Genomic DNA, 57,209 nt, shown 5'->3' on the forward strand with positions numbered 1-57,209 from the left:
CCCACTCCTTAGCATATGTCTCCCCTCTGAAGCTACTTTGGTCGGTATTTTCAGAGAGATGTATTCTACAGGGGTGGGTCATTTTCATTCCGGCGACGATGGGTCAATTATATCCCGGCGGTGACATGAAAAGATCCCCAGAGATATCGCAGCACAAATCGAGTCACCCAAGCTTCTCAAGACTAATCATAAGATTTTAAAGGCAGAAGAAGTAAACTTGCTTTTGACAGCGGCTAAAGGTGATCCGGCATACTGTCCGATTTATCTCGGCTTAATTTGTGCAATGCGAGAAGCGGAGGTTCTGGGATTGAGGTGGGATGATGTAGATTTCGATAATTACATCATACAGGTAGTTCGAACCCTAGATCACGAGGATGATCATCAGGCAATTACCGATGGCACGAAGACATCTGCCGGTACACGTGCAATAGAAATTGACGACGAAATTGTAGAAGTATTGCTTGCACAAAAACGATTGGTTGAGAAATACAAGGACGTTGCAGGTGAGCTTTATCACGACAACAACCTAGTTTGTCCTACAAGTATTGGAACACCTTGGAACCCAAGTAATTTAAGGCGAAGCTTGTATCGGATTATTCATAAGGCTGGAGTAACCAGAGTTAAGTTCCACGAGCTACGCCATAGTCATGCCAGCATTTCGGTCAAATCTGGAGCCAATATCAAGGCGCTTTCCACTAAGCTCGGACACAGCTCGATTCGAGTCACGTTAGATATGTACTCGCATGTCATACCAGGAATGCAAAGGGAAGGCTTAGCAAAATTCAGGGACGAAATTAATAAAACAAGATCGTAAACACTTATCGCAAAAATAGGAAATAAGTAAAAAAGCCATTTCAGATGAAGTGGCTTTTCTTACGTTATGGAATATCGAATCCTTCTATAGGCTCCGTCGGTTTGAAATATCCCTTTATACAATTCGGGTTTATGACGCAAATTTGAATATGATTCTTTTCCTTAAAGCCCGCACCGGGGTAGAGATCTCTACCTTCAAAGAATACACCTCTTACAGAATCGTACGGCTTTTGTCCAGTCTCCTTGTTGTACTCATGTACAGCTTGGATAACTGCACAATCCAGATAGCGTCTTAGCAGGTCCTTACTCTCATTACCGAAGCCGTACTTATTTTCAGGCATAGGCGTATTCAAATTATTGAGTTTAATTTTGAGTATTTCGTAGCCTCTTCTTAAAACATCCAATGAGCTTTGCTCCAACAAATTCAAGCAATGACCCAAATCAATAATGGCACCAAGAGAGGCAGGCTCTATGATTGGCTTCCTAGATCGATTAGGATAATCCCTTAGCATTTGAGCATAGTCAATAGCACGTTGAGGGTTGTTTTCCCAGAAGTAAATTCCAGGACCAAGCCAGTCATAATCGTTGTCGCTGGAACGCATTTTATCCTCATGAAGCAGTATTCTTTCAGCGACAGCTTTATCGCAGCCATGAAAACCAAGTACAAAATTCGGTAAATTCGAATACATCATTTTTCTTGATATTGCGGCGTAAGCTTACCGTCCTTATCCACAATACCTGCCTTCTGCAAGAACTCTAGGGACTTCCCACGTGGCTCCACACTAATTTTTTTAATGTATTCATCCATACCATCGATGTATTTTTTCATTTCGGCTGTTGTCATGCGATCCACCTCACAAGCTGATCATTTCTTATGTATCCAGTATAACACAAACGAAATAATCCTCCTATGGGTTCCATGTTTAGACTACCCAGATACTAAAAAACCATGCTTACTTACACTGCTCCCACATCGTTATTTTTGGTTATTTTATGTGCTCGGACATTTAATTTTACCGCATGTTACCGGATTGTTACCGTGATATCGAAATTTTGTATTTTAATACAATCAGCCATACATTTTATCCAGCATTCGAACTCTTAAATAAGACAAAATAAAAACCCTCATAAGAGGGTGTAAATTCGGTAGTGGTGGAGACAAGGGGGATCGAACCCCTGACCTCTTGCATGCCATGCAAGCGCTCTCCCAGCTGAGCTATGCCCCCACGTTATACAATCCTTATTCAGTTGACTTCTGCTCTGCCAGTGATGCGCTCTCCCGCATTGGTCGGTTTCACTGCCCCAAATTTCAATGGAATTTAGACTTGACATATTGAATGGCCATCCGAAGAATATGCTTCTATGACAACTCAAGATCCAAAACTTGACGAAGCCACTCAGCCACCTGATGCGGAGCTTCCAAAGGGTATTGATGACCATAGGGGATGAAGGTTGTATCGATGTGCTTGAATCGTTCCGGAATATGATGTGCTGCATCCCGGTCACCCCAATGGATTCGTACTTTTTGGGCGTTCCATAATTCAGGTTTTAGCTGGAAAGACTGGACTTGCGTTAACGCTGACATGACCATTGCATTGGTAGAACGAATGCGGGCCGACTGCAGATCATGAATGACGTAGTTCGAGTAGTGATCCAGTCGTTCGCCGTCCGCGATAAAGTCATTGGCTTTCAGCAGTGTTTTTCTGAACGCGGAGCGAGATATAAGTTTCAAAATCGACCTGGTAACACCTGCAAATTTATATTTGGCATGAATGGGGTGCAGTACGGGCTGCAATAGCAAGAGCTGCCTGATCTGCTGCTCAATTCTTTCCATGACCTTAGCAGCGATAAGTCCGCCGAACGAATGACCAATCAAAATAACAGGGCGATTCAGCTCGTGAATCATTTCGATCACAGCCTCTACGTAGCCGTCCATCAGAGAAGGATGATGATGACGCGGTGAATGACCGAATCCGGGAAGGTCCACCAGCCAAGTATTGACATCATTCAATTGTTTCGCTATTGGAACGAAACAATCGGCCCCGCTGAATGTTCCGTGCAGAAAAATAACCGGTGTACCGTGATTCTCTTTTTCCAACGAAATCAGTTTGGATCTTCTGCGTTGCACGAACCCTTCGCGGTGCTCGGATGAGGGGTGGCTTAACCGGAAATCAAGATCGGCGATTACGTAGGGAAGCGTGGTCGGAACAACGGATGTCCGTACCCCGTTCTTGCGCTCAAGTTCAAACTTCGAGGTAACCGGGAATTCCGATTTCACGAGAAAATTCATCGATTCTTTGGGAATTCCCAATCGCTTGCCGATGCCAAGTCTTAATAAAGACTTCAACAAAGCAAGCGGAATTGTGCCGAAAGGCGGCGCCACTCGCATCTCTATCGCAATTTGCCGGATCAATGAACGGATCGACGGACTATCCTGCTTGGGATCCAATAAAAAATACGTATTACTCGCAAGCTCCTTGGTTTGCACTAAGTTAACAATGAATGATGCGACATGATCAATATGTACCATCGGCAGCCAGTAGTCCTTGCCTCCTGGAACGAGTGGCATAAGATTCCTTCTCACAGCATCTACCAGTATACTAAGACCGCCAATCTGCTCCGTAATTCCCGAGTAAGAATGGCCGATGACGGTACTGGGATTAACCGTGGACAGTGGAATGCCTAACGGTTTTAGTGCTTTTCGAATATAGGAGTCCGCTTGAAATTTCATCTTCTCATACGGGGGAGCTTTCTCAAGAACGGCATCCAGATTGTGAGTAGCATTTTGCTCGTTATATGGACTCATATAGCCAACAACGTGAATGAATTGCTTCAATCCTTTCTTCATATGGATTTTTTCGGAAAGTTCGGCCAATTCGATGGCAGGATTAAGAAAAGCTTGCTCTGCCTCAGTCTGGCTTAACTCAATATTCATCGGACCGCCCGCATGAACGATGATATCGGAATTTTGTATTCGTTTGTAATCGTTCGCGGATAGCCCTAATTTCGGTTTCGACAAATCTCCTATTACTGCAGTAACGTGTTGCGCCTCAAGCAAATGTAACCGCCCGAGGGTATGCTGAAAGCGATCAAGACTTCGCACGAGTACAATAATGTCGTGATGTTTGGATATTAACTCGGCAAGAATATGGCTACCGATATAACCCGTCCCGCCAGTCAGGAATATTTTCAATTGAATCATCTGCCTTTCGATTTATTTAATAGTACTGAATAGTGCTAGTCGGTGCAAAAAAAATGACTTAAGCAACTAATCACTTAAGCATCGAAGCAAAAGCTTGAATAAGATTCTGAACTAGCATTGGATTGTTGGTGGCCTTGGTTAGGAATAGAGCTCCTTCGATGGAGGTGACAATCAATGCCGCTGTCTCATGGACGGGCAGATTCCGGCTCAATTCTTTCTTTTCTATGCCTTCTTCCAGCAGCTTCTCAACAACTTGTAGTTGTTTATCGAAGAATGCTTTTATTTTAGCTCTCGCTTCCGAAGAGGAATGGGAAGTCTGCGTATAAAGTGTCAGGAACGGACATCCACCAACATAATCGATTTGTTCATTATCCTCCGTGAGGATTCGAAATAATCGCTCCATTTTTGCAGAAATGGACATGTCTTGCGTCAAGGTACGGGATATTCGTTCTTCATACCGCGAGATCAATTGGTCGACAATTGCTAACAAAAGCTCCTCCTTACTTTTATAGTGGTAATAAATGTTGGTTTTTGAAACTTTGCTGAGGGCAACAATTTCGTCCATGCTTGTCACTTGAAACCCTTTTGTTAGAAATAAGGTCGATGCGGTCTGCAGGACGATATCTTTGTTTGAAATGCTTGATCTTTTGTTTGTCATATTGCTACTATACAGTACTAAAATATGCATGTCAACCCCCGGATGTGATAGGAAATGATGCTCGAACATTATGGGGTTCGCTCTTTCGCCAACAACATTGCCAAATCAAAAAACACGCCGGATTGGCGTGTTTGAAGTTTATGTATGACGGAGCCAAGGGGGATGTTTCAATTTCTGATTGAACTTGCTGACGAAGCCTATTCGACGAGGACAACCTTAGCGGTAGATTTCGTTGCCGCCTCCTCCGCTTCGCTGCGGAGTGCGTACTGAACCCCTTGCAGGGGTTCGCTCCCCCACAAAACCATAAAAAAGAAAGCCGCCCGTAGGCGACTTTCTTTTTTTATGGAGCCTAGGGGGATAACGAAATCCCAGATTGAATCTTACAAGGATGAACTTTCACCGATGCAGATCGCAGCGGTAGATTTCGTTGCCGCCTCCTCCGCTTCGCTGCGGAGTGCGTACTGAACCCCTTGCAGGGGTTCGCTCCCCAGCTCAAAACAAAAACACCGACCAATCGGTCGGTGTTTGGTTATGGAGCCTAGGGGGATAACGAAATCCCAGATTGAATCTTACAGGGATGAACTTTCACCGATGCAGATCGCAGCGGTAGATTTCGTTGCCGCCTCCTCCGCTTCGCTGCGGAGGGCGTACTGAACCCCTTGCAGGGGTTCGCTCCCCAGCTCAAAACAAAAACACCGACCAATCGGTCGGTGTTTGGTTATGGAGCCTAGGGGGATAACGAAATCCAGATTAAATCATACAAGGATGAACTTTCACCGATGCAGATCGCAGCGGTAGATTTCGTTGCCGCCTCCTCCGCTTCGCTGCGGAGTGCGTACTGAACCCCTTGCAGGGGTTCGCTCCCCCACAAAACCATAAAAAAGAAAGCCGCCCGTAGGCGGCTTTCTTTTTTATGGAGCCTAGGGGGATCGAACCCCTGACCTCATCGCTGCCAGCGATGCGCTCTCCCAGCTGAGCTAAGGCCCCTCGAAGTGACTTTTACAGTATACAACATTCGTCCAAGCTTTTGCAACTGGTTGCCGAGAAAAAAATTTGCGCCCTTCGGCGCAGGCCGGACCGCACGCTTTACCGCCTGCGGCCCTTCGGTTTCGCGAACGCGTTCGCGTCACCAAAAATACTTTTTGTACAGCCAGCTGCCGATGTAGACGACCGCGCCGAGCACCAAATTCATCCACCCCGAAATTGCGGCGGCGCGGCGTTCCTTCGGCATCCGGTTATCCTTGTAATGACGCACGTCGAACGATACGATGAAAAGCCCCGAGGCCAAGAACAGAAAGACGATGTAATTCAAATAGCCGATGTAGCTGTTGGCGTTCATCAGAAGGCATGCCTCCTTTGGCCGCTATCTCGTCTTGCCGCCGATCCGGCGGATATTGAAGCTGACGTCCAGCTTCACTTCGACGTCCTTGTACATGTCTTCCCAATTTTGCTTCGTGCGGATATGCTTGCTCCAATAAAACGGCTTTTTCGCCCGGACATACTCGCCGAAGCCGAAAATGTCCGATCCTTTTTCCTGGGTTTTGCGAATGAGCTCCTCATACCCCTTTTTGCCGTCTACGGTTAGCGCCTTCTCGATTTGCTGGATGACGCTTCGGTTCAATTGGACGGCCTCGTTCGATTTCTCGAGCAAATTGCCTTCGTTATGGACTTTCACATGAAACTCCGGCTTGCCGTTGCGGATCAGGACGTCGATGCGCGAGGTGCGGTGCGTCACCTGGTACAAGACGGACGTATCGGTCCCGGGGATTTTCACCATGACGCCGTAGCCGCCGGCATGCAGCCCCTTGATCCCCATATAGGCGCCGATTTCAAGCGGCTCCGTTTTGCCGACCATTTTGTCCGAACGGAAGTAGGCCAGTCCGGCGATTTCGATGCTGCCGTTCCCGACGAGCCGGACATACGGCAGGAACGGCTCCATGCCCTTCGCGGAGGATCCCGACCAATACGTCCCGGCGAAAGCGTTCGGCAGCTTGCCCATTTGGACGGAGTGATCCATCGTATTGAGCAAATACAAAATCGGCACACGCTCGAGCTGGGGGACCAGCTTCATCAGCTTCCCCGCTTCTCCGTCGGAGATCACCATCCACGTCGTACGCCGTACTTCCGGATTGCGCCGCAAATATTCGTTGATGTTGGTCAACCCCATCTCGGCCACCTCCTTCGAGATGACGATGACCCGCAGATGCCCCCAGAACAGCCGGTCCGCCACTTCCTGCTGCAAATTCATGAACGCGTCGTCGATCGTATGTCCGACGACGTTCAGCACCCAGACGGGCTTCTGCCCCGGCTTCGAGCCGCCGCCGGCATCGCTGGGCCCGAGCGGAATGCGCCCGGGAACGGCGATTTGCACAGTCAACCGGATGAGCGGCAGGTTCGGTTTCGGAAACGCTTCGTCGACGTGGGTTATATTGCTTTCCTTCTTCGTCTCGCTCAACTCCGCCTTATCGATGCCGATCCCGAGGACGACGGCCCGCTCCTCGATTTCGAGCCGGTCCCAGCAGCCGGACAGCAGCGTCGCCGCGATCGACCAGACGACCGCCGCTGCACACGCTCTACGCCATCGGACTTGAACCGCCCGCCTCTTTCGACGTCGACGAATCTCGCTCATCGGAGCCCCCTCCCTTTCTCCGCGCGTAGGAGACGATCAGAAGCAGCAGCGGATAAACGATCGTCAAGAACAACCCGATCCGTCCGACCTTCGCGATCACCTCGTACATATGGAGAACGTTTTTCGGATACATGGCCATGACGAAAATGTACGGAAGCAGCATCATCGAAAACATCTTGTGGTCCTTCAGCCGGATCAGCTGGCTGATCGAATGAATCGTGAAGTAATACGTCGAGAACAGCGTCGTGAACACCGCGGTCACCCATATCGCCAGAAAAGCGGCGTCCAGCCGTTCCAAAATGTTCGCCGGCAGCGACGTCACCTTCGCGAGCTCGAGTGTCGGCCAGAGCAGCTTCTTCGTCTCCTCCGGCCCGAATACGGCCATCGTCGCCGTTACGATCAGCACGTAGACGCCGCCGGCGATGCCGAGCCCCCACATGGACGCTCTCATCGCTCTCGCCGGATTGCGCATCGCCGGGATGACCATCGTCATGACGAACGCGGCTTGGAACAGCGCCGCAATCGTCAGCATGCCCGGCACGAAGCCGCTCATCCCTTCCCCCCAGACGGGCTGGAGGAATAGCGCATTGGCGTTTTTGAGCGACAGCACGATGATCAGCAAGCTCGGGAACAACAGAACCGGAAAATAAAAATGATGAATGTAGGCGAATACCGTGATGCTGTTGCGCGTCGACATGGCGGCGAGCAGCAGCATGACGATGACGGTCACGTCGAGCGGCGTTTTTTTCAAAACGGACGTGACGACGACTTCGCCGAATTCGCGGGCGGCAAGCGCAGTCAGCAGCGCGAAAAACACGATGATGCACACGCTCCCGATCCGGGCCGGCCATTTTCCGATCAGCTCCTCGCTGTACCGCACGATCGATTTGTCCGGGAAGCGCTGTCCGAGCTTCGTAATGACGAAAAGCCCGAAGAGGGCGACAAGCCCTCCGAGCGCCGTGACAAGGGGGCCGCCGGTGCTGGCCGCTTGGGCGGCGAATAGCGGCAGCGGGAGAACCCCGACGCCGATAATCGTGCTAATGAGAATGATCGCCGCCTGAATCGCCGTGATTTGCCGTCGAGTGTCCATCCCGTCTCCCTCCCGTTTCGTTTCCCGCCGTCAGCGGATCGAGCGTATTTTGTTTGGTGCGCTCCAGCTCCTCCACCTGATCCTTGGACACCCTCGCGTCGTTCCCCGGATGAAGCATCGGCGGCCTCCGTCTCATCCACCAGAGCGGCGAGCGGATGACGGTATCCTTCATCCCTTGGAAGTTGCCCGGCACGATCGGGGTCATGTACGGAATGCCGAACGATTTCAGCGACAGCATATGGTTCGCGATCAAAATAAGACCGACCATGACGCCGTAAAGTCCGAACATCCCCGCCAAAATGATGAGCGGAAACCGAAGCAGACGGAGCGCCAGCGCCGCGTTGTAAGCCGGTGTCGCGAACGAGCCGATCGTCGTGAGCGCGATGACGACGACGGTGATCGGGCTGACGAAGCCGGCCGCGACGGCCGCTTGGCCGACGACGAGCACGCCGACGATCGACAAGGCGCCGCCGACTTGCTGAGGCAGCCGAATCGTCGCCTCCCGCAGCACCTCCATCGATACCTCCATGATGAGCACTTCGACAACGGAAGGGAACGGCACGCCCGCCCGTCCGCCGGCGACGGCTACCGCGAACTCGGTCGGAATGAGCTCGGGATTGAAGGAGATGATCGCCACGTACAGCGAAGGGAAGACGAGCGAGAACAGCAGCGCCAATAGGCGGGCGAGCCGGATAAAGCTGACGAGCAAAAACCGCTCGGAGTAATCCTCGCTCGTCTGGTAAAACTGGCTGAACACAGCCGGTACGACCAGCGCGATCGGCGAGCCGTCCACCATCAGAATGACGCGGCCTTCGAGCAGGTTCGCGACGGCTTTGTCGGGCCGCTCCGTCAGTTGAACTTGCGGGAACGGCGAATAATGGTTGTCCTCGATGAACTGCTCCAAGTAGCCGGAGTCGAGAATGCCGTCCATGTCGATCAGCGACAGCCGCCTCATGACTTCCTCCACGAGCGACGGGTTCACGATGCCGTCCACGTAGCAGACGGCGATGGTCGAGCGCGTATACCGTCCGAGCTTCATCGTCCGGATTCGCAAATCCGGGGACTGCAGCCGGTACCGGATCAAGGAAACGTTCGTCGACAGCATCTCGATAAACCCTTCCCGGGGGCCGCGGATGACCTGCTCCGTCTCCGGCTGGTTGATCGAGCGCTTGTCGACGTTGCGGGTGCCGAACACGAACGCTTCGGCTATGCCTTCGATATGAACGACGGTGCAGCCGTTCAACACCTTTTCGAGCAGACCGGCCAGCTTGTCCTCGATCTCCCCGTCGCCGGCGAATAAAATATCGTTTGTCAGCAGCTCGCGAAGACGGTCGCCCCGAACCGGCGCCTCGTCGATGCGGTTGCCGATCGACATGAGCGATTTGACGATTTCCTTTTGCGCGCCGTCCGTCATATGGACGAAATAAAACAAAACGGCGGGAACGTCCCCCATGACGTGAAACCGGCGCACGATAAAATCGTCGTTCGGACCGAGCCGCTCTTCCATGAAAGCGATCGTCTCCTCGACGTTTTCCGTCAGTTTGCGGCCCTCGAGCTCGTCGAGCAGCGAGCCGGTCGGCCGGTGGCGGGAGGTACCGGATACGCGTTTTTTTTGTTTTTTCCAAGGCAGCCTGAGCATCGGAGCGCCTCCATTCTAACGGAATTCCATGCCCGACCATGGAAAAGGATAGCTCTCGTTAGTATGGGGACGGGGCCCGCCGCCTTATGCACGAATAAGGAAAAACAAACAAAAAAAGAAAGCTTCCGATAGGAAGCTTTCATAAGCGGTCCAGCCTTTCTTCCAGTTCCGTCTTGTCGAAATGTTCGCCGATAAAGACGGCCACGTCCGGTACGTCTCCCTGCGGAGCGATCTTCATCAGGTCCAGCTGCTTATACGCGTATTGGAACATGAACCTCGAAGACGTGTCCGTAAATGAAAGAATGCCTTTGGCGCGATAGACGCCGTCGGGCAGCGAAGCCATCATCGCCTCGAACGACTCGCTGTCGATCGGGCCGTCGAAGTAGCGGGTGAGCGCCATAACGTGCTCGTGCGTATGATGCGCGCGACCCGGCTCGTGCGGATGCCCGCATTCGCACGACGGCGTTGACGCGACGCTGCCGGAAGCGTCTTCCCCGTTCTGTTCTCTCCGGCCCCGGCCGGCGTTCTCCAGCTCCGCGATCGGGATATTCGCCGCAACCGTGCGATGAATCGGCGCGAAGCCGTTCCATTCGCGGATCGTCCGCTCCAGCTCGTCCGCATCCGCTTCGGACAGCAGGTCGGTCTTGTTCAGCAGCAGCACGGTGGCGCACCGGGTTTGCTCCCGCATGAGCCGGAACGTCGCTCCCTTGCTCTTCGCCGCCTGCTCCCGCAGGTGAGGCGCGTCGACGACGGTCACGACCTGCTTCAGCTCGACCCGCGTCAGCATCGAGGCGTCGGTGATCGCGTCGATGATGTCGAGCGGATTCGCCGCACCCGTCGATTCGATCAGCAGCACGTCCGGATCGTGCTCGTCCAGCAGCTTCAGCATCTCCATCCCGAGATCGCCCCGTACGGTGCAGCAGATGCAGCCGCCCAGCATTTCCGCCATCTTGACTTCTCCGCCGAGCTGCATGCCGTCCAAGTTGACGTCGCCCAGCTCGTTCATGACGACGGCCGGCTTTCGTCCGTCCGCCTCGGCGGCTAGCAGCCATCGTTTCAGCAAAGTCGTCTTGCCGCTGCCCAAAAAACCGGACAGCACGTAGACCGGAACGGTCTCCTCGCGCCGCTTCATCTATATCGTCTCCCGTCGTTTATTCGAAATAATGATTCCGTTACCCACTGTAAAGGATATTCCGCGGCAATGTCAAACCAACAACTGGAGGGTATCCGCCAACTTCGTTCGGGCACGATACGGAATAGAGGAGGGACATCCGATGGACAAAAGCGAAATCGAAAAGCTGGAGCCGAAATATACCGGCAATACCCGCCATCTGACCGAAGGCGAGGCGTACGCGATCCGAAACGATCCGAGCTTTGAAGGCGACGACGACGGCATTCTGGAAGACATCCCCGCCGTCATGCTGACCGGAATCGGCAATACGCGGACGGACTGATCCTTTTCCCGCCCAACGTAAAAAAGAGCCGCGTTCGGCTCTTTTTTGTTTGACCGCTGCCGGGTCGTCATGGCTTGGAGGGAGGGTCGGTATGCTTGCCGAGCAGCTGCGTCAATTCCTTCATGAACATATTGATGTCCTTGAACTGGCGATAGACCGACGCGAACCGGACGTAGGCGACTTCGTCGACCGGGTACAGCTGCTCCATGACGAGCTCTCCGATATCGCGGCTCGCTACTTCGGCGTGCGCTTGGCTGCGCATTTCCTTCTCGACTTCCGATACGATCGCTTCGAGCTGCTCGACCGACACGGGCCGTTTCTCGCATGCCCGGATCAGTCCCCGGAGCATCTTGTCCCGGCTGAATTCCTCGCGGCTGCCGTCTTTCTTGATCACGATCAGCGGCGTCTCCTCGACCATCTCGAAGGTGGTAAACCGTCGCTGGCATTTCTCGCACTCGCGGCGGCGCCGGATCGATTTGTTGTCGTTCGCCGGTCGGGAATCGAGCACTTTCGTTCCGGAATAATCGCAAAAAGGGCATTTCAAGACGGTTTCCCTCCAATCCACCTTTACCATACAATCCCTGTAATGAACTACCGAATTCCGCACATAATACAATTACAATCGACAAGGAGGTGAAACAACATGGCAGCAGGACAATCCCGTTCCAGCAACCAGCTTGTCGTTCCTCAAGCGAACCAAGCTCTGGACCAACTGAAATTCGAAGTCGCTCAAGAGTTGGGCATTGCGATCCCGCAAGACGGTTATATGGGCAACATGGCTACTCGCGACGCCGGTGCGATCGGAGGCCACATCACCCGCCGTTTGGTTCAAATCGCCGAGCAACAACTTGCCGGCCAAGCTCGCTAATGAAGCTATGATACATGAGAAGTGCTGGATAAGCTTCCCTTGCCGGAGGCTTGTCCGGCACTTCTTTTCGTTAATCGCTATCGATCGCCTTGTATCCGAACGCCGGACGCGATACGGGCATTATGCCGCAGGAAACCGGTCCGCGTAAAGCTTGGCGTATTTGTCGTAGTAGTAGAGCACGCGCTGGACGTAATGTCTCGTTTCGCCGAACGGGATTTGGTCGATCCCTTTGAGGGTGCCGTCCCACGTCCCGCTGTCCAGCCATTTGCGAGCGTTGCCGGGGCCCGCGTTGTACGCGGCCAGCACGGCGATCCGATTGTCGTCGAATTGATTATACAACGAATTCAAGTACCAGGCACCTACTTCGATATTGACGTCCGCCCGATGAAGCGATTTCGACGTCTCTTCCGCATAGCCGGCCCGCTTTACGATCCAATCGGCCGTGTCGGGCATCAGCTGCATAAGCCCGATCGCTCCTTTTTTGGACGTCTTGTCCGGATTGAAGTTCGTCTCCACCCGGATGATGGCGGCGATCAGGAACGGATCGACACCGTAATTTTTGGCGCTGACGGCGATATCCTGCTCGAAGCGGATCGGGTACAGCCATTTCCCGAGCCACTCCGAATTGTAAAACAACAATCCGAGAAAGAAAACGAACAGCAGCGCGAAAACGCGCTTTTTCCGCAATACGTTCATTCCATTCCCTTTCGTTTGCAAAATTCGTTCACTTGTCGATCGGTTTCCTCCAACGTTCCGCTGTTGTCGATGATCGTCCCGGCCAACGCCCGCTTCTCGTCGATCGGCATCTGGGACGCGATGCGGCTCTCCGCCTCCTCCGCCGTCAGCCCGTCTCGATCCCGAAGGCGGACGAGCTGCAGCTCTTGCGGTATGTAGACGAGCACCGTCTCCTCGAACATCGCCTCCAGCTTCGATTCGAACAGGAGCGGGACGTCGACGACGACCAGCTTGTCCGGCGTCTCGAGCTCGGCCCGATGCATCCGCTCGCGCATGAGCGCCCGGATTCGCGGATGAAGAATCGCCTCCAGCTCCTTGCGCGCCGCGGCGTCCCGGAAGACGATGTCGCCGAGCGCCTTCCGGTTCAAGCTCCCGTCCGGCTGAAGGATGCCGGGGCCGAACCGCTCGGCGACGAGGCCGAGCGCGGGGCTGCCGGGAAGCACGACTTCCCGGGCGATCCGATCGGCGTCGATCAGCGCCGCTCCGCGGCGGACGAACATGGCGGCTACCGTGCTTTTGCCGCAGGCGATGCCTCCGGTCAATCCGATATTCATAGTCGCACCCCGACCTTTACATCAGTTTCATAATACCCATGACGATCAAAATGCAGCCCGGCAGCACCGACAATCGCTGCAGCCATCGCGTATCGGCGTAAGCCAGGCCGACGCGCAAGCCGCTTGCGATGAACAGCCCGCTCGCAAGCGCGATAACCGAGGCGGTCACGACCGGCGCGAAGCCGATAAACGCCGCCCCGATGCCGGCGCCGAACGCGTCCAGCGACAGCGCCGTGCCGAGCAGAACCGCCTCCGACGACGATATGTAGCCCGACCGGTCCACGTCGGCGAGCGAGGGCTTCCGCAATATTTCGATGACGAGCCCGAGCCGTTTCATCTCGATGCGCAGCACGGTGCGGATGCCGCCGGAGCCGGAGTCCGCGGACGGCGGGGCTTCCGTACGGACGGCGTCCGCTTCCGTTACCGTTCCGTTTTCGTGCCGCTGCCTCCACATTTGCACGATGGCCCATGCGCCGATGCCGATCAGGATGACCGCGCCGGTCGCCTTGGCGACGGACGGCGGCATGAACTTGGCGGCGAAGGCGCCGATCTGCATCGAGCCGTAGATGACCAAGCCCGAGCAAACCGATATGATGGCGATCGAAACGAGCGGAATGCGGATTTTGCGAAGTCCGTACATGACGCCGACGCCGAAGCCGTCCAAGCTGACGGCAAGCGCCAAAATCGCGAGCGAAAGAAAAGGCAGCATCAAACACCCTCCTGTTCCCAAAGCCTCGTATTCCGACGACCGTCGTCGATACGATCATCCTATGAAGCTTTGCGCGAATGGGTGCCAACGCTGCGGTATTCAGACGCCGGTTCGGGCCGCGCCGGAGCGCTTGCCTTTCGGCTTTTGGCATTGCGGACAAAAGTGGGTGCCGCGGCCGCCGACGACCGTCTTCACGATCGCCCCGCCGCACCGATGACAGGGCTCGCCCTTCCGGCCGTAGGCGGACAGCTGCTGCTGGAACATGCCCATCTCGCCTTGTCCGTTCACGTACGATTTGATCGACGAGCCACCGGCGTCGACCGCCTCCCGCAGCGTCGTCACGATCGCCTCGTGCAGCGCGCGAAGCTCTTTGCGCGACAGCGAATCGGCCGGGCGCTCCGGATGGATGCCCGCTTTATGCAGCGCCTCGTCGACATAAATATTGCCGAGTCCGGCGATATATTCCTGGTTAAGCAGCAAAGGCTTGATTTTGGTCGTTTTATCGGCCACGACCGCCGCGAACGCCTCGAAGCCGAACGACTCGTCCAACGGCTCGAGTCCGAGCTTGGCCAAAGGCGGCTGAACCAAATCGTCGCCGGGATCGAACAGATGCATCGTCCCGAACTGGCGGACGTCCTTGTACCGCAGCTCGGTGCCGTCCGTAAACCGGAACGTAACATGGGTATGTTTTTCCACCGGCTCATCGGCTTTATACACCCCGTATCGGCCCTCCATCCGCAAATGGGAGACGAGCACGAGGCCGTCCAGCAGAAGCCGCAAAAATTTGCCGCGCCGCTCCACCGCCCGGATCGTCCGTCCTTCGAGCATCGCTTCGAACGCGGCGATATCGTCGGGACGCTGGATGATCCGCGGCAACCGGACGGTAACGGCTTCGATCGTCTTGCCGGCGACCAGCCGCTCGAGCGTGCGCCGTACCGTTTCCACCTCCGGCAATTCCGGCATGCGAATCCCCTCCCGTCTAGTCGTATGGGCTCTCTTCGAGTTTAACCAATCTTCGCCGATTTGTCATCCGAAGGCATCCTTCGCCGGAACGTCAATTCATCGGAAGCTGACGGTCGGCGCCGTCCCGGCCGACCTGCCGGTATACCGGGATGTTCAGGTTCAGCGCGACGGCGATCATCCTCGCCGCGAAGGTGACGAACAGGCTGATGTACAGCGAGGCGGTCGTCGACAGCGCGGAGGAGGCGAGCAGGAAGCTGACGGCCCCCAATATCGACGCGAGCGCGTAAATTTCTTTTTTGAACACGTACGGTATTTCTTTGGAAAAGACGTCGCGCAGGATGCCTCCGCCGATTCCGGTCAACAGCCCCATCGAGACGACCAGGAACGAATTGTCGTAATACGACATCGCCGTGCTGGAGCCGACCGCCGTAAAGACGCCGAGCCCGATCGCGTCGCATACCGTAAGGATGTGGTTCAGCCTGCGGATGAGCCGGTAAAACGTCCACGTGACCAGCCCCGCCGCCAAGCTGACGAAAAACGGAGTCGCGTCGAGAAAGGCGGCCGGCGGCACGCGGCCGATCAAAACGTCGCGGATGACGCCGCCGCCGAGCGAGGTCGTGACGCACAGGCTGACGACGCCGAACAGGTCGAGCTCCTTCTTGATGCCGACCAAGGCGCCCGAAATGCCGGCGGCCACGACGCCCAAATAGACGAACAAATCGATTAAAGCCATAACAGACGATGTCCTTTCCGCGTAACCCTGCAGGCGCGTGGCGTAGATGAAAAAAAGGGAGGCCGAACCGGGACGCTCCTCCCGGTACCGCTCTCCCTTGAGTTTAGCCAATCTTGTCCGAATTGTCACCCGTATCGCACGGGTTGGCGCCGCCGTCTCGTAACGGCTGCGGTTTATTTGATCAACCCCGTCCCTTCCAGCCTAAGCTGCACGTTGACCTGGAACTGCAGCTTCGGATACAGCTTCAGCCAATCTTCCCAATCCGGCTCCCCCTTATAGTGGGTTGCCCGGTACAGCAAGCCGAAGCCGAGCGGATCGACCCGATAGTTCCGCAGCTTCTCCAGCAGCGCAACGGTTCTTAGCCGGGACTGCCGCTCGGCCTCTTTTTCGATGCGGGACCAGTCCTTGTCGAACAGCCTGACGTTCGATTCCTCGGCGATTCCTTCCATCTTGATGCTGCCCTTTAAAATCGGGTCGCCGGAGGGTCCGGGGCGAAACCGGAATTTGCGCTTGTACGACTGTATGTTGACGGAGAAGATCAAGTGATCCGCTTTCGTATGGAGCGGAAATTTGGCGACGCCGCGCAGCAGCTGGTGAAACACGCGCGTTTCGTCCGGAGTCAGCATGGCGGCCATTTTCCGCTTGTCGAACAAGGCGACGCGGTTGATCCGATAATTTTGCCCCTCGGTTTCGATGACCGGCAAGTAGGGGTCAAGCCCTTTCTCGCGCATTCGCCGCCGGAAGTCGGACAGACGCTCGGTAACGATATAAGTGGATTCCGTCCCTTCTTGATCGAAGCTGAGAAACAAGGCGTTGGCAGGCAGCCGTTCCGATTTCGGCGTTGTTTTCAAAATCGTTTCCGCATCCGGCAAGCCGACGGCTACATAGGCGATCTTCTGGATGTCGCGGCGTCGGAACATCCATTCGAGCGGCTCCCTCATGTCTTGCTCGGCCAGCTCCCTTCCAAGCAAAATCGTCTTCATATGGCCGAAATCGAGCTCCTTGTCCACCCGCGACTTCAACAGCCGGATCGCCTCCGTAATCGTGTCAGCGTCCTGCGTAAGCAGCTGAAACAGCGATTTGCCGGGCTCGATTCTCGGTGACGGGATGCCGAGCTTAATCGTGACCCGGTACGCTTTCCCGCCGTTCTCCCGGTCCCCGTTCGCATCGACGCCGATGGCCATGACGAAAAACCGTTTGTCGATATCTTTGAAATCCCCGGCCATCTTGGAGCCGCAGCCCGCCGTTAGGAGAAGCAAAAGCAGCGAAAGCGCGAAGCGGCGCATCATGTTCTCCTCCTTCGCGCCAAAAAGGCTACGAGCAGCACGAACGCCGCCTCGCTGACGAATCGCAGCTTCAACCTGCCTTCCGCGAACGCGGAGAGCTCCTTCACGTTGGTCTTATACGCGGCGACGATCATGATGGCGAGCAAGCCGAAGCAGATGAGCAGCGAAACGGCGGACGGGCGGTCGGCGGCATCGTTTCCCGGGAAAGCGCCCTTCAGCAGCTCCGCTCCGACATGCCACGTCACCGAGCCGAAGACGAGCGTCAAGCCGAGGAACAGCAGCAAGTAGACGAACATGATGCGCTCGACGAAGCCATACTCCGCCCGAATCGCGTCCGCCGTCGTCACCCACACATAGACGTAATCGGTTACCCCCACCGTCCCGTGCAACCCGATCGGGATCAGAAACGAGGTCAGCAGCACGCCGAAGCCGGCCATTCCGATCGCCCACCAATATCGAGTGGAGAGCTTCTGATCGAACACCCGATTGAAGGCGGCCATATTGATATAACCGGTGTAAACGTAAGTCGCGGCGCATAGGGCGGTGAACGACGGCCGATCGAAAGCGTGGTCGCTGACCGTATCCCAAACGGCGAGCCAGGAAAAATATTCGTTGGCGATCGTTTTGTACAAGACGAAAGCGATCAGCGGCACGCTGACCGTCAGCATGATTTCCATGACATAGAGCACCGTTCGAGACGAACGGGACGCGCACCACGCGACGGCGGACCCGTACAGGAGCAGCAGCAATTGCAGCCGGGTGTCCGGCAGCACGAACCGCTGGGTCAAGTCGGAGAAGGCGTACACCACGATTCCCCCGGCCACGAACCACATCAGTCCGAGATAGAGCAGCAGCGGGACGCGCAGCACGGCGGGCAGCGGGCGCATAATCCCCGGAATGCCGGTTCCGGGATGGCGGGACAAGCTTTTGGCGAATAGCATCGCGAAGCCGACTCCGATCGGCACCGCCAGCGCCAACGCCGGCACGGCTCCTTCGTGCCGATAGGTAAGCAGAATCGAAGGAACGAACATCATCGTATTGATCAGCATGCACATGGCGATCGAGAAATAAAAATACCGGTTGATCACGGCCGCTTCCCCGCTCCCCTCACTTCTCCGTAGCTCGATGACGGCTCTCCGATGAACAGCCGGAAGTACGGCTGCCCGAAGCTGCGTATATCCGCCATATGAACGATGAGCGCGAACAGCCCCACCACGAGTCCCGCCATTCCGAAAAAGGTGGCGACCAACGCGAGCGGGTATTTGACGATCCGGATCGCGAACGTCATGACGCTGATCGGTATGACGAAGCTGCACAGCAGAACGGCCGAAGTCATGATGATCATGATGCTGCTCACGAGCCCCGCCTGCTGGGCCGCTTGTCCGAGTATGAGGCCGCCCACGGTCGTTCCGGTGGCTCCGATATATTTCGGCAGCCGGATGCTCGCCTCCGTCAGCACCTCCGTGATGAACAGCATGAACAGCACTTCCAGGAACGACGGATACGGAACCGCGGCCCGGCTCCCGGCGACGGACAGGGCCAGCTGCACGCGGAAAAATTCCGGATTGAACGACACGACCGAAATATAGATGGCGGGAAGCGTAATGGCAAGAAACAAGCTGATATACCGAATGACGACGATCGTCCTGCTAATCCAAAACGGCGCGTACACATCGTCCATCGCGGACATGAAATCGTAAAAGACGGCGGGAAGGACGAGGGCGAACGGAGACCCCTGCATCAGGATGACGACTTTTCCTTTCTCGAGATTGAGCGCGATCCGGTCGGGCCGCTCGGTCAGCATCATGAAGGGGAGCAGCGTACGCTTCCGGCCGTTCAACAAGTTTTGCAGCTGCCCCGTCGTCTGGACGATCGGCTCGCTCAGCTTCTCCAGCCGCCGCTTCAATTCGTCCACGAGTCCGCTCTCGACCTTGCCCGCATCGTAAAGAAGAACGGTCTCCGTCCTGGAGACCGTTCCAAGCTCCATTCGTTCCTCGACAAGCTCCTCCGTGTTGTACCGCTGCCGGATATGCTTCACGTTCGTAGAGACGTCTTCGGACAACCCGAACTGCGGTCCCTGGACCGTCGTTTCCGAGACGACTTCCCGCGACTTGTCGTTCAGCACGTTCGGTGCCGCAAAACGGTATAGCGAGTCGTTCCATACGAGAAGAGCGTCCCCCTTGATCATGTGCTCGAACAGCGTCTGCTCGTCATTCCGATCCAGGGGGACGGTGATCGACGCAACGTAAGCGGCGAACCGGCCGTTTGCTTCGATTTGAAAAAACGGGACGACGAGATTGGCCCTAACCTTCGCCTCGTCGCACGTGCCGGGAAGGAAGTGAATATCCGCTCTGCGTCCTTCGTCCGCAAGCTCGATCGACTGCAGCTGCCCCCGCTCCTTCAGCATCGACAGCAATTCGGGCCATTCGTCGCGACCAAATACCATGTCATCATATCCAATCCCTGTGTAAATGTATCCAGTGCTTATTTTGCGGAATCGCCTTCGGGGATATGCGCCTTCGATCCCAAAATTCGGGACGGCAGGCATGCCGAAAACCCCGTTCGCCTTGAACGGGGTTCGTTCGGGATCGCCAGCTCGGCCGGCCGCGCCCGGTTACACCGCGGCGCCGCAGGCTTCGACGTAGCTCATCATCTTCTCGTACAGCTTGCGGACCGCCGGAAGCCGGTCCGCGGGGACGGGCTCGAGCGGAAGCCGCGGCTGGCCGCAGTCGACTCCGCGCATCTTCACGATTTCCTTGATGGCTCCGTAGACGGGCATGTCGAGCAGCTCCGCGATGATGTCGTTCGCCCACGTCTGGTACGTTCTCGCTTCCTCCATTCTTCCTTGGCGGAACGCCTCATAGATGGCGACGAACAATTCGGGCATCATGCCGTACGTGCCTCCGATGCCCGCGTCGGCGCCGAGCGACAGCCCGGCCAGCAACTGCTCGTCGGGGCCGTTGAACAGCAGGAAGTCGGGGCCGCCCAACGCCTTGAACTGCTGAAGCTCGTACGTGCTGGGCGTCGTAATTTTCACGCCGATCGTCTGCGGATAGGCGAGCATCTTTTGCAGCAGCGGCTTGCTCAGGCTGAAGCCTGTCGTCGCGGGAATATGGTAGATGATAAACGGCAGGCCGGACGCTCGCATCATGCTCGCCCAATGCTCCTCGACCCCGTGCTCGGATATCCGGTAGTAGAACGGCGGGATGGCCGACAGCGCGTCCGCCCCGACCGATTCGGCATGCTCCGCGAGCTCGACGCTGTCTCGGGTCGTAATCGCGCCGACATGGGCGATGACCGTGAAATCGAGCGGCTTCGCGGCCATGACCGCTTCCAGCACCCGCTTCCGCTCCTCCACGGATTGCAGCATGCCTTCGCCGGTGCTTCCTCCGACATAGACGCCTTTCACGCCCCGCTTCGCCAGGAAGGCGACCAGTTCGCCGACGGCTCCCTCATCGACCCGACCGTTCCGGTCGTAGCAGGAATTCATTGCGACGATAATGCCTTTAAATTTCGACAAATCCGTTTGCAGCATGCTCGGCTTTCCCCTTTTCCTCCGAATATGGACGCTTGCGCGCCTTCGCCCGCGATCCGCCGACCGCTCCGCTTTCCCGAACCGGCCGGCCGGTTCGGTCGTACAATTTGTAATATGGTATGACCACAATGGTTCATTCCATAAATATTATGGTATTACCATATGACAATTTTAGTGGGAGACCGGTTCGAACGTCAAGCTTCTTTTTTCGATTATGCCGGAATGTGACGAGGGACACAATGATTTCCGCCTTCTCCGGGTATAATGACTTCGAAGCGAACGCCGCACAAGTTTCGCCATCTTGTACGAAAAAGGAGAGAACGGATAATGGTTGCAACGGCAAATTTGTACGAAAAGCTGGGCGGGGAAGAGACGATCGCCAAGGTGGTCCGCGCCTTCTACGAGAAAGTGTTGGCCGACGATACGGTGAACGGATTTTTCGCCCATACCGACATGGACAAGCAGATGCGGCACCAGACCGCGTTCATCGGCTTCGCGCTCGGAAGCGGTCGCCAATATCAAGGAAAATCGATGGCCAAGGCGCACGAGGGCATGAACCTTCAGCCCGTCCATTACGACGCCATCGTCCGGCATTTGGGAGACACGCTGCGGGAGTTCGGCGTATCCCCCGAAGACATTCGGCAGGTTGCCGATAAGCTGAACACGCTCAGGGACGACATCTTGTATAAGTAAACGCCGAACGATGCGCCGGCCTCGGAGTCGGCGTTTTTTCTTTTTTTGCGGAACCCTATTGCGATTTATATGACTATAAACTATATTTTAGTCATATAGTATACTACGAGGTGGTGCCTCATGCTGATCAAAAAACGGACTCCCCGCCTATACGGAACGGTGGAAGCGGGATTCGAGAACGTGATGGACGCCTTCCGCGACAACTTCGAGAGGCGCGGGGAAACGGGGGCCGCTTGCGCCGTCTCTATCAACGGCCGGCTTGTCGTCGATTTGTGGGGAGGCTATTCGGACCCGGAGCGCGGCCGCGAATGGGAGAGCGATACGCTCGTGCCCGTCTTCTCCAGCACGAAAGGCTTTGCGGCGCTGGCCGCGGCCGTTGCCCATTCCCGCGGGCGCTTCTCGTACGACGATCCGGTCGCCAAGCATTGGCCCGAATTCGCCCGAAACGGCAAGGAGCGCATTACGATCCGCCAATTGCTGGCGCATCAGGCGGGCTTGTCCGCTCTGGACGCGTTTCGGTTCCGCTCGTTCGGCGATCTGGATACGTCCGCGATCCGCAATGAGCTGGCCGCGATGAAGCCCGCCTGGACGCCGGGAACGGCGCACGGATACCATACGTGGACGATCGGGTGGTTTATCGCGGAGCTCGTCCGGCGGACGGATCCCCGGGGACGGTCGTTGGGCGCGTTTTTGCAGGAGGAGATCGCCGGACCGCTGGAAGCGGAGTTTTACATCGGGCTGCCGCCGGACGTGCCGGATTCCCGGCTGGCCAAGGTGAAAGGAATCGACTCGCCGTTGCAGCTGCTGTTCAGGCTGCACGAAATTCCCGTTCCGCTCCTGCTCGGCTTCGCCAACCCGAAGTCGCTGACGTCCCGCAGCATGATGGATGCCGACAGACTGGTCGCGAACGGCAATTTCAACCGCCGGGACATGCTCGCGATCGAATTCCCTTCCGGGAACGGGGTAGGAAACGTCCGGGGCATGGCGAATATATACGGAACGTTCGCGTCGGGCGGCTCCAAGCTCCGATTGACGGCCGAAACGCTGGAGGAGCTGCGGCGGCCGGCCGTCGCTCCGGCGAACGGCTGGTTCGACCTCGTCAATCGGACCGAGCTCGGCTATTCGCTCGGCTTCTGGAAGCCGATTGCATCCCGGCGCTTCGGCAACAGCTTGGCGGCTTACGGCCATCCGGGCGCCGGAGGGTCGTTCTGCTTCGCCGATCCCGACATCGGCTTGGGATACGCCTATGCCATGAATCAAATAGGCGGGTACATGGACCGCAATCCAAGGGAAAACGCCCTGCGGAAAGCGGTCTACAGCTGCTTATGACAGAGGAGGGAGCGGAAGACGGATGCCCAAATTCAACGAGCAGGAAAAGGAACGGATTCAAGAAGCTCTTCTCGACAAAGGAAAAGAGCTGTTCGTCCAATACGGATTGAAGAAGACGAGCATCGACGATATCGTCCGGGCTTGCGGCATCGCCAAAGGCTCCTTCTACAGGTTTTACCCTTCGAAGGAGGAGTTGTATTACGCCGTCCTGAAGCGCGAAGAAGCGTTCAAGGAACGGTTGATCGCGGACGCGGAATCGTCGCCTCTCCCCGCGGATCAGCTCGTGGAGCGGTTGCTGCATGCGGGGATAAAGGCGATCGAGGATAGTCCGTTTCTGCAAATGACGATGCGGGGCGACGATTGGGAATCGCTCGTGCGCAAGCTTCCTCGCGAAACGGTCGTCCGGCACGCGGAGGAGGATCAGGAGCTGGGACGCCGCTTGTTCGAACGGTTGCGCCGGGAGGGGAAGCTCGGCCCGATCGACCCCGACGTCGTCACGGGCATGCTCCGGGCCGTCATGCTGATGGCCCTGCATCGGAAAGAGCTGGGCCCTCTCCACGATTCGATCCTGAACGAAACGATCCGGTGCATCGCGCAAGGAATCGCCGCCAAGCCGTCCGCTCTTTAGTGCGCGGCATATTTACAAATTCCGGTCTGGGTAGACGCCGTCGCGTGACAACCATCGCTCCTCGTAGACTGCTACGTATTCGATTCGCGTTCAGAGAGGAGTTTCCCTTATGCAAATTCCCGTCAGCGGATTCGTGATGGATTTCGGGGACGACGATCACCACTCGCACCGGCTGTACATTACGTCCTGGGACGGCAAGCCCGTCCACGTCCACTCGATGTCCGGCGTCACTTCGTTCGATGTCGGCCATTCCCACGACTATTCGAGCTGGACCGCTCCGGCCCCGAGCGGCGTTCCCCATGTCCACGAATACCGGACCGTCACTTCGTTCAATGCCGGCCATACCCACCTGATCCAAGGTACGACCGGGCCCGCCGTCCCCTTGCCGGGGGGAGGACACTACCATCTGTTCGAAGGCTACACGACGGTTAACGGCAGCACGCCCCACTCGCATGCGTACAGCGGACGTACCGGCAACGAAGCCGGGTAAACCGGCAACGGCCCGATGCCGAAAACGGATTTCGGCATCGGGCCGTTACGGCGCCCTGCATTCGTTGGCCGCTTGTGGGCGCGGCTTCGCTCGATTCGATTAGCGGGGCGCGTCTTCCGCAGCTTCGCGCCGCTGCAGCACGTTCGCGACGATGTGCTCCAGCTCGTGGGGCTCGTTCGTATGGTTGTAGATGCCCAAAAATGCGCTCGTCGCTTCCGGAACGCTGCCGATCAGCCGGTTGACCGCCGTCTGCTCGGGGGAGAGCGGCACGTTCTTCGTCACGTGGCACGCCATATAAAACCGCGCAAGCAGCTTGCGCTCCAGCTCGCCCGCGTATTCGCCCGCCATCGCCTTCCAATGCGGCTCCCAGCTCGCCCGAGAGGCGAGTACCTTCGTCAGCACGCGGGCGCCGTACAGCGCGTCGTGCTGCCCCTGGCCGACGGCCGGATCCTTGAAGGCGAGCGCGTCTCCCGTCAGCGCCCAGCCGCGGCCCATTTCCTCGTACCAGTCGTTATCGTAGCCGTGCAGTCCCTTGATCGGTCCGACCAGCTTGGCGTCGCGCAGCCTCTGCGGAAACGACGTGGCGGCGAAGCCTGCGTCGATCGATTCCCGGAAGCTCGTCTCGGGCTCTCGGGCGAACTTGTCGAGCCGCTCCCGCCAAGCAAGCGGGACCATGAGGCCGATGACGTACAAATTATCGCTGGTCGGGAACACGATGGCCACATATTCGCCCATTTTGTAAAACTCCGTGCACCGTTCGCCATCCTGCCGGAAGCCTTCGAAATAGCCGACATACGAAGCGAAATCGGTCGGGACGGCCGTCTTCCGGACGCTTCCCGCCCACTGCCGCACCTGGGACCTTCTCCCGTCCGCGCCGACGACGAGCTTCGCGTAGCAGGATTCCGGCTTCCCGTCCTGGCCGACCCCCTCGACGCCGACGACGGTATCGCCTTCGCGCAGCAGGCCCGTAGCGCGAAACTGCTCCCGCGCGGTCACGTTCGGAAGGGAAGCGGCATGCTCGAACAAAATCCGGTCGAGGTGGGTGCGCCGGATGCACAGACAGTCGGTTTCCCCGGCCGCTTCCGGAAACAAGCCGTCGATGACCGCATCCTCCATTTGCACGAACGCCCTTCGGTACGTCGGCGTTCCCGTCGCCAGCAGCCGGTCGAGCACGCCCATCTCGCGAAGCATCGCCACCGAGTTGTTAAAAAAATTGTGCGTCGACAGCACGTCGCTTGGAAATCGCGCCCGGTCCAGCAGCAGCACCTCGTACCCCGCCCGGCCGAGCTCCCAAGCGAGCGCCGATCCGGCAATGCGGGCGCCGACGATCGCGACGTCATACGGTTTCTTCCTCACTCCATCTCCTCCTCAAGTCCGACTTCCCCGATTGTACCGCCCTGCGGCGCGGATCGCGTCTATCGAACGATATAGAAGGAGATATAAGTTTCAGCGCAACGGCGGACGCCCTTCCTCTTCGTCCAGCAGTCCCAATCGTTCCGCCTCGCGGATCGCTTGAACCCGGCCGCGCGCCTGCAGCTTGCCGTAAATGCGATGCAGGTGAAGCTTCACCGTTCCTTCGGTGAGGACAAGCCGCGCGGCGATTTCTTTGTTGGCCAGCCCGCGGGCCATCAGCCGCAGCACGTCCGTCTCCCGCGCCGTAAGCGCATCCGGCCGGCGCGGGATCGCCGGCGGCGACGCGGATGGCGCAGAGGCGCTCCCGCCCGCATCGAAGGCTTCGACGATCGTGCGGATATAGGCGGGCGCGATGCCGTCGAACCGCCCGTCCCGCTTCGCCTCGCCGCCCCTCGCTCCGCCGAGCGCCTCGAGGACGAACGGGCCGGCGTCCGCGAACGAGCGCACGTAGCCTTCCGCCTGGCCGATCCGCAGCGCGGCTCGGAGCGAGGCCGCGCTCTCCTCCGTCCGGCGCCGCAGCCAGGCGATCTCCGCATCGAGCAGCAAGGCGTGCAGCTCGGTCATGACGTTGCCGGCCCCGCGGGCGGAGCGCAGCAGCGCCTCCGTTTGCGCCTTCGCCGCGTCGAGGCCGCCCTGCTCCATAAGCGTGCGCGCGCAGGCGAGTCGCTCGTAATCGGTTACGGGAGCCGGCGCATCCCCCGCCTCGCCGGCGTCTTTGGCCAGCCAGGACGCCGTCCAGGACCGGGCCGTTTCGGCGTCCCCGATCGCGGCGCGCTGCCGGGCCCGCTTCGCCTCCAGCTTGTCGTACCAGCGGGTCGTCTGCATATGCCGGCTTTCCATGCTCCGTATCGCCCGCTCGACCGTCGCCCCGGACTCCTCGCGGCGACCTTCGGCCGCCAAGACGTCGGCCATACAAATGACGGCCGGCACATAGGCGCCCAGCACGCCGAACGTCCAGCCGAGTCGAACGGCTTCCTTGACGGAGGCGTACGCTTCGTCCAAACGGTTGCGCTCGTACAGCACCTCGCCCATCGCCGCCTGCTGGTAGGCGGTGTAAGGAAAGTCGAGCAAATCGTTTTTGGCCAAAAAATGACCGTACGAGCGGTGATACGTTCCGGCATGGCTCACTCGCCCGTCGAAGCCCATCTTCCCGCGTATAAACGGCACCGTTCCTTCGTTCAGCTCGATGCCGTGGCCGAGCAGGATCGGGACGTCGCGGCTCGGCAAGTCGTCGCGCGCCTCGTACCGCTTGATCAGCGTCAAGGCCCGTTCGAAGTTTCCCGACAAGATCGCACAAAAATTATCGGCGATGTCCACCTCCTCGCGCAGCCGGACCGCGAGAGCGGCTTCGCCCTCCGCCTCGAGCCGGCGAAGCATCGCCCTCATGCCGACGATTGTCGGCTGCACCCGCTCGTAACGCCCGCTCATCAGCTCCGTCCAGACGCGGAGCATGAGGAGGAGGGGACGTTCGGCCTCCTCGCCCGGCATCCGGTCCAGCCAATTCCGCATCGTCGTCGTCTCCCGCCGTTTCAGCCATATCGAGGCATGCCGCTCCAGCCAGTCGGCCGCATTCCCGTATGCGCCGCCCTCGATCGCATGGTGGATCGCTTCCTCGATCAGCCCGTTCGCTTCGAACCACTCCGCCGCCCTGGCGTGCAGCGCGGCGACGTCCGCCTCCGCTTCGCCGGCAAGACGGCTTCGCAAAAAGTCCGCGAACAGATGATGATACCGGTACCAGCATCGTTCCTCGTCGAGGGCGATCAGGAACAGCCCTTGTCGCTCCAGCTCGGACAAGCATGCCCGCTTCCCGGCATCGGCCGTGACCGCGGCGCACAGCGAGTCGTTCATCCGCTCCAAAATCGACGTCGAGACGAGAAACCGTTTCAGCTCGTCGTCCAAGCCGTCGAACAGCTCCTCCAGCATATAATCGGCCACGTGCCGGTGACGCCCGGTTATCGGCGGACGGGCTCCGGCCCGATCGCCGGAGCGGGGCAAGGACAGGACGGCCAGCTGGAGCATGGCCGCCCAGCCCTCCGTCCGGCTGGCCAGCTGGCGCAGCAGTGGTTCGTCCGGCATCGTCCCCGTCCGGCCCGTCCAGAACGACGCGATTTCGTCGTCCGTAAACCGCAGCTCGCTCATTCCGATTTCGCACAGCGTTCCGCCGACCCGCATGGCCGCCACCGGGAACGGAACGTTGACCCGGCTCAGCACGCACACATGCACATGGGCGGGCAGCCGGCCGATCCATCGGTACAGGTCGGAGTGAATAAGCTCCGAATCGATCGTATGATAATCGTCGAGCACGAGCACGGTCGTCTCCCGGCGTTCACTTAGCCGGGCGATCAGCCGGGAGGCGGCCCGTTCGGCGGATAACGGCTCGGACGAGAGCCGCTCGCCCTCGTTCGCTTCCTCCGGCTCGGAGAACGTCCGGTCGAGAGCGGCGGCCACGTACGTCCAAAACCGCAGCCGATCGTTCTCGCCCTTGTCGAGCGAAACCCAGCCGAACCGCGCCTGCGCGCTTCTCAGCCAGCTGCCCACCAGCGTCGACTTGCCGTACCCCGCCGGAGCGACGACAGTCGTCAGTCTGCAGCGCAGCGCTTCGGACAAGCGGCCGTACAGACGCCCCCGCGTTACGAGAACGGGCGGATTTTCCGGCACGTGCAGCTTCGTCGGCAGCAGACGGCTTCCTCCGTTCCCCGTATCTCGCCCATGCTCCCCGTTATTTCGCATCGCGTCTCTCCCTCGCTCCCGTTCCTCGGTTTAACCGTTCCCGACCTTCAGCCTCTCTCTCCTACTTCTATTCAACGGAGCGGCCCCCCCTTCCTCCATCGAGACGGGATATCGGCTGGCGTCTCTCGACGACGTCGACGTTTTGGGGGATTGACGACCGCCAAATAAAAAATATAATAAGGATAGTATTTGTCGTAATTATTTCCATAGGAGGAGGACACCTATGAAACCGAGCGTCCCTTCAACGCCGTACGGTACGAATCGTAGCGGCGGCACGGCGCTGTACACGTCGTTGCGTCTCGTACTCGGCCCATTTACGTCATCGGAGCGGTCAACGGATTTTTGTTCCGCTTCGGCTTCGAGACGATTTTGCCGGAAAGTCCGGAGGCGATTCGTCTGCTCGGCACCGGCTACCTGCTCGTAACGGAGAAATCGCTCGAGCTGGCCGGCGGACTTTTGCTGCTGTCGGGCCGCTTCGTACCGCTAGCCGCGGCCGCCTTGTTTCCCGTAACCGTCAACATCGTGCTGTTCCATGCGTTCGTCGATCGCGGTTTGCTCCCGCTCGTACTCGGGATGCTGGCCGCTCACCTGTACGTGCTCTGGACGAAGCGCAGCCATTATGCGGGGCTTTTCGAGTCATGACCTTGGGCGGCCGCGGAACGCGACGACGAAGCCCGCGATCGTCCGACCGCGGGCTTCGTCGTCTGTTCGGTTACGGTATCGGCCGGTATCGGCCCTTACCGATGGGCGAGCGCTTCCCGGTCTATTGCTTGAGGAGGCTGCTCCAGCCAGCCTTGGTCGATCAACAGATTGGCGCCGTCCTCCACATATTTGCCGACATCCAGCAGAAGACGTCCGTACTTCGCGGCGATATCGCGCCGCGCGCTCATCGACAGCGCATTGGCGTATGCGCGAACGCGCACCATAAACATGTCCAGCTTGTGGAAAACCATCAGCTTGTCCGAGAACGGCGCGACGGTCGAAGTCGTCACCAATGGATCGAATATCTCGAACGACGACAAATCTTCTTGCAGGAGCACTTTGTCCAAAGCATCGTAATGTTTGCTCACGATTTCCTTGCCCCTCAAAAAGAAATCTCTCGCCTTCTCCAATCGGGCCACTTGACTGAAGCCGATCAGGATGGCTTTGCTCGTCGCGTTGTTTTCGAGGTTATCGTATAAATGCGTAATTTCCAACGCCTGAAGCGGCCTCACGTCTCCGAATAAGCCGTTCAAGTAGCTTTGCTTTGCCACAAAGTCCACTCGATTCGGATAAGGAATATACGGAGGCTTCGTAAGCAGCCCTTTATCGATCAACACTTCGTTGACCTGATTCAAAAACTTCACCGTCGAATCGATCGCTTGGGTAAAAAAGTCCCGTACGTCCGCCCTCGTTACCAGCGGGACGGCGATGCCGTAAAGGCTGATGCCCGCTTTCCCCACATATTTCAAATAGTGCAAATAAAATTCGTCTTCGAACAGCCGGGGCGCTCCCGGATTCACATCCTCTTTCGTAAATCCTTTCGGAATCGGGAACTGCTCCTGTTCGAATATGTCCTTGATCGTTTGCACGAACTGCTCGGACAAATGCCGAGCGTTCAGCAGAACCTGCTTGATCTCTTGATCCTCTACATGGTTCAACATATGACCGAGAACGCATACGGACATGGTGTTGCCGATGTAGGTGGCCCAAAGCTTCCCTTGCTCGGCGGAAGTCAGCTTCTCGTTAGCTTGATGTCGACTGCCGGCACCTTGGTTCCCCGCAGCGTGTTTCGTCGGTTTTACCGTTTCCATGGTCGTCCTCCGTTCATTCGGTTTCCACTTATTCTCTCCATGCCAAACGTGAAATATGTTAACGGATTTTGGATGCGCTCCATGGGGAAGAACGTCATCGTCTGGCGTAGATTTTCATCACGATATAGAGAGAGGCCGCTATGCCGACGACCGCCATATGGACGATCCCCGAAATCGTCCCTTGGAATGAGAGCCACGTAAAGACCCAGTCCGCGGAGTAATAGGCGCCGGTCAAGAGCATGCCGATCTTAACCGTATCATAAACGGTTTGCTTCAGGGGAAGCGCAATCCGCAACGTTTTGGCGAGCGCCGCGGCGTTCCACGAGGTCGAGATCACCTCCAGCGCCAAAATGCCGATGACGGCCCCGACATAACCGAACCCGGGGATGGCAATCAAGAAATAGCTGCAAGACAGCGATCCGACGATCGCGGCGGCCAAGCCCAGGAGTGGCTGGGACTTTCTCGCTCCCGCCCATAGGATGACGGTCGTCAGCTCGCGAATGCCGGCCAAAATCGGCACGACGGCCAAGCACCGGATCGCGCGCGCGGCGGAGTCGTTCGAGAAAAGTAGAGCGGACCAAACATCGGCAAACGCAAACAAACAGAAGCTGGACGCCATTCCCCACAACCATCCGATCCGCAACGCGTATTCGGAGCGGCTCCGGAACACGCTTTTCCGACGACTTGTCCAATCGCCCGCCAGCCTCGTCGATAACGTATACGCCAGAGCCACCGTCAATAAGACGGGCATATACACGACCAACGATCCCATCCCCGTCAATTCGCCGAATATCGAGACGGCCTCGGATGCGCTGTACCCGGACGTTTGAAGACGGTACGGGATCAAATAGGCGTCCAGCAAATCGGACAACGGAACGATGAATCGGGTTGCCGAGAGCGACGCCGACGACACGATAAAAAAACGAAGCGATTGGTGCCCGCTCAGCGCCGAAGTGCTGCTTTTCCCGGCCGTAATGGACCGCATCTCGCGGCCGTTGATGACGAGCGCCATAAACAGGACCGCCGCCATCGCTCCGGCAAACGCACCCGAAATCGCCCCCCCGACGGCATGCGGTAAGCCGTAGGGGGTGAAGGCATAGACGGCCGCAATCATGACGGTTACTCGGACGATCTGCTCGACCAGTTCCGAAAGCGCGATTTGCCCGTGCATATCCAAGCCTTGCAGATGCCCTCGCAAAATGGCCAGCAGCGGAACCACGCAAAGGGCCGGCGACATGTAACGGAGAGCCGTCCCCAGTTGGTCGCTGCCCATGTAGGCGGCGATCGTATCGGAAAACCGGAAGCTTGCATATCCGGCCATACATCCGGCTGCAAGCACCGCCGCCGATAGCCGGATAAACAAATACCGCCCTCTCGCGTAGCTGTGGGCGGTTGCGAGCGCCAGCGCGGTAGGAAGCCCCCCTACGATAATCGTAAGGGCGAATCCGTACACCGCATAAACCATCTGATACAGTCCGATTCCTTCCGGCCCGAGCACGCGAAAGAGCGGGATTCGGGCCGCGACGCCGAGCAGCTTGATCATTATGAGAATAACCGAACGATACACCATATGTTTGATTACCGTACCGGAGCTCACCGCTTCACCACATCCCCTACCCTACCATTGTATTAGGGTGGCGACGCCTTTATGAGCTTGGCCGAATGACGTCAATCCTTGATATGGAAAAGCCAGTACCGGGTATTTTTATCCCATCCCAAATCGAACGGGACGTGAAACCGGTCCGCCGTATGGCAATTGACGAGAGGATAACCGTTGTCGTCGAACCCGACGATGACGGCAAAATGATCGATGTCTCCTTTTTTCCATTCATACGCGATGACATCTCCGGGCACCAGCTCCCCGATCGCGCTTTTCGGGTATTTGTCCGTCGGCTTCATGATCTGTTCGTACGTCCCTTTGGCCACCAAACGTCCGTACCCGCTGTACAACAAAAACGATTTGAATTTGTCGGTCGATACCCATGCGTGGCTGCCGCCGGCGTTTTTCCAGTATCTCCACGTACTCGTCATGGGCAATCCGCCGCCCTCCTCGGCGTCGCCGATCACTTGCGAAACGAAATTGGTGCAGTCTCCGCCCAATGGAGTGTAGTCGCGGTATTTCCGATTGTACCGGTTATCGTTTCCCGCTCCCCAAGCCGCCCCGGCGTACCGGTCGGCATACGCGACCGCCTTGTCCCGGTTGTACGCTCTCGATTTTACGGCTTGTACGGGGGCCGTCGGGGAACGATTCGCGCGATGTACGGAGGCGGAGAGGTTGTCCAGGCTGGGGATGAGACGAATATCCTCGTCGAACGGATCCGAATACCATTCGCTGACGACGAACCATTTGTCGTTTTGCTTCCGCAGCTTCACGACGTGGCGCGTCCCTACGCCGAAATGGTGTGTCGGGATGTCCGGACGATCGTACCGATACGACATTTTCAAGGTATGAACGAGCGATGCCTTAACGGTATCCGCCTGCTTGGTCAACCGCACGACACGGATCGAGCTGTCCGCCTGCACGAAGGTTATCCCTCTGTGCTTGGCCCAAGCTTGGACGTACGCGCTGCGATGAAACTCGTGCTTTTTCGCCTGTCGGCTTCCGCTCGAATCGTCCGAATAAAATTCCGTCACCAACCGTTCGTCCGGCTGAAGGAGCAATTTGGATTTGGATGCATAAAAGCTGTCCAGGAAGCCGACGATTTCCGTTTTCTCATCGGGCGATTGGGATTGCCGGGCCGTCACCTCGGAAGTCGTCATGCCTAGCAATACGAGCGCGCATGCTCCGATCTTGATCCATTTCAAGCGTCCACCTCCTTCAAGGCCGGGTAACTCTCAGACATACATCAGTAATCTGTCCAGGTCCAATTTTCGTTATGTATCCGACCGTCGGCTCAAGGCCTTGCGGCGGGACTTCAAGAAAAGGCAAAGAAAGCCGATCCGGAGCTCGTGAAAAGGGCGTTGCGCACGATACTCCTGCAGCCGGGAAGAGGGGATTTCGGTTCTCGAGCATGCCAAAAAGCCGCAGAAACGCATCTGCGGCTGAAATGATGAACGAACGATCCGTTCAACACTCGTTTGGCAAACAAAAATGGTCGTACCGGTAGTCGTCTTCCCGTGCATCATGCCGGAGCTCGCTGACGATGACGCGAACCGTGCGATTTCGTCATATTTCTCGTTCCAATCGCTTTGGCGCTTCACGTATAAACCGCTTCCGTAGCCCGTCCTGTTCAACGCCGTCTTCTTCTTCCTCTCGTGGTGTCCCATCCATAATGACGGAATCGCCGCCGTTTAGCGAATAGCGTATTGCCGCCTGAAGAGGATCATCGTCCAAGAACGACTTCGAGCCATACGCCGACCTCGAAAGGACTGACGAGCGGACGACTCCCTGTTTCAGACGCTGCGGCCGTCCCCCATTTCCTGCGCCTCCCTGATCCGTTTCCGAATCTCCGAGGCGACGCCGGTCGGGTTGTCGACCTGGAATATCACATACCGATACTTGTCGTGTCCTTCCAGCTCCATAATCAAGAGAGGGACTCGGCTCTCGTACGAAAGAAAGTACCACTCGTCGGCGTATTTGAAGCTTCCTTCGAAAATATGAAGCGCGGAAAGGGAAGTTCCGGGCATCCGGAGCATCCATGGCGGAGCGTCGAAGTAATCGACATAGACGCTTTTGATCGTGCTGTAGGGCATCTTCAGTTTGAATTTCAAAGCGAAAAATCCGGTCGCTCCCGTCAAGTTCAGCAGGACGCCCTCTTCATCAAAATGAACTTCTCTTGCCAACGGTACCCCTCCTTTAGTCCGGTCGCTTTCCGTCTATTACGGTATACGCCGGCCGGGCGAAATATACGATCGAAACGAATATCGAGCCAAACGGCAATAAGCCGTCGAGTAAACGATATAGGAAAATGACGACTTTCGCAACGCCATGCGCGGGATCTTCGAGGAGCCCGGGACGTTCCGCCCCATACAGAAAAAAAGGCGTCGAATCGACGCCTTCCAATTGCCGGTGAACCGGTTCTCTACGCCTCGGGTACGACGTCCGCCCTCCCCTCCAATGAAACGCCCTCCTCCGTAAGAATACGGTAGGCATACGGCCGCTTCGCCCTCAAGCGAAACTGTCCGCCATCGATGTCGTACTCCAATCGGGCGACCGCATCCGGACTTTCCATATGGACGGCGAACCGCTTCGTAATCAAATACCCCCCGACAAGGAACGTCCCCGTAGGCGCGATCTCGATCGGGACGGCGTTCGATCGCCGATGACGCTCGTTGCGTTCCGCAAACTCGCGGTGCAGCGCATCGGGCAGCCGATCCGTATGCTCCTCGCCGCCGACGCCCCGCCATTCGACGTACCGGACAAGCCGCGATTTTCCCGCCCGGGACGCGGCGTCCGCGTACAAGCGGCTGTGGCTCGCCGGAACCCGCGCGTCGAAGCTGCCGTGAACGAGCAATAGCGGCGTCAGCTGATTGGACGCCAGGAAGGCACCGCTTCGGGCCTCGTACGGCTCGATCGCTTCCCACGGCGCGCAGCCGATCCAGACGTCCATCTCGTCGCGGAATTCCCCGATTCGATCGCACGCATACCACTCCGCATAGTCCGACACGCCGTAAAGCGCCGTCGCCGCCGCGAACAAGTCGGGAAATTTGTTCACGAGCGCCAGCACGTTCCCGCCCCCGCCGCTCCCGCCTTCGATATAAACGACGTCGGGGTCGAGCAGCAGCTCCTTATACTCGTCCTTGACGAACCGGATCGCATCGTAAACGTCGATCAGCTCGAGGCCGTTGCAGTCCGGCATTCCCTCCGAGTAAGCCCTCCCCCGCATATCGACCTGCACGATCAGGTAGGGCTTGTCGGACGGCGTATCCCTATGCTGCGGCGCGGGCATGCTCATATGCCAGCCGTGCAGCTCGACCAACAGATACGAAGGACGCGCCGGCTTGAGGACATTCAGCGCCAGCCGGATGCCGGGCGTCACGGATGACGAATAGTAGCGGAAATCTTGGTACGGGGAGCGAAACTCCGGACGCCGTTTGTCCGCCTGTTGGCGAATCCGGTCTTCGTATTGCTCGTACATGTCGACACGTTCCTTTCGTTACGGTTATCGGGACGCTTGCCGTCCGGCCGTCGCCGGCCCGAACCATGCGCCGACGGCTCCGGCGACGTCCCAATTCCCGTCCGCCCGACCCGTCAGCGTTATCGAATCGCCGGGATTCGCCGATTCGACGGCGGGCAACGATCCGTTCGGCGTCCGGATGACCGAACCGGGAGCCGTCGCGACCGTCAACGGATGAGGCGACTCGACGGCGAACGTATGGACGCGTCCCGTTCTCGCCGGCGGCAGCGTCAGCGTAACGGCTCCCGCCGCACCCTCGTTCGCGATGCGGTGGCCGATCGAGCCGGCCTCCACCGCTCCCGACGACACGGCCGCAAGCTCGGGCTGCGGACGCAAATCCGCATATACGCGATCCGCCGCCGGATCGACATAGAGCAGCCGCTGGGCGCCGCCCCGCACGGTGCAGTTGACGAAGCGGACGTCGCGGATCGCCTCGTTCGCGTTTTTCTTCAAGGCGAAGCCGCGCGCGATGAGCGGTACGGCCCGTTCGTCGACCGAGACGCACTCGACGAACTCCACGTTGCCGATCGCCGTTCGCGGAAACTGCGGTACGGTCGTTACGATAAAGGAGGAGCCGAACCCGTACGGATCCTGCGGCGCATTCACCGTATTGCAGTTGACCGCCCGGCAGCGGACGAACGACGTCTTCACGCTTTCCGGCGAGCTTGACAACACCGAGTACCCGGCGTATTGCTCCTGCTCGGCGGCGCAATCGACGAACGTCACTTCGCCCTTCACCGCCTGCGCCCCCTCCGCCCCGTAATTGACCGAGCTGCCGAACGAATTGCCCTTCGTCCGGCAGTTGCGGAACGTAATGTCGACCCGTTCGTTGGACGCCTTCATCCGGTGAAGCGAGACGAGAAAGCCCCGACCGGCATTCCCCTCCGCGACGCAATCGACGAACCGGATTTGCTTCAGCACGTCCTGGCCCGAATTGTTGTTCGGTTCGATGTCGACGCCGCTTTTCGGCGCCGTCCCGTTCGTGTTCGTAAACCGGCATCCTTCCGCCAGAAAGCCGTCCGCCGATATGATCGACAGCCCTTGCCTCCGATTGTTGTCCGCGACGCAATGACGAAGCACGATCTGTTTGCAGAACGGCATCGACGCCTCGTAATTGCCGATGTAGAAGCCGTCGCCGCCGCTGTCGTTCGCATGAATCCGCTCGATGACGACGTTCTCCGAGCCGCTGATATCGAAAATATGAGCTTGCTCGCCGGAAGTGTAGGCGGCCTTGTTCATCCGCAGCGTCGCCCCGTTGCCGATGATATGGACGTTCCGGGCGTTTTTCACGCGGATGAGCCGTTCATACGGCGCCGTTCGCTTGAGCGTATCGACCGCCTGAACGACCGTGCCGGGCTCGAACTCGATGACGATGTCGCTCGGCACGAACAGCTGGCCGGTCAAGTAAAAGCCGCTGCGCTGCTTCGGGATGTACAGCCTTTTGCCGGAGGCGGCGTTCAAGGCGGCTTGCATCGGCAGCGTCTCCACGGTAACCCCGTCTCCGACGGCGCCGAACCAGGAGAGGACGACCGTATCGCCGACGACGCGCTTGAACCGTCTGCCTCCGGTCGTGACGACGACCGTGCCGGTATCGTCCGCGGACGTCGAGTCCGTCTTGTCGTACACAAATACCCCTTCTTTGCCGGCATCCGTCACGTAATAGACGGCGTCCGGCAGCCTATCCCCCGTAGCGCGCAAGCCGTCCAGCGAGACCGCGAGGCAGAAGTCCAAGCCGCGCAAATCTTTAAGCTGCAGCTTGTCGCCGAGCGCGCCGTACACGTCCTCGGACACGGACTTCGCGTAGGCGGCGCCGGACGATCGTCCGTTCCATACACCGCCCGCCGCCAAGGCGACTCCCGCCGCGCCGAGCGACGCCAGCAATTTGCGGCGGCTGATCGCCCCCTCCGGCCGTTTCTCCGCCTCGTCCCGTTCCGCTTCGTCCATCGGTTTCGTCCGTTCTTTCATCATGCTCGTACCCCTCCCAATCGAATGATTGCGACCTTCTCCTTCAACCCCGTTATGCCGGAGCGACCGAGAGCGCGCCCGCGTCGGTGACCGACACCTTGTACACGGTTCCGTTCGGCGACTTCAGCTTCCATCCCGACGAATCGAGCGCACCGGCCGGACCGATCGGCTCCCAGACGCCCGGCGACCCGTCGGACACGCATACCCAGCCGACCGGCGCCAGCGGCGACGGCAGGACGTTCCAGACGATCGTCCCCCGCTTCCACGATCCGGTCGCCGGCACCGCGGCCGCCCATCCCGTCGTGATCCCTTTCGCCTGAATGTCCGGCGACGTCCAGCGCGTCAAGTTCGCCCCGCCGACGACCGGCGTCCCCGTGCCGGCGAACACGTTGCCCTGGCCGATGCGCAGGTCCGATCCCGCCGCGGCCGCATCGACTCGCAGGCAGGCCGCGCCGCATTCGGTCACGTTGCCGTCGAACGCCGAATCGGTGACGAGCGCGCCGAAGAAGTAACCGCCGCCGCTAACCCCCGTCATGACGTTGCCGGCGATCAAATGGCGGCTCGTCGCGTTCGAACCGGCAAACCGGACCGCGCCGTCGCCCGAGACGACGTCTTTGACGACGTTGTCCGCGAACCGGACCGCCTGGCAATTCGCAAACGTGACCGCGACCGTCCGGGCCGCTTCGATCCGGTTGCCCGCGACGTTCGGCGCGACCGAGTCGGCGATGTGCCAGCCTGCCGCTCCCGTCGACATGTCCCGATTGCCGGCAACCTCCAGTCCGATCGGGACCTTCGAGCACGTTATCATCCGGCCCGCCCCGTAAAATTCGTTGCCGCGAATCGCAACGTGCTCCGTCGTCCCGGCGGAAACGTTGCAGCGGAACAAGTAGCTCGCCTTCCCCTTGTTGCCGGAAATCGTAATGCGCCGGTTCGGCCGCGCCGCGTTCGGGTTGTACGAGTTGACGAAATAAATTTCGCTGTAAAACTCGTTGTCCTCGATCCAGACGTCCTCGACGAGATCGGATGCGGACGACGTCGCGTTCGGCTCCAGATCGATCGCGGCGACGTACGGGTACGGGTCGCTGACGACGTTGCGCGTCACCCATACTTTCCGTCCGGACACGATCGCCACGGCGCAGCGGCGCGGGTTGCTCAGGACGTTCTCGCGGATATGCACGTTCTCGCTCGGGGCGACGAAATCCGACCCGACGTAGACGCAGTCGCCGTACGGCGCGTGCAGCCAGTTGTGGTGGACGTAGACGTTCCGGGAATCGGCGATGTGGATATGGTGGGAATGCTCCCCGGCCGTACCCGTCGAATAGCCGCCGTTCAAGTACAGTCCCGAGACGGACAACCCGCCTCCCCTGTACCCGGCGATCCGAAACATTCGCTTGTCCAGCGAGCCGTTCGCGCCGTCCATGCGAATTTCCGGCATGCCGACGCCGGCAATCGAGTTGGTCAGCGACACCGTGCCGGACAGCTTGTAATACGCCGCCGTCGCCGGCACGAGCACCGGCTTGCCCGTCGCGGCCGCCGCCCGGAACGCCGCCGTATCGTCGGCCGTCCCGTCTCCCGCGGCGCCGTAATCGGCGACGTTGGCCCAGCCCGCGTCAGTGCAGCAGGCGACGCTGGTGCCCGGACCGGTTCCGTACACGGATGCGGTTACGCCCGGTCCGGACGCCAGCGCCTCCGTCCCGAGCAGCCGGACGAAGGCGCCTCCCGCCGCAAGCGTGACGCCCGCCGCGCCGAGCGCGCCGAGCAGCTTGCGCCTGGTGAGGGCCTGCCCTCCTCCCTCCGCGCCGTCGTCGTCCGCTCCGGCTCGTCCACCGGCGATTTCCGTTCCCGCCATGCTGCCGTTCGACCGTTCCATGCCCCACTGCCGCTCCCCGTGCTGCGATTCCGTCATTTCCATTCCTCCCGTTCGATTAGGATGATAAGAAAGATGCGGGTCGTCCCAGAGCTGTATATGGCGAACGCGCACGGACGCCTTCCAAGAAACCGTACGCGGTGGCCTTCGTTGCGGCGGTTCGGTTCAGCCTTTCAAACCCGACGAGGCGATGCCCTGCACGAAATGCTTTTGCGCGAACAGGAAGACGATCATGACCGGCAGCACCGTAATGACCGAGCCGGCCATGACGAGCGTCATCTTGTTGTCCACCTCGTTGCGCAGAAACAGAAGTCCGAGCGGAAGCGTATACAGCTTTTTGTCCTGCAAATATATAAGCGGCTCCAGCGTGCTGTTCCACGAGCTCATGAACGTGAAGACGGCGAGCGCGGACAACGCCGGCCCCGTCAAGGGCAAATAGACGCGAACGAAAATGTTCCACGGATTCGCCCCGTCCACCCAAGCCGCTTCGTACAGCTCCTTCGGCAGCGTCTTGTAAAACTGATGAAGCAGGAAAATGCCGAACGCCCCTCCGAGAAAGCTGCGCAGGTAGAGCGGGTGAAACGAATCGAGCAGGCCCAGCTCCTTCCAGATGAAGTACGTCGGAATCATCGTCACCTGCGACGGAAGCATCATCGTGCCGAGCATCGCGAGGAAGATCGCCCCGCGGCCTTTGAAATCGAAAAACGCGAGGCCGTACGCCACGATCGCGCACGAGGCGACCATGCCGATCACGTCGAGTACCGTGACGAGCAGGCTGTTGGCCGAATATCGCAAAAAGTCGACTTCCACCCATACTTGGTAATAATTGCTCCATTCGATCGGACTCGGCCACAGCTTGGGCGGCAGCGTCAGCTCGTCCCCGGGCCTCATGAGCGATGTCGAGATCATTTGGAAAAACGGCACGAGCATGAGCAGCGCTCCGGCGGTCAGGATGACGTAGGCGGCCCGCTGCAGCCCGCGCGAACCGTTATTCATAGTGGACCCACCTCTTTTCCATCCGTTTCTGGAACATCGTCACGAGCAGGATGATGGCGAACAAGCCCCACGCCCAAGCCGACGCCGTCCCCATCTTCGCGTTCAGGAACGCGTCGCGGTAGATGAGGAGGTTCGGCACCATATTCCGGTCGTGAACCGCGTTGATGTCGCCCAGCATGACGAGGAAGACGTCGAACGCATGGAACGCCGAGATCGTCGACAAAATCATGACCATGTAGACCATGGGGGAGACGATCGGAACCGTAATTTTCGCGAAATACGTCCATCCGTTCGCGCCGTCGATTTTGGCCGCTTCCCCGATTTCCTTGGAAATGTTTTGCATGCCGGCGAGCAGCAGCACCATCGAGTAACCGGCTCCCTTCCACACGTTCACGACCGCGATCGAGGCGATCACGAGCCACCATTCGTCGCTGCGCACCCAGTCCACCCGATCGAGACCGGCGCTTTCGATCATCCAGTTCAGCAGGCCGAACTCGTTGTTGTAAATCCATAGCCAGATGAGCCCGCCCGCCACCCAAGGCGTAATGACGGGCAGGAAATAGATCATCCGGAACAGCGCCTTGCCGCGGATTTGCAAATTCAGCAAGTAAGCGAGCACGAGCGAGACGGCCGTCTGAGCCGGCACGAACAGCAGCGCGAAGGCGAACACGTTGCGCAGCGACAGCCAGAAGACGTCGTTGCGCACCATTTGGGACCAATTTTTCAGACCGATCCATTGCGGCGCATTGAACAAGTCCCATTTCGTAAACGTCAAGTAAAAGGAGAACACGAACGGGAAGAGGAAAAAGACCGCCAGCTGCAGCAGAAAAGGGACGGTGAAGAGGAAGCCCCACCAGCCTTGTTTACGCATCGTAACACCTCGTCCGGCCCGAACTACGGTCCGCTCTTATTGGTTTTCGTCCAAAATGCGCTGCACTTTGGACTGGATGTCCTTGGCTCCGTCGGCCGGCGATTTTTTGCCGTCCAGGATGTCGTTCAGAATCGGCGTCGCGGCCGCCCGCCACTCGTTCCACGTCGGATTTTCGTCGAGCGTGCCGCCCGCCTCCTCGATCCCTTTCGTAAACGCTTTCTTGTTGAGCGGCTTCGTCGTCTGCTTCTCGATCTTCTCGAGCGCCGTCTTCTTCACCGGCAAGCTCGCCCCGCTTTCCGACAAGACGTCTTGCGCTTCGTCGCTCAAGTAATATTTGAGGAACGTCCAAGCGGCTTCCTTCGCGTCCGGCTTCGCCTTCGAGTAAATGAGCCATTGGTTGACGACCATCGGCACGAACCGTTTGCCGTTGAAGCCGACCGGCATTTTCACGACGTCCCAGTCGAGGTCCGGCTTGTTTTTGTTAAGCGACACCTGGGCGGAATATTGGAAAAACGTCATCGCCGTCTTTTCGTTCTGGAAGAAGTTCTGGTTCGTCTGCATGTCGCGGGTCGGGCTGATGTTGTCCTTCCATATCGTATCCGCCCAGCGGGTCAGCCCTTCGATCGTCTTCGGATCGTTGAACGCCGCCTTGGTCATGCCCGGATCGAGCGCGGATCCCCCGGACGATTTGATCCATGGCATCCATCCTTGCGCGATGGAGCTGGCCGTTTGGAAGCCGAATAGATCGGGCTTGCCGTCGCCGTCCGTATCTTTCGTCAGCTTCTTCGCCGCGTCGATCATGTCCTGATACGTCCAGCTGTCGGTCGGGAACGGAACGTTGTGCTGCTGGAACAGCTTTTTGTTGTAAGCGAGCGCGTTCGCGTTGACGCCGTGAGGGATGCCGTACACGCTCCCGTCCGGGCTTTTGGCCGCTTGCAGCGCTTCGATGTAATCGTCCGTCTTCAGGTCGCGCTTGATGTACGGCGCCAAATTTTCCGCGACGCCGCGCTTGCCGTATCCCATAATGACCGCGTTTTCCTGAAACCAGATGTCCGGCGGGTTGTTGCCGGCGATGTTGGTGACGATTTTTTTCGTAAAATCGGCCCACGGCGCCTCGTCGATTTGCAGCTTGATGTGCGGGAATTTCGCTTGGAAGCCGTCGATAATTTTTTTGTTCGTGATCTCGTAGCTGCCCGGCAGCCCGATCTTGAGCGTCACTTCTTTCGGCGGCTGCGGAGCGGCTCCGTCGCCTCCGCCCGATCCGTTCGGCTTTTCCGAGCCTCCCGGCGAGCATGCCGACAACGTAAGCGCTGTCATGACAGTCAGCAAAACGATTTTTCTCGAATTCATGGTTGGACCTCCCTTGTCTTGTTCGAAGTAGATGTTACACGTGTTCCATGCGGATGCAATGCTGCCCTTGAGTGTTCGTTCCGACTTCCCGGCCCCTTGAAAAAACTTTTTTCGAAGAGCCTTAATGCCGTCGGCATATGCACTTACACGTGTTCGCAGTTGCCATCACATGCCCTCCGCGCCGTTTCCGGTTACCCGGATCGCGGGGGCTGTACCGACTTCCGGATCTGCATCTCGCAGCCGATCTCGACGTTCGCCCATTTCCCGGGACCGCGGGCGTACTGGTTCGTAATGATGTCGATCGCGGTCGAGGCGAGCTTGCCGATCGACGGCCCCACCGTCGTCAGCGGCACGTCCATGCGCTCCATTTCCGGTATATCGTCATAGACGACGAGCGAATAGTGGTGCGGGATGCGCAGCTTCCGTTCGCGCAGCTGTTCGAGCAGCTCGAACGCGAACGTCTGGTTGTCGACGACGAAGGCGGTCGGCTGGTCGCCGCTATCCAGCAATCCCGCCACCGCTTCGGCCGGCAGCTTGCCGGGCGTTTCGGTCAGCAGCAAGTAGTTGGCATGGTAGTCCAGCTTCAGCTCCAGCAGCGCTTGCGTAAATCCGGTCAGCTTGTCCGACCGTTCGCCGATAAACGTCATTTTGCGGTGGCCCCGTTCGGCCAAATGACGGACCGCTTCGTAGATCCCTCCCTTCCGGTCGATGCCGATCCGGTGCGTCCCTTCCATCGCGCCGCCTCCCATGAGCAGCATGTTCCCGTTGAACCGCTCCCGCTGCTTGATGAACGCGATGTCGGGCTGCCACCCCGGCGGACACCAGAAAATGACGTCATCCACGAAATGCTCGTTAAAGATGCGCAGCGCCTCCGGCGGTTCGGCAAGCGACAAGATGACGTCCTGCCCCCGGGAAGCGGCCTCCTTCTGGATCTTCATCCCCAGATGGTAAAAAAACAGCCCCTCCGCTTTCGGCCAAATAAGCCCGATCGAATTCGTCCGGCGGTCGGCCAGACGCTTGGCGGCCAAATTCGGCACGTAGTTCATCCGCTTGGCGATGGCGACGATCGTACGGCGAACATCCTCGCTGACTCCCGGCGCTCCGTTCAACGCCTTCGATACGGTAGGGTGGCTGACGCCCGCCTCTCTGGCGATATCTTTGATGGTCACTTTCATCGGCCTTCGGTTCCTTTCCAAGCGATGTCCTCTGTACTTGGCTCCATTATATTACACGTGTTCGCAATAGGAAAGGGGAAATTTGCAAATCGGCTCGGACCGTATCGATCCGAAACGTCGACGGTCTATCCTAACGTCACGCGTTCAAGCTCTCCTTCGACGAACTGTCCACCGGCCTGCAGCACGTAGCGGATGCGGGCCGCGGATACGTCCCGTACGTCGTCCGCCTTCGACCAGACCGCGAGCGCCGCCGCCGTTCCGGCCGCTTCGCCGATGGCGCTGACGCCGGACATGACCCGGTACGAGCTGTGCGCTTCGTGCGTACCGCTGATGCAGCGGGAACTGAGCAGCACATTTTTCAACCCCTTCGCGACGAGCGAACGGTAAGGAATATGATAGTAGCCCGGATCGCCGATCTTGACCAGCTTCGCCCCTCCGCCCAGCGGATCGTGGATGTCCAGACTGTAGGCGCAGGCGGCCACCATGTCGTCGAAGCGGCGCGCATGCAGACAATCGTCCGCCGTCAGCACGTAATCGCCGACGATTCGTCTTCCTTCGCGGACGCCCAGCTTCGGTGCGATACATTCGATTTCGGCTTCGGCGAAAGCCGGATGCCGCTTCACCGCAGCGGCCAGCTGCAGCGCCTGCTCCGTCCCTTCCTTCATGCCCGCGTCGACCGTTTCCGGCCTGGTCGGATCGACATCCGTTACGGCGGTGGAGTTGAACAAAATGCCTTGTCCGTCCGGATACGGAAAGCACAGCACGCTCGGCCTCGGATTGCGCGTTCCGCCTTCGTCCTTCAGCTGCAGGTAATGGACCGTCAATTCTTGCCGCAGCGAGCGGATGCCGCCCCATGTCGTGATGCGGGGATTGAGCAGCTTCGACGGGTCGAAGCCGGTCATTTTGAACGTGACGGTCGCCGTTTGCAGCTTCCCGTCCTCTTCCCTTCCGATATGGAATTCCGCTCCCGCCATGGCGCTCAAATGACCGTCCGCGGTCGCGTCCAAAAAGACGTCGCCTTCGACGGAAGACGTCTCCCCTTCTCCCGAAACGGCCGCGATGCGCACGATTTTGCCGGCTTCCGTCACGACGCCGGTGACCTTGCGCCCCGTCCGCACGGTGATGAGCGGCTCTGCCGTAAGCAGCGCCTCGTACGTGCGCTTCAACTCCCGTTCGTCGTAGGTCGGTACGATTTCTTCGGCGTCGAACAGCCCTCTCCGGGACGTATACGCTTGCGGAAACAGCTCGCGGTGGATCCCGTTGTTGATCGGCCGCCCGTCCTTGTCCCGGAACGTGCAAATGAGCGAGACGGCCGAATGCACCCCCGTGCCGCCGATTTCCTCCCTTTCCTCCAGCAGCAGGACGCTTCTGCGCAGCCTGGCGGCGGCAAGCGCGGCGCATATGCCTCCAACTCCCGCACCGACTACGACGATATCGTATCGCGTCTCCCGTTCCATCTCGCTCTCTCCCCTTCTCTTACCCGAATTTGCCGAAGGCGAACGAAAGCAAGCCGGTCGCCCCCCCTTAACTATGCTCGCTGCAAGCGGCCGCCGCTACACAACTTTTCGCGGAAAAGTTATGTTTTTTTGCTATGTTGCGTGCTGCTCTTTCCCTTATGGTAAAATCGAGCTATTCCGGTCGACGGGGAGGCGCCCAATGAACATGGAACCGATGAGAAAGAACGAACATTTCGAGGGCACACGTTTTCCGTTCAAAATGACGATTCAAAACAAAGCGCCGACGCTCGTCCATGCTCACTGGCACGAGCATCTCGAATTCATCCGGGTGCTGCAAGGCCCCGTTACCGTCCGAATCGACGGCGAAACCTTCCTCGCTCGGACCGGCGATATTTTTTATATTCACAGCAACCGGATCCATTCCGTTACGGCCGATGTCGACGAATCGGGGAGCGGCGCCGGGGCGATCCAAGGCATGGTCTTCGACAAGTCGCTCCTGTACATTCCGGCTGACCGACTGGATATCCGGCGGGCGCTTGCCGCTCTCGACGGAACGAACGCGATCGACCGCGCCTTCGGCCCCGATCATCAAGTATGGCCGGAGCTGAACGACGCGATGAACAAGGCGTATGACGAATGGATGCAGGCCGGGCCGGCATACGAATTCGGTATTTTGTCGTGCCTGTTCCGGATGATGACGCTCCTCCTCCGTCTGTACGGACAAGAGCCGCCGAACGGCGTCCCCGACGCGGACGACAGCCGCAGATTGAAGCCCGCCATCGACTATATGGAGAAGCATTTCGCCCGGAAAGTGTATATCGAAGCTGTCTCGCGATCCGTCAACATGAGCCCTTATCATTTCTCCCGGCTGTTCAAACGGACGTTCGGCCTGCCTCCCGTTCGGTACTTGACCCGCATTCGCGTCGAACAGGCGAAACGGCTGCTGATCCGCCGGGATATGCCGATCACCGAGGTCGCCGAACGATGCGGCTTTTGCAACCTCAACTATTTCGACAAAGTGTTCAAGGAGCAATGCGGCTTCACGCCGCTCGAATACCGGAAGCGGTTCGTTCCGGGCCGGGAGGAAGCTCGGCGACCGACTATTTGAGAATGCCGTGCCGTTTGATGACGACGTTCGTGCGAACCGTCACCTTCGATTGCGCGAATGTATCCGGCCAGTTCTCGCCTATCGTTTTCCACCGCCCGTGCTGCAGCGAGCGGATCCGGCCGCCGATTCCGATCGGCTCCACTCGATGCTCTTGTAACTTGCGAAGCAGGGCGCTTAGTTCCCGATCGAAATATCGGGAAATGTTCCGCTCCAGCTCGGGGATGCTTTTGGTCAGCTCGGATTCCGAAGGGTATTCGGTCACTTCCGCATGAAGGTCCAGGCTGACCCGAATGTGCGGCGTTTTCTGCCATTCGATCCGGAAGCGGGGGCGCGCCTTCTTCACGCTGAAGCTGACGGGCAGCCGTTTGCCGTTGGCGGGCAGATCGGCGGTCAGCATCATCGGAAACTCCGCTTCGTTGCGCAGCATCAGGAGCTGCTTCGTCTCCGTTCGGTTAAGCGACATCTCGTACCGGTCTCTCGCGTTGAGAAGCGCGACTCCGTTAACGGTCAACTCCGAGCCTCTCCTGGCAATTTCCGGCAAGAACGCGGTCGATCCGCGGTCGTAGTACATGTAATGATATTTTTGCAGCGTTACGTTCGCCGTCAGTCCGTTGCGCACCGCGCTGTCCATCATATTGCGCAAATACATCTGGACGGCCGGCTTTCCGGGATACGAGGCCGTCATCAGCTCCGACACCGTACCGTCGACCGCGACCAAGTAAGCGTTGGTGGTCGTCTTCGCATCCCGGTACATGATGTCCAAGTGGGGGAACAATGTCGTATGCTCCAGAAGCCGTTTGCCGACCAACACCATCTGCACCTTCCCCGCCACGACGGTTCCGTTGCTGACGGCATTCATTTTTTCCCTCGACTCGCGGAGCGAACGGCTCTGTACCCGGAACACGTCCTGCTTCGTTTTGGCCGATTCGCTGAACACCGGAGAAATGCCCGTCACCTGCAAGTCCCCGTCCTCGGTACGGTCGAAGCCGAGTGCGAGAACCAGGTCCAGCTTATCCAGCTCGTTATAGTCGGCGCACCCCGGCAGCAGGAGCAGCAAGGTCAAGGCAATGCGAACCAACCCGCGCTTCATGATTTCCTCCTCCATCGGCCGACAAGGACAACGATCGCAAAAAACAGCACGGGCATCGCATAGGAGAAGCCTACGCCGAGCCATCCCCAGTATTGCTGCATGAGCGTAATCTGTTCGAACGACGGCTCGAAGACGACCGCAAGGACCAGCAGCAAGCCGACCAAAAACCGCAGCGGCGCGATATGGCGCTTCATGCCGATCACGTCGCGGGCGCCCAACGACGCCATATGCATGTACGGAATAATGGTCTGGGCCATAATGATCAAATAAAAGGACAGAAATACGATTTCGAATCGCTCGATGATCGGAAGCGTGATCGTTTTCAGCAAATTCAAGGTCGGCCACGAATAGGTCGTAATTTCCTCCGGGCCGAAATAAATCGTGCAAAACAAGAACACGAACACGAGAAGAACCATATAAATCGTCGTCCCGAAAAACAGCCCCTTGAACGCTTCACGGCGATTTTCCAAATACGGAACGTACAAAAACGCGATTTCGAAACCCAAAAACGGAAAGATCGTATATTTCACCGCTCGGAGCACGCCCGACCATCCTTGGGGGAGCAGCGGCAGCAAGTTCAGCCAATGGCTGTCTTTGAGGGCGAAAAGCAGCAGGGGCGGCATCCACAGCGTGAACAGAAAGACGAATTCGGCGAACCGTCCGAGCACGCGAATTTGGTATTGGGCTACCGCATAGACGGGCAGCATCACGAGCAGCATCAGGATATAGTTGGGCGTGTTCGGTAAAATCCAGTTTTGGTAAATGAAAATGATCGAAAACGAAACGGTCGTCACCGCATACAACGCGTACAAGACGACGATCGATGCCGCCGCCTTGCCCAGCCACTTCCCGAGGATGAGGTGAAGAATGTCAAGCAGCGTCCGCCCCGGATAGCGTTCCAATACCTTCACGATGAACCATCCGGCAACCAGCGTAATGATCCAGCCGATCAGGATGGACATCCAGCCGCCCGCCCCCGCTTCCCCGCTGACTTCGCCCGGAAGGGAAAGGACTCCGACTCCCAGCTCGGTCTTGTAGATCATGTAAATAAACTGCTTGGTGCTCAGTTCCTTGCCGGCCATCGTCCGGCGCTGTTCAAGGTTCATCGTCGGCGGATCGACCTTTCCGTCTGATTAGTTGCTTCGCTTGCGCGGCGACCGGCCTCGTCTTCATCATCCAGGACGGAAGACGGACGAACGTGTCTTTCCAATCCGGCAAATGGATCGGGTAAAACGGGCTTCCGTAAGGCGTTTTCAACGTTTCCAACGAAATGAGATGGGCGACGAGCAGCATGATGCTGACGACAATGCCGACCAATCCGAATATGGACGCGGCGATCATCGTCGGGAATCGGATCAGCCGAATGGCCGCCGCCATATCCGGATTCGGGACGATGAAGGAAGAAATCGCCGTCAAGGACACGACGATGACCATAATATTGCTGACGATGCCGGCTTCTACCGCCGCTTGGCCGATGACGATACCGCCTACGATGCCGACGGTTTGACCGATTCGATTCGGCAGCCTCAGCCCGGATTCGCGCAGCATTTCCAGAATCAGCTCCATCAGAAACGCTTCGAGCAGCGGAGGCAGAGGTACCCTCTCCCGGGTACGGCCGATGGACAAGATGAGGTCGACCGGGATGATCTCGTAATGAAACGAAAGCGCGGCTATGTAAAAGGAAGGTAAGTACAACGCGATGAAGCTGCCGACGATTCTCAGCACCCGGATGAAGGAAGCGACCTGCCATCTCGAGTTGTAATCGTCCAGCGTCTGGAAAAAGGACATGAACGTCGCCGGTCCGATGAGCGCGCCGGTAGCCCGATCCATCATGACGGCAACGCGCCCTTGAAGCAGATGCGAAGCGGCCGAATCCGGCCGCTCGGTGATGAGAAACTGGGGCAGCAGCGAGAACGGCCTTTCCTCCAGCCACTCCATCATTTCCCCGATATTGAGAATGCTGTCCGTATCGATCAGCCGAATGCGGCGCTTGAACTCCGAGACGACGCTTTCGTCCGCGACATCCGACAAATAAATGACGGCCGCCCGGACTGCCCCCCTCCTGCCGACGTTGACATACTCGACTTTCAGCTCCGATTGCGGCAAATACCGGCGCAGCATCGCCGTGTTGTCGTCCAGCTGCTCGACGAACCCGAGATGGGATCCGCGGTAGGCGAACTCGGAGGTAGGCTCGTCCGGCGATCTTCCTCCCGGTTTCGGACTGCCGAGTACTAGCGCTTCTCCCGCCCCTTCTTCGATCAATACGGCGTTGCCGGCGAACAAGGCGCGCTGCACGGTCGCAAGCTCCGCCGTCGGACTCGTGCGCCCGACCGCGACGATCGCTTGAAGCGGCGTGGCTTCGGCTCCCTCATATCGGAATAGCGGCAGCAATATCCGGTTCTCGATCGTCGGCTTGTCCGTCATGTTATCCATGAACAGCAGTACGGCCCGACGGCATCCGTTATCGCCGAATTGCACATAACGAACGACCAGCTCGGGAATATGTACGAATTGGTCTTGTATCCAACTCTCGAGATCGTCCAGACGCATCGGAACCGCGTCGGTTTCGAGATTCATCCCGCCACCTCATTTGCCGCTTGTTTTCCAAGTATTTTCATCCGCTGGATGAATTATGCATTCGCGCCCGACGGCCCCGGATTGACAGCTGTGAACGGCACACATATAATAGTCATGACAATTATCGTCATGACTACATTTTGAAGGGAGGATGATTTGGCGAAGACAAACGATCCGGAACCCCGATAAAAGCCCGATTTCGGCCAATTATTTGCTATAGCAATTATCGTATTGACTTATATACATATACAAGAGAGGAGAGTAAAGCATGGATCAGGCAGCAAGCAAATCCGGCATTTGGGACACCCCTTATAGGGGGCTGACCGTAGGGATCGTATTGGCGATCACGACCGTCGCCTTCGAGGGGCTGGCGATTACGACGATCGCCCCCGAATTGGCTCGACATTTACAAGGTCTATCTTTGTACGGTTGGATATTCAGCGCCTTTCTGCTGTCGCAGCTGGCGGGCACGATGATCATCGGCCGGCAAATCGGCAAAATCGGCGCGCTCCGTTCCTTCGTCCTGGCGATTGCGGCGTTCGTGGCGGGGATCGTCATCGCGGCCACGGCCGCGAACATGCCGATTCTGGTTGCGGGAAGGGCGCTCCAAGGATTCGGCGCCGGGGGGATCGTCACTTGCGTCTATTACAGCATTGCGCTCCGTTATCCGGACGCGCTGCGCACGAACATATTGGCCGCTTTTTCCGGCGCCTATCTATTGCCCGCCCTCATCGGCCCCTATATGGCCGGATGGTTGGCCGAGCACGTATCGTGGCGATTCGTCTTCTGGCTCGTGCTTCCGCTGATCGGAGCGGCCTTGTGGCTGACGCTGCCTTCGTTCCGCGAGCTGCAGGCGGGGCTGACCGACAGCCGTTCGGCCGACCGCGGCTCCCTCCGGGTAGGGAACGCGCTGCTGCTGACGATCGGGACGGGACTGCTGCTCGCGGGATTGGGATGGATAACCGAATGGACCGGGGCGGTGGCGGCGCTTAGCGGCTTCATCGTCATCATCCGACCGCTTCGCAAGCTGCTTCCCGAGGGCACGTTCGCCGCGCGCAGAGGGCTGCCGGCCACGCTCCTCTCCCGAGGTCTATACTACGCCTGCTACGTGGCGACCGAGAGCTACGTCGTGCTGGCGCTCACGGAAGTGAAGGGAATGTCCGCCGATCGGGCCGGGCTGATCGTCGCCGCCGGCGCGCTCAGCTGGTCGTTCGCGGCTTGGCTGCAGGCCCGGCTCGACAAGAAGGACCGCGGTCTCGGACGCAAACGGCGGATTACGATCGGCATCGGCCTAATGGTCGTCGGCGTATCGCTCGTCATGATGGCTGTAGCATTTGAAGGCGGCGGCATCGGCTTCGCCATCGTGTCGCAGGCGTTCACCGGCTTCGGCATCGGGCTCGCCAATCCGACGACGGGTGCGATCGCGCTTCAGCACGCTCGGACGGGGGAAGAAGGCGAGATTTCCTCCCATTTGCAATTCGTGGATGCGTTCTGCCCGGGGGTCGGCATCGGCATCGGCGGCGCTTTGATCGCGATCGCCGAGCGGTTCGGCTTGGGGATGCCTGCCGGAATTACGCTGGCCTTGTTTCTTTCATTGCTCCTCGTCGTCCTCGGCTTTATTTTTTCGTTCCGCATTACGAATAGGCCGACGTAAGGCGGCTGTCGGTTGTCCGGCGGCCTCCGCCTATTGCGGCTCCATGAGGCGTGCCTTCCGATCCCGAATTGACAGCCATAACGCCGCCCCTATATGATGGTCCTAGCAAGGATCATCATATGGCGATGAGGGAAGCTCACCATGGAGTTGGAAAAATATATCGGCGTTATGGTTCATCGAGCGGACTTGAAGCTGAATAATTATTATCAGAAAGTGGTCCAGCCTTTCGATATTACCGTCGACCAGTGGGAAATATTGGTCGTCTTGTGGGAAAAGGAAGGCATTACCCAGAAGGAGCTCGCCGAACGGCTCGTCCGGGACCAGACGAACGTCGGCCGCATGCTGTTCAAGCTGGAGAAGAAAGGGTTCGTTCGCCGGGTCACCGACGATACGGACCGCAGGGCGATGCGGGTCTACTTGACGCCGAAAGGAAGGGAAGTCCGGGAGGATATTCTCGCCCCGTCCATCGAAGCTTACAACAAGACGATCGCGGGCTTGTCCGAGGAGGACGTCGACGCGTTTCGCAGAATATTGGCCGTCATGTACGACAACGTAAAGGATCTTTAGATCGGACCGCCTTCCGGCGCCGCAAATCCAAAACACCCCCCGGGCTCCCGAAAGCTCCCGGGGGGTTGTTCGTTATGAATGGATGCCGCATTCCGCGTCTTCGGGGTGCCGCTTCGGATCCTTCCGACGCGGAGACTGGAGATGCTCGCCCTTTTTCTCTTATGAAAAGGCGTTCGTCAGACCGTCCGTATGCCAAACGGTTAACAATACGATCAGCACCAGAAACACGACGGGCGGCACCGATTTGCCGAACGAATCTTTCACCCGTACGTGCGCGAGGAACGCTGCCAGCATCGTCATCCCGAGCCAAATGCCTCCCCATGCGATCGCCCCCGCATTCCAATAGCCCCAGATCAGCACCGCGGCCCCCAATAATTGGACGATGCCCGTAACGGCACGAAACCATTGAGGCAGCCGCAGATTGTTGAATATATCGACCCAGTATTTGACCCCTGCGAGTTTGGCAAAACCCGAAAAGACGTAGTAGGCGACCAGCAAGCTTTGAAGAACAATCGATAAGACGATCATGGCGATTTCCTCCCTTTCTCCCTGTAGCGAATTACTTACTGAACACATGGTAAATTATAACTTACCTATTGTCAAGTATAATTTTACTGATGGTAAATTGAACTTGACTTTCATTCAGTACATGATAGGATGAACCTAATAGATCCCGTATGGAGGTAAAGCGGAATGGGAGAAATACGCAATGCGGAGCGCACGCAAAAAAATATTATCGAAGCCGCAAGAAAGGAATTTTTCGACAAGGGGTTCAAGGGGGCTCGCATCGAGGCGATCGCGGAAAACGCCGGGGTGAAGAAGCAGCTCATCTATCATTACTTCAAAGGAAAAGCGGAGTTGCTTGAAGCCGTTCTGGCTCAATCGGTAACCGACGAACCGGAGTGGGTCTCCCGCATTCCGGATCATCCGCTGCATATTGCCGAGCATCGATACAAGGTCAACAGTCAGGTGAGAGCGGATTTCATCCGGTTCACCGCATGGGAATCGCTCGAGTCGCGGACCGAGCAGACGTCATGGAACAAAGGCGGGGAGCTCGCCCTTCAATCGTACGCGGCCTACTGGAAAAAGCAGCAGGAAAAAGGGATCGTGCCGCCGGATCTGGAGCCCGAGCTGCTGGCGCTGGCGATCACCGCTTTAACGACATATCCCATTATTTTCGGCAGCATCGCCAAGATCGTCACCGGATTCGAGTCGACCGATCCGGAATTTCAAGCGAGATGGTCGGCCTTTCTTACCCGTCTGAGCGGACATCTTTTAACGCCGTAACGGTTTGCGGTTTCCGTGACGCCGCATCCGGCTATAAAAAAGCGAAGTCCACGCGAAAGCATCACGTGAACTTTGCTTTTTTTCATAAATGGCTCCGCAATTCGGCCCGTGACTCGCCGATACCTCGGAAGCCTGGTGCGCCTGTTTGCAGCGTGAATGTAGGGCAGACTCCCTAGCTTTGTCAGTTCATCGGCTCTCCCAAGGCCATTCGGCCCCGTCCCGTTCATCGGAGAGCAGCAATTGCACCCGATCCCCTTTCCGATAGCCTCTGGACCCTCCGGGCAGCACGATCAAACAGTTCGCTTCCGCCAACGAAGCGACCGCACTCGACTTGTCGAAGCCGGCCGGAATCGCTCCGATCCGGCCGTCGCGGAACGCCGTCCGCGCCCGCACGAACCGCGTAAACGGGTTCGGCTTCGGATAATCGGCCAACAGCTCGCCTTCGACGATCGGGGGGAAAGGGGCAACGGCAAGCTGCATCGCGCGAATGGCCGGCCGCGCGAACAGCTCGAAGCCGACGTAGCAAGCGGACGGATTGCCCGACAAGCCCAACAGCAGCTTGCCGTGCAGACGGGCCGCGGTCGTCACGCTGCCGGGGCGCATCGCGACTTTGTCGAACAGCAGCTCCGCGCCGAGCGCCCGGAACAGTTGAGGCATCAAGTCGAAATCCCCGACGGAAACGCCTCCCGTCGACAACAACAAGTCGCACTCGGCCAGCATGTCCCGATACGTATCCAAAAGCCGGTCCAAGTCGTCCGGCACCCGGCCGTAATAACGACATACGCCGCCGGCCCGCTCGATTTGGGCGGACAGCATGGCGGCATTGCTGTTGCGGACAAGTCCAGGGCGGAGCGCTTCGCCCGGTTCCGCCAGCTCCGAGCCCGTCGCCATGACTCCGACGATCGGCCGGCGGCCCACCCGGACTTCGACATGGCCCATTGAGGCGGCCACCGCTGCGATTCCCGGATCGATCGAGACGCCTTTGCGAACCAACAGAGCGCCTTGTCCCGCCTCCTCCCCGCGCAACGAAACGTTCTCCCCCGCACGCACCGAACGCTTCAGAATCATGAAGCGTTTCCCGTCCCGCACCTGCTCGCTCGTCCATTCCCGCATGACGACGGCGTCGCAGCCGGCGGGAAGCGGCGCCCCCGTCATGATCCGCGCGGCTTGGAAACGTCCGATCGCCTTCGCTCCGACCTGCCCTGCCGCGATGCGCTCCACGACTTCGAATTCCGCCGGGCGCTCCAAGCTTGCCGTCTCGGTATCCCTTGCGGACACCGCGTATCCGTCGTAAGCGGAACGGTCGAATGGCGGGATATCGGTATCGGCGAACAGGTCTTCGGCCAATATGCGTCCGAAGAGGCGTTCGACCGGAACGGCTTCCGGGGATAAGGCTGGAACGCATTCCATCACTTTCGCCACCGCTTGCGGGACGGAGATCATCTTTCGCCGTTCGACCATCGGCCACTGCTCCTTCCAATCCGTAAAAGCCTTCCCGTTTATCTTAACAAAGCTTTGGCAATCAGGCCCAGTGTAAGAAGCGCAAATTCAGCGGGGCAGCCTTTCTAATTTGGATTCCTGATTTTCATACAAATCTCGACTTCACTTGGGTGATCCTGGTTATACACTTCTACAATCAATGCCTCCGGCCAATCCTTTTGAAGCTTATTGTCTCGAATCCATCCGTCCAGAAAGCCATAAAGTTCACCCATACGGGACTCGTCGCCGGCTACAGATGCATACCGTCCCGACAGATGGAAATATTCCATGCCTTCGGGGATGGCTGCAACCGAATCCGCCACCAAGTACCCCGTATAAAAATCCCCCTCGATATGGTCGTCGCCGCGCTTAGGCTCGTAGAGGATCACCTTGGTACCGGTTCGCCCGGATATTTCATCCTTACGAGCTTGCAGCGATTGCATGGCTTGAGGAATGATCTTCCCATATTCCGAAAACAATCCGCCATGCCTGATCCCGATCGCTGTAAACTCCCTGCTTTCGACTTTGGCCGTTGTACCGGTTTCCGCTTTAGGCTCGTTAGCTGGTTTTATGCGTGTATCCGAAGAAGCGGCATATCCGTTTTCCGTATAGAGGGCCGTTATGTCTTGATCCGTAAGGGCCCTGTTGTATAGACGAATATCGTCAATAACGCCATGAAATAAAAATCGCTTTTCCGCTGTGTTCTTTTTACCGATAAAAATGGGTTCCTCCGGGTGAGGTCTAAAGGTTCCGGCTTGGGTATCGTGAAGTTCTCCGTTGATATATAGTTTATGAAACGCTCCATCGAATACAGCGGCAATATGGTACCAAACACCGCGTTTCAGATGAACGTTCGACACCGCGTCGGCCGTTTCTTTCATTCGATGCCACGTAATAACTGGCCCCAGCGTACTTAGTTGAAAGACACGGCGGAGGTTGTCCCTATTCTTGTTTTTCCCTCCGTCATCTTGGGAAACGATGGCGTTATTCCACCATGCCAAAGACGCTTTCTCATCGTACCGGGCCCAGACGGAGAGAGAAAACAGCTCGCCGCTTAATAACGGCGGTGGGGAAATCTCAATAAAGGCTTTCTCGCCATCAAATGCATAAGCGCGATTCGGCTGCCCAAACCGATCCGAGGTTAATACCGCGCCTTCTACGCGTCCGTGAAATCCGTTTCCGCTGGAATCGTCGGCATTGCCATGAAATAAATATTCCGCTACTAATCCGTTATAGATGCTCATGTAAACTTCTTCCTTCCCCGCTATTGGAATATAGCCATTAATACATTCATGACGCCAAAAGCCCTCCGATATCTATCTATTTTTGTAGCCGATCCAAAAAAAACACTTTACAGAAGGGACATTCCGTAAAGTGTTGGGGTTGTTTAATCGTTGGGCTGCCATACTTTGAGCTTGTTGCCATCCGGATCGTAGAAATCGAATTCCCTGAACCAGCTATGAATGGTCATGTCTCCGACACGAATGCCATTTGAGCGGGCATGCTCATAAAGTCCGTCAATATCGGTAGTTCGAAAGCATACGACCGGCATTTCATAGCTTTCGCCATTGTCCAGCCATTGGTTTGTCCGGAAGGGTAACACCCGCTCATCCACCCTTTCACGCAGGAACACTTCTTGCCTACCCGCGAGTAAATAATCGCCGCCATTCTCCAATCCAAGATGCTCGATATACCACTGCTCCGACTGTTTTCGGTTGGAGTCCGGAATGTAGACACCATCTATCCCGGTCAATACCGCCTTCTTTCTTTTGGGATCCACCGGCTACTCTCCCCCGCGTTCGGCTTGGCGAATCGGAAAACAGACAATCGGCTCGTTCTTGCCGCGGTCGACCCCGGCGAAGGCTTCCTCGTACAACTCGACTTCGATCCCACCGGTCCCTTCGTATCCCGATTGCGGAAGCCACACGTTATTGTAATAGGCGTAGATGAAATCGATTTCCGAAAGAAGTCCGTCGTTCGCAAACGCGACGTACCGGCCGGATGGAACGATTTGTGTTTCCATTCCGGCCGGAGCTTCCTCCGACTCCCTCGCTTCGTATCCCGCGAAATAGACGAATTCGCTCGTTTCCGGATGGAAGATGGAAGGGAAGGTCAGAGCACCTACCCGCCTTGACGAAATGCTTTCGGGGATATCGCGCAACCGTTGCGAAACGGTTTCCCATAACCGGGCAACCGTGCGATTCGCGGTATTGTCTCGAATCGACGTACGAACGGACAATCCGATCAATTTCCTTTCCTCCATGTCGATAATCTCGGGTACGATCGCTTTCATGTTCTCCTCGTCCAAGCGTACCATCTCCTCGAATATTGTCGGTCTCCTTTCAAATAAACGCTGGTTATCGTACGAACCATACACGATCTCCGGTGAACAATTCGCATTGGACTCGCATCCAACCCTTCGCTCAAAACGGCCAAGTCGAGCCGGCGAAGACGGGCACGACCGGCGAATGGCTTGGCCACGGCTTGCGAACCGTGAACAACCGGCTCATGGGCGGCCGGCGGAAAAACCGTGTCGTTTCGGAGTACGACATTCGGCAACACCGCGAGCAGCTTTTCAAAGTTTCCGGCGCGCGACGCGGATAGGAAGGCATCGACAAGCTCCCGTTTTCGCTCGTCCGCCCGGATCGGTTCCGTTATTGCGTAGAGGAAAGGCGAGTTTCGATTTGCCGCGGTTCTAGCAAAAC

53 protein-coding genes and 2 tRNA genes are annotated in these 57,209 nt (G+C 58.0%); 12 read left to right on the forward strand and 43 right to left on the reverse strand.

The window, feature by feature from the left end; genetic code table 11:
• Window positions 1-193 precede the first annotated feature (193 nt).
• Window positions 194-814: a site-specific integrase gene (locus DLM86_RS00005; protein ID WP_281272073.1), complete on the forward strand. Its 621-nt coding sequence runs from the start codon at window positions 194-196 to the stop codon at window positions 812-814.
• 64 nt (window positions 815-878) lie between these two features.
• On the opposite strand, the gene DLM86_RS00010 is transcribed toward DLM86_RS00005, so the two are convergent.
• The 11 genes from DLM86_RS00010 to DLM86_RS00055 form a co-directional block, all read right to left on the reverse strand.
• The gene (locus DLM86_RS00010; RefSeq protein ID WP_110837918.1) at window positions 879-1,502 is read right to left on the reverse strand and encodes a hypothetical protein; all 624 of its coding nucleotides are present in this window, start codon (window positions 1,500-1,502) and stop codon (window positions 879-881) included.
• Window positions 1,502-1,657: a hypothetical protein gene (locus tag DLM86_RS31910; protein ID WP_158289243.1), complete on the reverse strand. Its 156-nt coding sequence runs from the start codon at window positions 1,655-1,657 to the stop codon at window positions 1,502-1,504. The genes DLM86_RS00010 and DLM86_RS31910 overlap by 1 nt, the downstream gene beginning before the upstream one ends.
• Window positions 1,658-1,963: 306 nt before the next feature.
• Window positions 1,964-2,039, reverse strand: a tRNA-Ala gene (locus DLM86_RS00015).
• Between the two features lie 134 nt (window positions 2,040-2,173).
• A complete protein-coding gene (locus DLM86_RS00020) occupies window positions 2,174-4,015 on the reverse strand; it encodes an alpha/beta fold hydrolase (protein WP_245954271.1) in 1,842 nt (613 codons plus the stop codon).
• Between the two features lie 70 nt (window positions 4,016-4,085).
• Window positions 4,086-4,703: a TetR/AcrR family transcriptional regulator gene (locus tag DLM86_RS00025; protein WP_245954272.1), complete on the reverse strand. Its 618-nt coding sequence runs from the start codon at window positions 4,701-4,703 to the stop codon at window positions 4,086-4,088.
• 884 nt (window positions 4,704-5,587) lie between these two features.
• A tRNA-Ala gene (locus DLM86_RS00030) sits at window positions 5,588-5,660 on the reverse strand.
• Between the two features lie 139 nt (window positions 5,661-5,799).
• Complete coding sequence (locus tag DLM86_RS00035) at window positions 5,800-6,012, reverse strand: CLC_0170 family protein (RefSeq protein WP_110837919.1); 213 nt, start codon at window positions 6,010-6,012, stop codon at window positions 5,800-5,802.
• Between the two features lie 24 nt (window positions 6,013-6,036).
• Window positions 6,037-7,302, reverse strand: coding sequence for a Ger(x)C family spore germination protein (locus DLM86_RS00040; RefSeq protein WP_110837920.1), 1,266 nt, complete (start codon window positions 7,300-7,302; stop codon window positions 6,037-6,039).
• A complete protein-coding gene (locus tag DLM86_RS00045) occupies window positions 7,247-8,392 on the reverse strand; it encodes a GerAB/ArcD/ProY family transporter (protein WP_110837921.1) in 1,146 nt (381 codons plus the stop codon). Before DLM86_RS00045 ends, DLM86_RS00040 begins: the two co-directional genes overlap by 56 nt.
• Window positions 8,340-10,031 carry a spore germination protein gene (locus tag DLM86_RS00050; protein WP_110837922.1) on the reverse strand — a complete coding sequence of 564 codons (1,692 nt, stop codon included), beginning with the start codon at window positions 10,029-10,031 and terminating at the stop codon, window positions 8,340-8,342. Before DLM86_RS00050 ends, DLM86_RS00045 begins: the two co-directional genes overlap by 53 nt.
• Window positions 10,032-10,170: 139 nt before the next feature.
• Entirely contained in the window at window positions 10,171-11,163 is a 993-nt protein-coding gene (locus tag DLM86_RS00055) for a CobW family GTP-binding protein (protein WP_110837923.1), read from the reverse strand.
• 142 nt (window positions 11,164-11,305) lie between these two features.
• Here DLM86_RS00055 and DLM86_RS00060 point away from each other — a divergent pair, with 142 nt between their 5' ends.
• Complete coding sequence (locus tag DLM86_RS00060) at window positions 11,306-11,485, forward strand: hypothetical protein (protein ID WP_110837924.1); 180 nt, start codon at window positions 11,306-11,308, stop codon at window positions 11,483-11,485.
• A 67-nt stretch (window positions 11,486-11,552) separates the two neighbouring features.
• Here the strand turns inward: DLM86_RS00060 and nrdR are convergent, their stop codons facing one another.
• Window positions 11,553-12,029 (reverse strand): transcriptional regulator NrdR, encoded by a 477-nt coding sequence (nrdR, locus tag DLM86_RS00065; protein ID WP_110837925.1) that lies wholly within the window; start codon window positions 12,027-12,029, stop codon window positions 11,553-11,555.
• 99 nt (window positions 12,030-12,128) lie between these two features.
• Between nrdR and DLM86_RS00070 the strand changes: the two genes are divergently transcribed.
• On the forward strand, window positions 12,129-12,353 hold the full coding sequence (locus tag DLM86_RS00070) for an alpha/beta-type small acid-soluble spore protein (protein ID WP_110837926.1): 225 nt from the start codon (window positions 12,129-12,131) through the stop codon (window positions 12,351-12,353).
• Window positions 12,354-12,473: 120 nt separating this feature from the next.
• Here the strand turns inward: DLM86_RS00070 and DLM86_RS00075 are convergent, their stop codons facing one another.
• The 9 genes from DLM86_RS00075 to DLM86_RS00115 form a co-directional block, all read right to left on the reverse strand.
• Entirely contained in the window at window positions 12,474-13,049 is a 576-nt protein-coding gene (locus tag DLM86_RS00075) for a lytic transglycosylase domain-containing protein (protein WP_110837927.1), read from the reverse strand.
• The gene (coaE, locus tag DLM86_RS00080; protein ID WP_110837928.1) at window positions 13,046-13,642 is read right to left on the reverse strand and encodes a dephospho-CoA kinase; all 597 of its coding nucleotides are present in this window, start codon (window positions 13,640-13,642) and stop codon (window positions 13,046-13,048) included. Before coaE ends, DLM86_RS00075 begins: the two co-directional genes overlap by 4 nt.
• A gap of 16 nt (window positions 13,643-13,658) precedes the next feature.
• Window positions 13,659-14,351, reverse strand: a complete 693-nt coding sequence (gene ytaF, locus DLM86_RS00085) for a sporulation membrane protein YtaF (protein WP_110837929.1) — start codon at window positions 14,349-14,351, stop codon at window positions 13,659-13,661.
• Between the two features lie 99 nt (window positions 14,352-14,450).
• Window positions 14,451-15,314 (reverse strand): DNA-formamidopyrimidine glycosylase, encoded by an 864-nt coding sequence (mutM, locus tag DLM86_RS00090; protein WP_110837930.1) that lies wholly within the window; start codon window positions 15,312-15,314, stop codon window positions 14,451-14,453.
• A 91-nt stretch (window positions 15,315-15,405) separates the two neighbouring features.
• The gene (locus DLM86_RS00095) at window positions 15,406-16,047 is read right to left on the reverse strand and encodes a trimeric intracellular cation channel family protein (RefSeq protein WP_110837931.1); all 642 of its coding nucleotides are present in this window, start codon (window positions 16,045-16,047) and stop codon (window positions 15,406-15,408) included.
• A gap of 173 nt (window positions 16,048-16,220) precedes the next feature.
• Window positions 16,221-17,336 (reverse strand): Ger(x)C family spore germination protein, encoded by a 1,116-nt coding sequence (locus tag DLM86_RS00100; RefSeq protein ID WP_110837932.1) that lies wholly within the window; start codon window positions 17,334-17,336, stop codon window positions 16,221-16,223.
• On the reverse strand, window positions 17,333-18,421 hold the full coding sequence (locus tag DLM86_RS00105; RefSeq protein WP_110837933.1) for a hypothetical protein: 1,089 nt from the start codon (window positions 18,419-18,421) through the stop codon (window positions 17,333-17,335). Before DLM86_RS00105 ends, DLM86_RS00100 begins: the two co-directional genes overlap by 4 nt.
• A complete protein-coding gene (locus DLM86_RS00110) occupies window positions 18,418-19,779 on the reverse strand; it encodes a spore germination protein (protein WP_158289244.1) in 1,362 nt (453 codons plus the stop codon). Before DLM86_RS00110 ends, DLM86_RS00105 begins: the two co-directional genes overlap by 4 nt.
• A gap of 168 nt (window positions 19,780-19,947) precedes the next feature.
• Window positions 19,948-20,868 (reverse strand): dihydrodipicolinate synthase family protein, encoded by a 921-nt coding sequence (locus DLM86_RS00115; protein ID WP_110837935.1) that lies wholly within the window; start codon window positions 20,866-20,868, stop codon window positions 19,948-19,950.
• A 327-nt stretch (window positions 20,869-21,195) separates the two neighbouring features.
• Here DLM86_RS00115 and DLM86_RS00120 point away from each other — a divergent pair, with 327 nt between their 5' ends.
• From DLM86_RS00120 to DLM86_RS00135, 4 genes are all read left to right on the forward strand, one after another.
• Entirely contained in the window at window positions 21,196-21,561 is a 366-nt protein-coding gene (locus tag DLM86_RS00120) for a group I truncated hemoglobin (protein ID WP_110837936.1), read from the forward strand.
• A gap of 120 nt (window positions 21,562-21,681) precedes the next feature.
• A complete protein-coding gene (locus DLM86_RS00125; protein WP_110837937.1) occupies window positions 21,682-22,890 on the forward strand; it encodes a serine hydrolase domain-containing protein in 1,209 nt (402 codons plus the stop codon).
• A gap of 22 nt (window positions 22,891-22,912) precedes the next feature.
• Window positions 22,913-23,518: a TetR/AcrR family transcriptional regulator gene (locus tag DLM86_RS00130; protein WP_110837938.1), complete on the forward strand. Its 606-nt coding sequence runs from the start codon at window positions 22,913-22,915 to the stop codon at window positions 23,516-23,518.
• 109 nt (window positions 23,519-23,627) lie between these two features.
• A complete protein-coding gene (locus tag DLM86_RS00135; RefSeq protein ID WP_110837939.1) occupies window positions 23,628-24,008 on the forward strand; it encodes a YmaF family protein in 381 nt (126 codons plus the stop codon).
• 99 nt (window positions 24,009-24,107) lie between these two features.
• Here the strand turns inward: DLM86_RS00135 and DLM86_RS00140 are convergent, their stop codons facing one another.
• Both DLM86_RS00140 and DLM86_RS32940 read right to left on the reverse strand, forming a co-directional pair.
• Window positions 24,108-25,364: an FAD-dependent oxidoreductase gene (locus DLM86_RS00140; protein WP_110837940.1), complete on the reverse strand. Its 1,257-nt coding sequence runs from the start codon at window positions 25,362-25,364 to the stop codon at window positions 24,108-24,110.
• Window positions 25,365-25,454: 90 nt separating this feature from the next.
• Entirely contained in the window at window positions 25,455-28,151 is a 2,697-nt protein-coding gene (locus tag DLM86_RS32940; protein WP_110837941.1) for a winged helix-turn-helix domain-containing protein, read from the reverse strand.
• A 342-nt stretch (window positions 28,152-28,493) separates the two neighbouring features.
• Between DLM86_RS32940 and DLM86_RS00150 the strand changes: the two genes are divergently transcribed.
• Complete coding sequence (locus tag DLM86_RS00150; protein WP_245954273.1) at window positions 28,494-28,793, forward strand: hypothetical protein; 300 nt, start codon at window positions 28,494-28,496, stop codon at window positions 28,791-28,793.
• Window positions 28,794-28,888: 95 nt separating this feature from the next.
• Here the strand turns inward: DLM86_RS00150 and DLM86_RS00155 are convergent, their stop codons facing one another.
• The 12 genes from DLM86_RS00155 to DLM86_RS00215 form a co-directional block, all read right to left on the reverse strand.
• On the reverse strand, window positions 28,889-29,944 hold the full coding sequence (locus DLM86_RS00155) for a DUF3231 family protein (protein ID WP_110837943.1): 1,056 nt from the start codon (window positions 29,942-29,944) through the stop codon (window positions 28,889-28,891).
• Between the two features lie 94 nt (window positions 29,945-30,038).
• The gene (locus DLM86_RS00160; protein WP_146250121.1) at window positions 30,039-31,541 is read right to left on the reverse strand and encodes an oligosaccharide flippase family protein; all 1,503 of its coding nucleotides are present in this window, start codon (window positions 31,539-31,541) and stop codon (window positions 30,039-30,041) included.
• A gap of 71 nt (window positions 31,542-31,612) precedes the next feature.
• The gene (locus tag DLM86_RS00165; RefSeq protein ID WP_245954274.1) at window positions 31,613-32,749 is read right to left on the reverse strand and encodes an amidase domain-containing protein; all 1,137 of its coding nucleotides are present in this window, start codon (window positions 32,747-32,749) and stop codon (window positions 31,613-31,615) included.
• Window positions 32,750-33,337: 588 nt separating this feature from the next.
• The gene (locus DLM86_RS00170) at window positions 33,338-33,727 is read right to left on the reverse strand and encodes a hypothetical protein (protein ID WP_110837945.1); all 390 of its coding nucleotides are present in this window, start codon (window positions 33,725-33,727) and stop codon (window positions 33,338-33,340) included.
• Window positions 33,728-33,966: 239 nt separating this feature from the next.
• The gene (locus DLM86_RS00180; protein ID WP_110837947.1) at window positions 33,967-35,022 is read right to left on the reverse strand and encodes an alpha/beta hydrolase family protein; all 1,056 of its coding nucleotides are present in this window, start codon (window positions 35,020-35,022) and stop codon (window positions 33,967-33,969) included.
• A 24-nt stretch (window positions 35,023-35,046) separates the two neighbouring features.
• On the reverse strand, window positions 35,047-37,029 hold the full coding sequence (locus DLM86_RS00185; protein WP_110837948.1) for a right-handed parallel beta-helix repeat-containing protein: 1,983 nt from the start codon (window positions 37,027-37,029) through the stop codon (window positions 35,047-35,049).
• Window positions 37,030-37,078: 49 nt separating this feature from the next.
• A complete protein-coding gene (locus DLM86_RS00190; protein ID WP_110837949.1) occupies window positions 37,079-38,932 on the reverse strand; it encodes a right-handed parallel beta-helix repeat-containing protein in 1,854 nt (617 codons plus the stop codon).
• A 126-nt stretch (window positions 38,933-39,058) separates the two neighbouring features.
• Complete coding sequence (locus DLM86_RS00195) at window positions 39,059-39,889, reverse strand: carbohydrate ABC transporter permease (protein ID WP_110837950.1); 831 nt, start codon at window positions 39,887-39,889, stop codon at window positions 39,059-39,061.
• On the reverse strand, window positions 39,882-40,760 hold the full coding sequence (locus DLM86_RS00200; RefSeq protein WP_110837951.1) for a carbohydrate ABC transporter permease: 879 nt from the start codon (window positions 40,758-40,760) through the stop codon (window positions 39,882-39,884). The genes DLM86_RS00195 and DLM86_RS00200 overlap by 8 nt, the downstream gene beginning before the upstream one ends.
• Window positions 40,761-40,796: 36 nt before the next feature.
• Window positions 40,797-42,110 (reverse strand): ABC transporter substrate-binding protein, encoded by a 1,314-nt coding sequence (locus DLM86_RS00205; RefSeq protein ID WP_110837952.1) that lies wholly within the window; start codon window positions 42,108-42,110, stop codon window positions 40,797-40,799.
• Between the two features lie 191 nt (window positions 42,111-42,301).
• Window positions 42,302-43,285 carry a LacI family DNA-binding transcriptional regulator gene (locus DLM86_RS00210; RefSeq protein WP_110837953.1) on the reverse strand — a complete coding sequence of 328 codons (984 nt, stop codon included), beginning with the start codon at window positions 43,283-43,285 and terminating at the stop codon, window positions 42,302-42,304.
• Between the two features lie 125 nt (window positions 43,286-43,410).
• Entirely contained in the window at window positions 43,411-44,742 is a 1,332-nt protein-coding gene (locus DLM86_RS00215; RefSeq protein ID WP_110837954.1) for an FAD-dependent oxidoreductase, read from the reverse strand.
• A gap of 205 nt (window positions 44,743-44,947) precedes the next feature.
• Between DLM86_RS00215 and DLM86_RS31675 the strand changes: the two genes are divergently transcribed.
• On the forward strand, window positions 44,948-45,850 hold the full coding sequence (locus tag DLM86_RS31675) for an AraC family transcriptional regulator (protein ID WP_158289245.1): 903 nt from the start codon (window positions 44,948-44,950) through the stop codon (window positions 45,848-45,850).
• Here the strand turns inward: DLM86_RS31675 and DLM86_RS00230 are convergent.
• From DLM86_RS00230 to DLM86_RS00240, 3 genes are read right to left on the reverse strand one after another with little or no spacing between them, the layout of a single operon-like run.
• A complete protein-coding gene (locus tag DLM86_RS00230) occupies window positions 45,843-46,940 on the reverse strand; it encodes a Ger(x)C family spore germination protein (protein ID WP_158289246.1) in 1,098 nt (365 codons plus the stop codon). The genes DLM86_RS31675 and DLM86_RS00230 overlap by 8 nt on opposite strands.
• A complete protein-coding gene (locus DLM86_RS00235) occupies window positions 46,937-48,046 on the reverse strand; it encodes a GerAB/ArcD/ProY family transporter (protein WP_110837956.1) in 1,110 nt (369 codons plus the stop codon). The genes DLM86_RS00230 and DLM86_RS00235 overlap by 4 nt, the downstream gene beginning before the upstream one ends.
• The gene (locus DLM86_RS00240) at window positions 48,036-49,517 is read right to left on the reverse strand and encodes a spore germination protein (protein WP_110837957.1); all 1,482 of its coding nucleotides are present in this window, start codon (window positions 49,515-49,517) and stop codon (window positions 48,036-48,038) included. The genes DLM86_RS00235 and DLM86_RS00240 overlap by 11 nt, the downstream gene beginning before the upstream one ends.
• 268 nt (window positions 49,518-49,785) lie before the next feature.
• Here DLM86_RS00240 and DLM86_RS00245 point away from each other — a divergent pair, with 268 nt between their 5' ends.
• Window positions 49,786-51,171, forward strand: coding sequence for an MFS transporter (locus DLM86_RS00245; RefSeq protein ID WP_110837958.1), 1,386 nt, complete (start codon window positions 49,786-49,788; stop codon window positions 51,169-51,171).
• 141 nt (window positions 51,172-51,312) lie between these two features.
• Entirely contained in the window at window positions 51,313-51,738 is a 426-nt protein-coding gene (locus DLM86_RS00250) for a MarR family winged helix-turn-helix transcriptional regulator (RefSeq protein ID WP_110837959.1), read from the forward strand.
• A 159-nt stretch (window positions 51,739-51,897) separates the two neighbouring features.
• On the opposite strand, the gene DLM86_RS00255 is transcribed toward DLM86_RS00250, so the two are convergent.
• On the reverse strand, window positions 51,898-52,266 hold the full coding sequence (locus DLM86_RS00255; RefSeq protein WP_110837960.1) for a DoxX family protein: 369 nt from the start codon (window positions 52,264-52,266) through the stop codon (window positions 51,898-51,900).
• A 165-nt stretch (window positions 52,267-52,431) separates the two neighbouring features.
• Between DLM86_RS00255 and DLM86_RS00260 the strand changes: the two genes are divergently transcribed.
• Complete coding sequence (locus DLM86_RS00260; protein ID WP_110837961.1) at window positions 52,432-53,025, forward strand: TetR/AcrR family transcriptional regulator; 594 nt, start codon at window positions 52,432-52,434, stop codon at window positions 53,023-53,025.
• 186 nt (window positions 53,026-53,211) lie between these two features.
• Here DLM86_RS00260 and DLM86_RS00265 read toward each other — a convergent pair whose 3' ends face one another.
• From DLM86_RS00265 to DLM86_RS00280, 4 genes are all read right to left on the reverse strand, one after another.
• Complete coding sequence (locus DLM86_RS00265) at window positions 53,212-54,486, reverse strand: molybdopterin molybdotransferase MoeA (RefSeq protein WP_110837962.1); 1,275 nt, start codon at window positions 54,484-54,486, stop codon at window positions 53,212-53,214.
• Between the two features lie 104 nt (window positions 54,487-54,590).
• A complete protein-coding gene (locus DLM86_RS00270) occupies window positions 54,591-55,748 on the reverse strand; it encodes a LamG-like jellyroll fold domain-containing protein (protein WP_110837963.1) in 1,158 nt (385 codons plus the stop codon).
• A 143-nt stretch (window positions 55,749-55,891) separates the two neighbouring features.
• Entirely contained in the window at window positions 55,892-56,284 is a 393-nt protein-coding gene (locus tag DLM86_RS00275) for a VOC family protein (RefSeq protein WP_110837964.1), read from the reverse strand.
• A gap of 3 nt (window positions 56,285-56,287) precedes the next feature.
• Entirely contained in the window at window positions 56,288-56,821 is a 534-nt protein-coding gene (locus DLM86_RS00280) for a GyrI-like domain-containing protein (RefSeq protein ID WP_110837965.1), read from the reverse strand.
• Between the last annotated feature and the right edge of the window lie 388 nt (window positions 56,822-57,209).

Source organism: Paenibacillus flagellatus (assembly GCF_003217775.1).
Lineage (GTDB): Bacteria > Bacillota > Bacilli > Paenibacillales > NBRC-103111 > Paenibacillus_AB > Paenibacillus_AB flagellatus.

What these genes read in the sequence shown, in the direction of transcription:
- DLM86_RS00125 (WP_110837937.1), top strand. Translation starts at nt 21,682, where the DNA reads ATGCTGATCAAAAAACGGACTCCCCGCCTATACGGAACGGTGGAAGCG.
- DLM86_RS00185 (WP_110837948.1), bottom strand. Translation starts at nt 37,029, where the DNA reads ATGATGAAAGAACGGACGAAACCGATGGACGAAGCGGAACGGGACGAG.
- DLM86_RS32940 (WP_110837941.1), bottom strand. Translation starts at nt 28,151, where the DNA reads ATGCGAAATAACGGGGAGCATGGGCGAGATACGGGGAACGGAGGAAGC.
- coaE (WP_110837928.1), bottom strand. Translation starts at nt 13,642, where the DNA reads ATGAATATCGGATTGACCGGAGGCATCGCCTGCGGCAAAAGCACGGTA.
- DLM86_RS00215 (WP_110837954.1), bottom strand. Translation starts at nt 44,742, where the DNA reads ATGGAACGGGAGACGCGATACGATATCGTCGTAGTCGGTGCGGGAGTT.
- mutM (WP_110837930.1), bottom strand. Translation starts at nt 15,314, where the DNA reads ATGCCGGAATTGCCGGAGGTGGAAACGGTACGGCGCACGCTCGAGCGG.
- DLM86_RS00100 (WP_110837932.1), bottom strand. Translation starts at nt 17,336, where the DNA reads ATGATGCGCCGCTTCGCGCTTTCGCTGCTTTTGCTTCTCCTAACGGCG.
- DLM86_RS00130 (WP_110837938.1), top strand. Translation starts at nt 22,913, where the DNA reads ATGCCCAAATTCAACGAGCAGGAAAAGGAACGGATTCAAGAAGCTCTT.
- DLM86_RS00205 (WP_110837952.1), bottom strand. Translation starts at nt 42,110, where the DNA reads ATGAATTCGAGAAAAATCGTTTTGCTGACTGTCATGACAGCGCTTACG.
- DLM86_RS00210 (WP_110837953.1), bottom strand. Translation starts at nt 43,285, where the DNA reads ATGAAAGTGACCATCAAAGATATCGCCAGAGAGGCGGGCGTCAGCCAC.
- DLM86_RS00035 (WP_110837919.1), bottom strand. Translation starts at nt 6,012, where the DNA reads ATGAACGCCAACAGCTACATCGGCTATTTGAATTACATCGTCTTTCTG.
- DLM86_RS00075 (WP_110837927.1), bottom strand. Translation starts at nt 13,049, where the DNA reads ATGAACGTATTGCGGAAAAAGCGCGTTTTCGCGCTGCTGTTCGTTTTC.
- DLM86_RS31675 (WP_158289245.1), top strand. Translation starts at nt 44,948, where the DNA reads ATGGAACCGATGAGAAAGAACGAACATTTCGAGGGCACACGTTTTCCG.
- DLM86_RS00255 (WP_110837960.1), bottom strand. Translation starts at nt 52,266, where the DNA reads ATGATCGTCTTATCGATTGTTCTTCAAAGCTTGCTGGTCGCCTACTAC.
- DLM86_RS31910 (WP_158289243.1), bottom strand. Translation starts at nt 1,657, where the DNA reads ATGACAACAGCCGAAATGAAAAAATACATCGATGGTATGGATGAATAC.
- DLM86_RS00250 (WP_110837959.1), top strand. Translation starts at nt 51,313, where the DNA reads ATGGAGTTGGAAAAATATATCGGCGTTATGGTTCATCGAGCGGACTTG.
- DLM86_RS00040 (WP_110837920.1), bottom strand. Translation starts at nt 7,302, where the DNA reads ATGAGCGAGATTCGTCGACGTCGAAAGAGGCGGGCGGTTCAAGTCCGA.
- DLM86_RS00245 (WP_110837958.1), top strand. Translation starts at nt 49,786, where the DNA reads ATGGATCAGGCAGCAAGCAAATCCGGCATTTGGGACACCCCTTATAGG.
- DLM86_RS00055 (WP_110837923.1), bottom strand. Translation starts at nt 11,163, where the DNA reads ATGAAGCGGCGCGAGGAGACCGTTCCGGTCTACGTGCTGTCCGGTTTT.
- DLM86_RS00110 (WP_158289244.1), bottom strand. Translation starts at nt 19,779, where the DNA reads ATGGTATTTGGTCGCGACGAATGGCCCGAATTGCTGTCGATGCTGAAG.
- DLM86_RS00070 (WP_110837926.1), top strand. Translation starts at nt 12,129, where the DNA reads ATGGCAGCAGGACAATCCCGTTCCAGCAACCAGCTTGTCGTTCCTCAA.
- DLM86_RS00180 (WP_110837947.1), bottom strand. Translation starts at nt 35,022, where the DNA reads ATGTACGAGCAATACGAAGACCGGATTCGCCAACAGGCGGACAAACGG.
- DLM86_RS00260 (WP_110837961.1), top strand. Translation starts at nt 52,432, where the DNA reads ATGGGAGAAATACGCAATGCGGAGCGCACGCAAAAAAATATTATCGAA.
- DLM86_RS00230 (WP_158289246.1), bottom strand. Translation starts at nt 46,940, where the DNA reads ATGAAGCGCGGGTTGGTTCGCATTGCCTTGACCTTGCTGCTCCTGCTG.
- DLM86_RS00280 (WP_110837965.1), bottom strand. Translation starts at nt 56,821, where the DNA reads ATGGTACGCTTGGACGAGGAGAACATGAAAGCGATCGTACCCGAGATT.
- DLM86_RS00050 (WP_110837922.1), bottom strand. Translation starts at nt 10,031, where the DNA reads ATGCTCAGGCTGCCTTGGAAAAAACAAAAAAAACGCGTATCCGGTACC.
- DLM86_RS00195 (WP_110837950.1), bottom strand. Translation starts at nt 39,889, where the DNA reads ATGAATAACGGTTCGCGCGGGCTGCAGCGGGCCGCCTACGTCATCCTG.
- DLM86_RS00115 (WP_110837935.1), bottom strand. Translation starts at nt 20,868, where the DNA reads ATGCTGCAAACGGATTTGTCGAAATTTAAAGGCATTATCGTCGCAATG.
- DLM86_RS00200 (WP_110837951.1), bottom strand. Translation starts at nt 40,760, where the DNA reads ATGCGTAAACAAGGCTGGTGGGGCTTCCTCTTCACCGTCCCTTTTCTG.
- ytaF (WP_110837929.1), bottom strand. Translation starts at nt 14,351, where the DNA reads ATGCTGCCTTTTCTTTCGCTCGCGATTTTGGCGCTTGCCGTCAGCTTG.
- DLM86_RS00020 (WP_245954271.1), bottom strand. Translation starts at nt 4,015, where the DNA reads ATGATTCAATTGAAAATATTCCTGACTGGCGGGACGGGTTATATCGGT.
- DLM86_RS00270 (WP_110837963.1), bottom strand. Translation starts at nt 55,748, where the DNA reads ATGAGCATCTATAACGGATTAGTAGCGGAATATTTATTTCATGGCAAT.
- DLM86_RS00095 (WP_110837931.1), bottom strand. Translation starts at nt 16,047, where the DNA reads ATGGCTTTAATCGATTTGTTCGTCTATTTGGGCGTCGTGGCCGCCGGC.
- DLM86_RS00265 (WP_110837962.1), bottom strand. Translation starts at nt 54,486, where the DNA reads ATGGTCGAACGGCGAAAGATGATCTCCGTCCCGCAAGCGGTGGCGAAA.
- DLM86_RS00025 (WP_245954272.1), bottom strand. Translation starts at nt 4,703, where the DNA reads ATGCATATTTTAGTACTGTATAGTAGCAATATGACAAACAAAAGATCA.
- DLM86_RS00060 (WP_110837924.1), top strand. Translation starts at nt 11,306, where the DNA reads ATGGACAAAAGCGAAATCGAAAAGCTGGAGCCGAAATATACCGGCAAT.
- DLM86_RS00190 (WP_110837949.1), bottom strand. Translation starts at nt 38,932, where the DNA reads ATGACGGAATCGCAGCACGGGGAGCGGCAGTGGGGCATGGAACGGTCG.
- DLM86_RS00135 (WP_110837939.1), top strand. Translation starts at nt 23,628, where the DNA reads ATGCAAATTCCCGTCAGCGGATTCGTGATGGATTTCGGGGACGACGAT.
- DLM86_RS00010 (WP_110837918.1), bottom strand. Translation starts at nt 1,502, where the DNA reads ATGTATTCGAATTTACCGAATTTTGTACTTGGTTTTCATGGCTGCGAT.
- DLM86_RS00045 (WP_110837921.1), bottom strand. Translation starts at nt 8,392, where the DNA reads ATGGACACTCGACGGCAAATCACGGCGATTCAGGCGGCGATCATTCTC.
- DLM86_RS00155 (WP_110837943.1), bottom strand. Translation starts at nt 29,944, where the DNA reads ATGGAAACGGTAAAACCGACGAAACACGCTGCGGGGAACCAAGGTGCC.
- DLM86_RS00240 (WP_110837957.1), bottom strand. Translation starts at nt 49,517, where the DNA reads ATGAATCTCGAAACCGACGCGGTTCCGATGCGTCTGGACGATCTCGAG.
- DLM86_RS00120 (WP_110837936.1), top strand. Translation starts at nt 21,196, where the DNA reads ATGGTTGCAACGGCAAATTTGTACGAAAAGCTGGGCGGGGAAGAGACG.
- DLM86_RS00235 (WP_110837956.1), bottom strand. Translation starts at nt 48,046, where the DNA reads ATGAACCTTGAACAGCGCCGGACGATGGCCGGCAAGGAACTGAGCACC.